At 58.7% G+C, this 43075-nt stretch carries 40 protein-coding genes and 2 tRNA genes; 36 read left to right on the forward strand and 6 right to left on the reverse strand.

Translation table 11 applies throughout. The features are described from left to right. The first annotated feature begins 3 nt into the window (after positions 1-3). Positions 4-87: an IS3 family transposase gene (locus tag RX395_RS10265; protein WP_226812472.1), complete on the forward strand. Its 84-nt coding sequence runs from the start codon at positions 4-6 to the stop codon at positions 85-87. Positions 88-259: 172 nt separating this feature from the next. On the opposite strand, the gene RX395_RS06835 is transcribed toward RX395_RS10265, so the two are convergent. Both RX395_RS06835 and RX395_RS06840 read right to left on the reverse strand, forming a co-directional pair. Beyond that, complete coding sequence (locus RX395_RS06835; RefSeq protein WP_316366442.1) at positions 260-862, reverse strand: Type 1 glutamine amidotransferase-like domain-containing protein; 603 nt, start codon at positions 860-862, stop codon at positions 260-262. A 513-nt stretch (positions 863-1375) separates the two neighbouring features. Then, positions 1376-2458, reverse strand: a complete 1083-nt coding sequence (locus RX395_RS06840) for an iron-containing alcohol dehydrogenase family protein (protein WP_316366444.1) — start codon at positions 2456-2458, stop codon at positions 1376-1378. A 511-nt stretch (positions 2459-2969) separates the two neighbouring features. Here RX395_RS06840 and ileS point away from each other — a divergent pair. The 11 genes from ileS to RX395_RS06895 all read left to right on the forward strand — a co-directional run bounded on the left by ileS (position 2970) and on the right by RX395_RS06895 (position 15302). Next, the gene (gene ileS / locus RX395_RS06845; protein WP_394815232.1) at positions 2970-5747 is read left to right on the forward strand and encodes an isoleucine--tRNA ligase; all 2778 of its coding nucleotides are present in this window, start codon (positions 2970-2972) and stop codon (positions 5745-5747) included. Between the two features lie 468 nt (positions 5748-6215). Continuing rightward, positions 6216-6743 (forward strand): signal peptidase II, encoded by a 528-nt coding sequence (lspA, locus tag RX395_RS06850; RefSeq protein WP_316366448.1) that lies wholly within the window; start codon positions 6216-6218, stop codon positions 6741-6743. Continuing rightward, complete coding sequence (locus tag RX395_RS06855; protein WP_316366450.1) at positions 6743-7756, forward strand: RluA family pseudouridine synthase; 1014 nt, start codon at positions 6743-6745, stop codon at positions 7754-7756. The genes lspA and RX395_RS06855 overlap by 1 nt, the downstream gene beginning before the upstream one ends. An 82-nt stretch (positions 7757-7838) precedes the next feature. Further along, positions 7839-9134, forward strand: coding sequence for a glycosyltransferase family 2 protein (locus tag RX395_RS06860; protein WP_022094595.1), 1296 nt, complete (start codon positions 7839-7841; stop codon positions 9132-9134). 81 nt (positions 9135-9215) lie between these two features. Then, complete coding sequence (locus RX395_RS06865; RefSeq protein ID WP_316366452.1) at positions 9216-9638, forward strand: prepilin peptidase; 423 nt, start codon at positions 9216-9218, stop codon at positions 9636-9638. A gap of 31 nt (positions 9639-9669) precedes the next feature. After that, entirely contained in the window at positions 9670-10917 is a 1248-nt protein-coding gene (locus RX395_RS06870) for a deoxyguanosinetriphosphate triphosphohydrolase family protein (protein ID WP_316366454.1), read from the forward strand. A 60-nt stretch (positions 10918-10977) separates the two neighbouring features. Continuing rightward, positions 10978-12327: a replication-associated recombination protein A gene (locus RX395_RS06875; protein WP_316366456.1), complete on the forward strand. Its 1350-nt coding sequence runs from the start codon at positions 10978-10980 to the stop codon at positions 12325-12327. 100 nt (positions 12328-12427) lie between these two features. Beyond that, on the forward strand, positions 12428-13015 hold the full coding sequence (locus RX395_RS06880) for a hypothetical protein (RefSeq protein WP_316366457.1): 588 nt from the start codon (positions 12428-12430) through the stop codon (positions 13013-13015). After that, entirely contained in the window at positions 13008-13385 is a 378-nt protein-coding gene (locus RX395_RS06885; protein WP_316366459.1) for an ATP-binding protein, read from the forward strand. Before RX395_RS06880 ends, RX395_RS06885 begins: the two co-directional genes overlap by 8 nt. Before the next feature lies 1 nt (position 13386). Next, a complete protein-coding gene (locus tag RX395_RS06890) occupies positions 13387-14178 on the forward strand; it encodes an RNA polymerase sigma factor SigF (protein WP_316366461.1) in 792 nt (263 codons plus the stop codon). Further along, complete coding sequence (locus RX395_RS06895) at positions 14175-15302, forward strand: AI-2E family transporter (protein WP_316366463.1); 1128 nt, start codon at positions 14175-14177, stop codon at positions 15300-15302. The genes RX395_RS06890 and RX395_RS06895 overlap by 4 nt, the downstream gene beginning before the upstream one ends. A gap of 6 nt (positions 15303-15308) precedes the next feature. On the opposite strand, the gene RX395_RS06900 is transcribed toward RX395_RS06895, so the two are convergent. Beyond that, positions 15309-15548, reverse strand: coding sequence for a hypothetical protein (locus tag RX395_RS06900; protein WP_316366464.1), 240 nt, complete (start codon positions 15546-15548; stop codon positions 15309-15311). A gap of 194 nt (positions 15549-15742) precedes the next feature. On the opposite strand from RX395_RS06900, the gene alaS reads away from it, so the two are divergent. The 14 genes from alaS to RX395_RS06970 all read left to right on the forward strand — a co-directional run bounded on the left by alaS (position 15743) and on the right by RX395_RS06970 (position 28936). Then, positions 15743-18400, forward strand: coding sequence for an alanine--tRNA ligase (gene alaS, locus RX395_RS06905; protein WP_316366466.1), 2658 nt, complete (start codon positions 15743-15745; stop codon positions 18398-18400). A 17-nt stretch (positions 18401-18417) separates the two neighbouring features. After that, complete coding sequence (gene ruvX / locus RX395_RS06910; RefSeq protein ID WP_035138185.1) at positions 18418-18846, forward strand: Holliday junction resolvase RuvX; 429 nt, start codon at positions 18418-18420, stop codon at positions 18844-18846. Next, a complete protein-coding gene (mltG, locus tag RX395_RS06915) occupies positions 18839-20272 on the forward strand; it encodes an endolytic transglycosylase MltG (RefSeq protein ID WP_316366467.1) in 1434 nt (477 codons plus the stop codon). Before ruvX ends, mltG begins: the two co-directional genes overlap by 8 nt. Before the next feature lies 1 nt (position 20273). Continuing rightward, positions 20274-20771: a YqeG family HAD IIIA-type phosphatase gene (locus RX395_RS06920; RefSeq protein ID WP_152068057.1), complete on the forward strand. Its 498-nt coding sequence runs from the start codon at positions 20274-20276 to the stop codon at positions 20769-20771. 8 nt (positions 20772-20779) lie between these two features. Beyond that, entirely contained in the window at positions 20780-21313 is a 534-nt protein-coding gene (locus tag RX395_RS06925; RefSeq protein WP_035138190.1) for a shikimate kinase, read from the forward strand. Further along, complete coding sequence (locus RX395_RS06930) at positions 21310-22419, forward strand: hypothetical protein (protein WP_316366470.1); 1110 nt, start codon at positions 21310-21312, stop codon at positions 22417-22419. The genes RX395_RS06925 and RX395_RS06930 overlap by 4 nt, the downstream gene beginning before the upstream one ends. A gap of 132 nt (positions 22420-22551) precedes the next feature. After that, positions 22552-23682 (forward strand): M24 family metallopeptidase, encoded by a 1131-nt coding sequence (locus RX395_RS06935; protein ID WP_316366472.1) that lies wholly within the window; start codon positions 22552-22554, stop codon positions 23680-23682. Positions 23683-23841: 159 nt separating this feature from the next. Beyond that, positions 23842-24405, forward strand: coding sequence for an elongation factor P (efp, locus tag RX395_RS06940; protein ID WP_117806186.1), 564 nt, complete (start codon positions 23842-23844; stop codon positions 24403-24405). 24 nt (positions 24406-24429) lie between these two features. After that, complete coding sequence (locus RX395_RS06945; RefSeq protein ID WP_006233982.1) at positions 24430-24792, forward strand: Asp23/Gls24 family envelope stress response protein; 363 nt, start codon at positions 24430-24432, stop codon at positions 24790-24792. A 3-nt stretch (positions 24793-24795) separates the two neighbouring features. Continuing rightward, the gene (gene nusB, locus RX395_RS06950; RefSeq protein ID WP_152068054.1) at positions 24796-25380 is read left to right on the forward strand and encodes a transcription antitermination factor NusB; all 585 of its coding nucleotides are present in this window, start codon (positions 24796-24798) and stop codon (positions 25378-25380) included. A gap of 2 nt (positions 25381-25382) precedes the next feature. Further along, positions 25383-25622, forward strand: coding sequence for an exodeoxyribonuclease VII small subunit (locus tag RX395_RS06955; protein ID WP_006233978.1), 240 nt, complete (start codon positions 25383-25385; stop codon positions 25620-25622). Positions 25623-25657: 35 nt separating this feature from the next. Continuing rightward, positions 25658-26461, forward strand: a complete 804-nt coding sequence (locus RX395_RS06960; RefSeq protein ID WP_316366492.1) for a TlyA family RNA methyltransferase — start codon at positions 25658-25660, stop codon at positions 26459-26461. Continuing rightward, positions 26458-27318, forward strand: coding sequence for an NAD(+)/NADH kinase (locus RX395_RS06965; protein WP_035138200.1), 861 nt, complete (start codon positions 26458-26460; stop codon positions 27316-27318). The genes RX395_RS06960 and RX395_RS06965 overlap by 4 nt, the downstream gene beginning before the upstream one ends. After that, on the forward strand, positions 27308-28936 hold the full coding sequence (locus tag RX395_RS06970) for a DNA repair protein RecN (protein WP_316366477.1): 1629 nt from the start codon (positions 27308-27310) through the stop codon (positions 28934-28936). Before RX395_RS06965 ends, RX395_RS06970 begins: the two co-directional genes overlap by 11 nt. Before the next feature lie 221 nt (positions 28937-29157). Here the strand turns inward: RX395_RS06970 and RX395_RS06975 are convergent, their stop codons facing one another. Further along, positions 29158-30015: a MurR/RpiR family transcriptional regulator gene (locus RX395_RS06975; protein WP_226790721.1), complete on the reverse strand. Its 858-nt coding sequence runs from the start codon at positions 30013-30015 to the stop codon at positions 29158-29160. A 272-nt stretch (positions 30016-30287) separates the two neighbouring features. Here RX395_RS06975 and RX395_RS06980 point away from each other — a divergent pair, with 272 nt between their 5' ends. The 10 genes from RX395_RS06980 to RX395_RS07025 all read left to right on the forward strand — a co-directional run bounded on the left by RX395_RS06980 (position 30288) and on the right by RX395_RS07025 (position 41124). Continuing rightward, on the forward strand, positions 30288-32291 hold the full coding sequence (locus RX395_RS06980; RefSeq protein WP_316366480.1) for a fructose-specific PTS transporter subunit EIIC: 2004 nt from the start codon (positions 30288-30290) through the stop codon (positions 32289-32291). Positions 32292-32816: 525 nt separating this feature from the next. Then, a complete protein-coding gene (locus RX395_RS06985; protein WP_022094575.1) occupies positions 32817-33080 on the forward strand; it encodes an HPr family phosphocarrier protein in 264 nt (87 codons plus the stop codon). 133 nt (positions 33081-33213) lie between these two features. Beyond that, entirely contained in the window at positions 33214-34917 is a 1704-nt protein-coding gene (gene ptsP / locus RX395_RS06990) for a phosphoenolpyruvate--protein phosphotransferase (RefSeq protein ID WP_035138206.1), read from the forward strand. A gap of 74 nt (positions 34918-34991) precedes the next feature. Beyond that, positions 34992-35924: a 1-phosphofructokinase family hexose kinase gene (locus tag RX395_RS06995; protein ID WP_006233969.1), complete on the forward strand. Its 933-nt coding sequence runs from the start codon at positions 34992-34994 to the stop codon at positions 35922-35924. A gap of 188 nt (positions 35925-36112) precedes the next feature. Beyond that, positions 36113-37045 carry a 1-phosphofructokinase family hexose kinase gene (locus RX395_RS07000; protein WP_195361479.1) on the forward strand — a complete coding sequence of 311 codons (933 nt, stop codon included), beginning with the start codon at positions 36113-36115 and terminating at the stop codon, positions 37043-37045. A gap of 195 nt (positions 37046-37240) precedes the next feature. Further along, a complete protein-coding gene (locus RX395_RS07005; RefSeq protein WP_316366486.1) occupies positions 37241-38635 on the forward strand; it encodes a CCA tRNA nucleotidyltransferase in 1395 nt (464 codons plus the stop codon). 127 nt (positions 38636-38762) lie between these two features. Beyond that, a tRNA-Glu gene (locus tag RX395_RS07010) sits at positions 38763-38839 on the forward strand. 22 nt (positions 38840-38861) lie between these two features. Then, positions 38862-38938 (forward strand) — tRNA-Glu (locus RX395_RS07015). Positions 38939-39088: 150 nt separating this feature from the next. Continuing rightward, positions 39089-40396, forward strand: coding sequence for a lysylphosphatidylglycerol synthase transmembrane domain-containing protein (locus RX395_RS07020; RefSeq protein WP_316366488.1), 1308 nt, complete (start codon positions 39089-39091; stop codon positions 40394-40396). A 116-nt stretch (positions 40397-40512) separates the two neighbouring features. Next, positions 40513-41124: a TetR/AcrR family transcriptional regulator gene (locus RX395_RS07025; RefSeq protein WP_316366489.1), complete on the forward strand. Its 612-nt coding sequence runs from the start codon at positions 40513-40515 to the stop codon at positions 41122-41124. A 188-nt stretch (positions 41125-41312) separates the two neighbouring features. On the opposite strand, the gene RX395_RS07030 is transcribed toward RX395_RS07025, so the two are convergent. Then, positions 41313-42746, reverse strand: coding sequence for a radical SAM protein (locus tag RX395_RS07030; protein WP_316366490.1), 1434 nt, complete (start codon positions 42744-42746; stop codon positions 41313-41315). Between the two features lie 243 nt (positions 42747-42989). Continuing rightward, positions 42990-43073 (reverse strand): IS3 family transposase, encoded by an 84-nt coding sequence (locus tag RX395_RS10270; protein ID WP_226812472.1) that lies wholly within the window; start codon positions 43071-43073, stop codon positions 42990-42992. Between the last annotated feature and the right edge of the window lie 2 nt (positions 43074-43075).

Consider the following 43075-nt stretch of genomic DNA (forward strand, 5'->3'; position numbering starts at 1 on the left):
TACATAGAGCTCTATTACAATAGGGTGCGCATGCATTCCACCCTGGGCTACATGTCTCCAGTGGAATACGAGCGGCAATACGCTTGATGGTCCTTAAAAGAAAGTCCAGTTTATCCTTCCCACTCCACTGGGAAGGGCCACGTAACGGTCCAAGAAATCGTCCGCAGTCCCCATTCTTGCCCCTTTGGGCCGGCTTCTTGTTGGGGCGTGCCTGCCCCAAACCCTGCTAGGAGCGAGTGCAGCAAACTGGAAGTTTAAATTAGTCTTTGCAAATAACCTTTGAACCTTCACCATCAATTACAATTCCCTGACGATTGTTAATTGCGCATAGATTCAAATCCGAAAACTCAGTTATTATTTTCTCGGTAACTTTCTTAAATGGTGCTGTAAGAAAATGCGGAAGAACATAGAAATCAATCAAATTAAGCCCTGCATCATCTTCTTGTGAGTAGTCCTCCGGCTTTTCATCCATTTGCTCGATATATTGGATGCTTGGAGCGCATACAATCGCACCTGCCGATTCACCAATCATCAGTTTTCCCTTTGCCAATTCTTTCTTCAGCAGCTCATCCGTTCCCGTTTTACGGAGCTGGTCTATAAGGAAAAAATAATTTCCGCCGGTAAAATAGATCACATCCGCATCTTCAAAAAGAGACTGTATCGTTGAATAAGCCTCCGTTGAAATATCAATTTCAGTTACAATTGCTCCCAACTTTTTGAATAATTTTCGAGCCGAGCCGACATAACCGGTGTAGCCTTCACGCAGCGAAGCTGTTGGAATAAATGCGACTTTTTTATTTTCAATTTCTTCCTTTATCAGACTTCCTACATTTGAAAAGTGCGAACATAAAAACATTTTCATCAATATTCTCCTTTATATATAATTTCATATTTGTTGAACTAAGCCGTGTATACCATACTCACCAATGAAAGAACGCCCTGATATAGCGTAATTTGCTGTTTTCCTGCGTACGTGCGTACACACTCCACAGGAATTCTAAGGGCCCTGCCCCCTTAGCACACGGACTTTGGAACAAAGTCTAGTGTGTTACGCCTTGCCAGAGGTGTACAGGCTCCCGGTACGCACGTACGCAGCAATTGCCATCAATGCGCCATATAAGTGGCGATCAAGTTCGCATAAAGCGACCTTGGTTCCGCAAAACAAAAGGCAGGATACCATCACCACGATGGTACTCTGCCTCTGTTCGTTTCTGTTTACCGTTCCGAGTGGTCCTTCCGCAGAATTACCGATAAACAAATAACGTACCCGGACCCTTTCTCGTATAGAATCGGGTTCGAGTGCGAACTGAATGTTGGAGCAATAAAAAACCACCACAAAGGTGCCTGTCCCCTTTGTGGTGGTTTTGGGTTAGTGCTAGAGGGTGTGGCCGTAGGCGTTGGCGGCCTTGATGGCGGCGGCGAATTTCTCGTCGGTGAAGGGCTCGGGGTTGCCCTGCTTCCACTCGTTGGTGGCGTGCGCGTACTCGCACAGGGCCGGGATATCGGACTCGGAAAGCCCGACCTGCTCAAGCGTCACGGGCAGGCCCATCTGCTTGTTAAAGGCCGCGTAGCGCTCAAGGTTCTCGGTATCGCCCGTATAGGCGAACAGCACGAGCACGCCCAGGCTCACGACTTCGCCGTGCAGGTAGGTGCCCTCGCGCGGAATGCTGCATGTGGCGTTGTAGAATGCGTGCGCCACGCTTGAGTTGTAGTAGTAATCGTTCTGGTTCGTCAGGTTCGAGACATAGCCCGTATTGACCACGATATCGAGTGCGATTTGCTTGACAGCCTCGCTCGACAGGTCCTGGCGCACGTCCTCAAGACCCTGGACGCCATAGGTAAACAGCGGCTCGGAGCAGGTGTGGGCAAGCGCCAGGCCAAGACCGGCGGTGTGCTCCAAATTACCGGCGCTCGTTGCGTACTCGACCTCGGGCTGCTTGGACAGGGCATCGCCCACGCCGGCCCAGAAGTACTCCGCCGGAGCCTCGGCGATGATCTTGGGGTTGATGAAGATGTGCGCCGGTCGGTTGGGGTACGAATATCCCTCGAGCGAGCCGTCGTCGTTGTACACGACGGCAATGGCGGTCGCGGCGGAGCAGTTGGAACAGATCGTCGGGACAGTGAAGACGATCTTCTTGAGCTCGATGGCCGCCGTCTTGACGGTGTCGAGCGCCTTGCCGCCGCCGCAGGCGATAAGAACATCAGCCTCCTGGCAGGCAGGGGAGTTCACGACCTTGGCGATATTGGCACGCGTACTGTTGGTGCCATAGACGCGCGTCTCCAGGACCTCGACATCGGTACCTTCAAGTGCCGCCTCGATTCCCGGCAGCGCCGCAGCCAGGGCTCGCTTGCCGCCAATGATGGCGACTTTCTTCGCGCCGTACTCCGCCAGTGCAGTTGACAGCTCGGTAAAGCAATCCTCGCCAACGGTGTAGTCGCTCATTCCAATCGTGCGCATAGCAACCTTCTTTCGTTCGATAAAGTGCTTTCAGGTATTTTGCTCCTAGAGAAGGGCTGTAATAGCGAGAAATTTCGAACGTATAAAACCAGTGTTGAGGGTTTTTCGCCGGCGCGGAACGTGCTAGCATACTCCGCATAAGCGTTGATGGGGACGAGTAGTCGGCCGTCCGCATGCTACAGAGAGCGGGGAGCGCTGAGAACCCGTGCATGCGACCGATGAAAATCACCCCGGAGCTGCGGTCCCAACGGACGTGCCGCGCAGGTTCGTCTTAGTAGACATCGCCGAGATGGTCGTCGATACAGGCCAGCCGAGTAACGGATGCGAGCGCGCGAATACGCGGGCGAGGGCATCTAAGCTGGGTGGTTAAGCGAAGAGCTTTTGCGGGCGTGCAGCCCGTTTTGTGGCGCTTCGTCCCAGCTTGCAGGGACGGGCGCTTTTTTTGGTGCCCAACGGGCGTGCGCGCCCACGACATGAAAGGGGTACCGTGGCAAACGAGTACAAGCAGACGATGAATCTGCCCAAGACCGGTTTTCCCATGCGTGCCGGTCTTTCCAAGTCCGAGCCCAAGCGACTCAAGGACTGGCAGGACAACAAGGTCTACGAGCAGGTTCTGAAGAAGAACGAGGGTCACAAGAAGTTCGTGCTGCACGACGGTCCTCCGTACGCCAACGGTCCGATCCACATCGGCCATGCCATGAACAAGATTTCCAAGGACATGATCAACCGTTACTGGATGATGCAGGGCTGCGAAGTTCCCTATGTCCCCGGTTGGGACTGCCACGGTCAGCCGATCGAGCACAAGGTCGAGGAGAAGCTCGGCACCGAGAAGTTCAACCAGACCTCCACGGCTAAGATCCGTGAGCTTTGCAACAAGTTCGCTGTCGAGAACATCGAGCTGCAGAAGGCCGGCTTCCGTCGCCTGGGCGTTCTTGGCGACTGGGACAACCCCTACCTGACGCTCTATCACCAGCATGACGCTGCCGACATCGAGGTCTTCAAGGCCATGTTCGATAAGGGTATGATCTATCGCGGTCACAAGCCCGTCCATTGGTGCAAGCATTGCCACACCGCGCTGGCCGAGGCCGAGATCGAGTACTCCGACGAGACGAGCCCGTCCATCTTCGTGCGCTTTGAGATGACTTCCAAGCCCGCCGGCCTCGAGAACTTCGACGGCCCGGTCGACTTTATCATCTGGACGACCACGCCGTGGACCATCCCCTCCGACCAGGCCGTTTCCCTTAAGCCCGGCGCCGCCTATGTCGCCGTTGAGCACGAGGGTCGTGCCGAGGTCATGCTCGAGGACCTGGCTCCCAAGTGCTGCGAGGAGTTTGGCTGGGAGTACACCCCGGTTATGGTCGACGGCAAGCCCTATGTGGTTCCCGCCGAGACCTTCCACCACATCCACTACAAGCAGCCGATCTTTGACGGTGTCGAGGGTGTGGCGCTGCTGGCCGATTACGTCGGTGTCGATGACGGTACCGGTATCGTCCACAACTCGCCCGGCCACGGCGTCGACGACTACTTTGCCTGCCTCAAGGAGGGCATCACCGACATCTGCATGCCGGTCGATGACGACGGCAAGTTCTACACCGGCGAGGAGTTTGGTACCGGCGGCCCCTTCAGCGGCATGGATACCGACGAGGCCAACCCGCATATCATCGAGTTCCTGCGCGAGCGCGGCACCCTGGTCCTCGAGAAGAATATCACGCACAGCTATCCGCACTGCTGGCGCTGCAAGCACCCGGTGCTCTTCCGTGCTACCGACCAGTGGTTCGTCTCGATGGACAAGACGGGTCTGCGTGAGCAGGCTGGCAAGGAGGTCCGCGAGAACGTCAAGTGGTATCCGGCCCATGCCGCCAACCGCATTGGCGCCATGGTCGAGCAACGCCCTGACTGGTGCATCAGCCGCCAGCGCAACTGGGGCGTGCCTATCCCCAGCTACACTTGCGCCGACTGCGGCGAGAAGGTCATGAACGACGCCACGCTCGACGCCGTCATCAAGCTCTTCCACGAGAAGGGCTCCGACGCCTGGTTCACCGACGCTCCCGAGAGCTATCTGGGTGAGGCCTGCGTCTGCCCCAAGTGTGGCGGCCATCACCTCAAGGCCGATAAGGACATCCTCGACGTGTGGTGGGATTCCGGCGTGTCCTGGAAGGCCGTCTGCGAGTATCGACCCGAGCTTGAGTACCCGGCTGACGTGTATCTCGAGGGCTCCGACCAGCATCGCGGTTGGTTCCAGAGCTCGCTGCTCACCTCGGTGGGTGCCAACGGCCATGCTCCGTACAAGGCGGTCGTCTCGCAGGGCTTCACGCTCGATGGCCAGGGCCGCAAGATGTCCAAGTCGCTCGGCAATGTCATCGACCCCAATAAGGTCTGTGACGAGATGGGCGCCGACATCATCCGCCTGTGGGTTGCTTCCGTTGACACCAGCTCCGACGTGTCCATCGACCACGAGATTCTTGCCCGTACGTCCGATGCCTACCGTCGTTTCCGCAACACGTTGCGCTTCCTGCTTTCCGAGCTCGAGGGCCAGTTTGAGCCCGAGACCGACGGTGTCGCCTTTGCCGACCTGCTGCCGCTCGACAAGCTCATGGTTGCCCGTCTGACCCAGGTTCAGGCCGAGGTCGACGACGCTTACTCTTGCTACGAGTTCCCGCGCGCTTACCGTGCGCTTTATGACTTCGTGGTTACCGAGCTTTCCAACGTGTACCTCGACGCCCTGAAGGATCGCCTGTACTGCGACAAGCCCGGCTCGCTCGAGCGCCGCAGCGCCCAGACCGTGCTGGCCGAGCTCTTCTCGATGCTCATGCGCGATCTGCAGCCGATTTTGTCCTACACCGTCGACGAGGCCATGGCCTATGCGCCTGCCGGCTGCGTCGACCACCAGAAGTACGCCGCGCTGCTCGATTGGTACAAGTCGCCCATCACGGTCGACGAGGCCAATGAGTTTGAGGGCGTGCTCGAGGCTTCGCTCGAGCTCCGTAGCGCCGTGACCAAGGCCCTTGAGGATGCCCGTTCTGCAGGCACCTTCACCAAGAGCCAGCAGGTCCGCGTCAAGGCGGTCGTTCCCGCCGAGATGTACGCGCTGCTGACCGGCGACAAAGCCGTCGACCTGGCCGAGTTCTACATCGTCTCCGATGTTGAGCTGACTCAGGGCGAGGAACTCTCCGTTGCCATTGAGGCTGCCGAGGGCGAGTGCTGCGACCGTTGCTGGAACTACCGCACCACCGTTGGCGAGTACAACGGCCACGCACATATCTGTAAGCGCTGCGCTGATGCGCTGTAGGTTACGGCGTTCGTAGAACGCCGTAACCTACCGACGCTGCAAACGCCCCTAAGCGGCAATCTGACGTTCAATCGTCGGTCGCGTACCAAAATACGCTTCCCTCCTCTTTCACGTCACCTTGCTCGCTTAGGGACGTTTTCGCTGTTGGCGACGGTAATGCGGCGTTTCTATGGACCTAGTCGTTGGGGACGTTCTTAAACGACTAGTCAAACAAGAACGTCCCCAACGACTACCTGTGTCATATTCAAGCGGCATTCTGTTTTTCGGAATGCCGCTTTCTTTTATGCTGGTTATTTATCTGGCGTTAGCGAATATGTCGTGCGCTCTGCGTGTGGCAATATAAGATGGTTAATTGCGTTAAACGGAATTCGATTGTTCTGAGGGTAGGGGATTTCTTTGGGTCGTACTGGGGATATGACGCCGCCTTTGCGTTGGCGGTTGGGTGTTGCTGGTGGGGTGGCGCTGGTTGTGCTGCTTGTTGACCAGTTGACCAAGCTTGCGGTTCGTGCCGTGGGCGATGCACTGCATGTGACCGTCATCCCCGGCGTGATCGACTTCCTGTTTGTCCGCAATATCGGTGCTGCCTTTAGCATGGGCGAGGGGCATGGCATCGCATTTGCCGTGCTGGCGCTGGCGGTCATTGTCGCCATTGCCGTGTACTTGCTCCGTGCGCCTCAGCTCGCTCGTCTTGAGGTTGTGGGCATGGCCATGGTTGCGGGCGGCGCCATCGGCAACGCGATCGATCGCCTTGTCTTTGGCTTCGTGACCGATTTTATCGCCACCACGTTCATCGATTTTCCCGTCTTTAACGTTGCTGATATCGGCATTACGGTCGGCGTCGTGCTGGCGCTCATTGGTTACATGTTCTTGAGTCCCGCCGCTCGCGAGGTCGATGCGACTGCCGAGCTCAACGCCCGTGACGAGGCCCGCGCCAAACGCAAAGCCAAGCAGCGTGGGGAGCGTGCCCGCAAGATTCGCGAAAGGAATGAGCGCTAATGGCCGACATCCATATTCTCGTTGCCGACGATTCCGCTGGTCAGCGTCTTGACGCCTATCTGGGCGCCAACGATGGCTGTCCCACGCGCTCTGCCTGTGCGCATCTGATCGAGGGCGGTGCCGTCGCCGTCAACGGCGAGACCTGCCTGTCAAAAAAGTATGCCGTGCGCTCCGGTGACCGCATCTCGGTCGACCTGCCCGAGCCGCACGATCCGACTGACGTGATTCCCGAGGCCATCCCGCTCGACATTCGCTATGAGGATGACTATCTCATTGTGCTCTCCAAGCAGCGCGGGCTGGTATGCCATCCCGCCCACGGCCACGAGAGCGGCACGCTTGCGAACGCTTTGGTCTACCATTGCGGTATCGATCATCTTGGTACCGTGCAGGGTGAGGACCGCCCCGGCATCGTGCATCGCCTGGATCGCGATACCTCGGGCCTTATGCTCGCGGCAAAAGACGACGACACCCAGCGCGCGCTTCAGAATCTCATCCGCACGCGCACGCTCGACCGTCGCTATATCACGCTCGTTCACGGTCACATCGCCATGGACGAGGGCACTATCAACACCGGTATCGCCCGATCGACGCGCGACCGCGTCAAGATGGCGGTTTCCGATGACCCCTTTGCGCGTCAGGCCATCACGACCTTCAAGGTGCTCGAGCGCTTTGATTCCACGCGTTTCGACGACGGCTACACGCTCGTCGAGTGCCACCTGTTTACCGGCCGCACGCATCAGATTCGCGTGCATATGCGCCATATCAACCACGCCTGCGTGGGCGATCCGCTCTACGGTAAGTGCGATGCGCGCGCCGATCAGGGCCTGACCAGGCAGTTCCTCCATTCTTGGCGCGTGGCGTTCGACCACCCCGTGACGGGGGAGCGCATTGAGTGCCGTGACGAGCTTCCGTGGGATCTTGCGGCGGTTCTGGATGATCTGGCCCCGCGCTCGCTCGGTCGCACGGCCGTTGGAGATGAAATCGTTCCGCAGCTCGGTCTTCTCGAAGCCTAGCCAGTATTAGGTGGTTTCTTGAACTCGGTAAGCCTGCGGTAAGATATACGGTTGTTTACGTAACGCGTTGCTGGGAGCCTGCATGCTCGCCTTTTTACAAACCAACACACCCATCGTGATCTTCAACCAGATTGTCGTCACGCTGCTCACGGTCTGTTTTCTGTACCAGGTGGTCTTCTTTGTCATTGGCGCTCTTCGTGGTGAGGTCGCGCCCCCCAAGGCCAAAAAGCTCCATCGTTATGCCTTCTTTATCGCGGCGCATAACGAGGAGGCCGTGATCGCCAACCTTGTTCGCTCCATCAAGGATCAGGATTATCCGTCCGAGCTTATCGAGGTCTTCGTGGTCGCCGATGCCTGCACCGACAACACGGCGCAGCTCGCGCGCGAGGCGGGTGCCATCGTTTATGAGCGCAACGACCTGGCCCGCAAGGGTAAGAGCTGGGTCATGGACTTTGGTTTTGATCGCATTCTTAACGAGTATCCCGACACGTTCGAGGGCTACTTTATCTTCGATGCCGATAACGTTATCTCCCGCGATTACGTGTCCAAGATGAACGATGCCTTTGACCAGGGATTCCATGTGGTCACGAGCTATCGTAACTCCAAGAACTTTGGCAGCTCGTGGATCTCGGCGGCTAATGCCACGTGGTATCTGCGCGAGGCGCGCTTTCTCAACAACGCGCGCAACATCTGCAAGACGTCTTGCGCCGTCTCGGGTTCGGGCTACCTCATCTCCGCCAGTGTCATCGAGGGCATGCACGGTTGGCAGTTCCACACGCTGACCGAGGACATCCAGTTCACCACGTTCTGCGCCATTCACGGCATTCGCATTGGCTATGCGCCGGCGGAGTTCTTTGACGAGCAGCCGGTGACGTTTAAGGCGTCCTGGAAACAGCGCATGCGCTGGACCAAGGGCTTCTACCAGGTCTTTTTTACCTATGGCAAGCACCTGGTCAAATCGACCTTCCGCTATCATCGCTTTGCCGCCTACGACATGTTTATGACCATCGCCCCGGGTATGCTGCTATCGCTGATCTCGATGCTCGCCAATGCGACGTTCCTGATCGTGGGCGGTCTTTCGCACGGCTTCTTGGCTACCGAAGTCGAGATGCAGGCTTGTGCCGCCTCGCTTATCATGACGTTCGCGATGATGTACCAGACCTTCTTTATCTTGGCGCTGCTTACGACCATCTTTGAGTACAAGCACATTCACTGTGCTCAAAAGTGGCGCCTGGTGACCAACCTGTTTACCTTCCCGATCTTTATGTTCAGCTATATCCCCATCACGGTGGCAGCGCTGTTCCTGAAGGTCGACTGGGTTCCTACCCAGCATGCCGTAAACGTCACCCTCGACGAGGTCATGCAAGGCGCCAAATAACCACTACCAAAACCGCCACAAAGGGGACAGGCACCTTTGTGGCGGTTTTTGCTTTTGAGCAGCTGTTCATGGAGGTGCACGATGTTCTACATCCCATTTTGGATCTGCGCCTTTGCCGGTGCGGCGATTGATGTCTGCGAGCGGCGGTTTCCCAATGAGCTTGCCGGTGCGTGTGCGGTGGCGGCGTTTGCAGGTGTTTGCCTCGACAGGGGCGTTAGCACGGCACTTGACCACGCCGGTCTTGCAGTCATCGTCTACCTTGGCCTTGTGCTTACCGAGTCGCTCTGGCGTAGAGTTCGCCACGCTCCTGGCATTGGCATGGGGGACGTCAAGGCACTCTTTGCCCTTTGTACCTTCGATCCCCTGGGCGGCGTTGTCGCGTTTGCGGTTGCGCTCCTGACCCTTGCCGTCGCTTGCCTCATCGCAAAATCACGCTCCCTGCCATTGCTCCCATTTTTGGTGCCGATTTTTGCCATAATCGAGGTTGTGGGCTGCACTTTGTAACCGATTGCGCATCCTTCTTAAGGAGCATGCCATGGCAACTAATCAAGAAACGGCCGTCATTAAGGCGCGCATGGACCGTATTCCCTCGGCGTTGTCGCCCGAACTTGTCGAGCGCATTGCCGCCGATCGTGCTTCGGGCTATGTCAACCTGTATCGTTGCAACGACGATCAGGTCATTCGTCGAATTGATCGCGCCGCCGACAAAGGCACGCTTATGCGTCCGGCGTTTATGCGCGATACCGAAAAGATACTTCATCTTCCGGCGTACACCCGTTATGCAGGCAAAACGCAGGTCTTTAGCTTCCGTAGCAATGACGATCTGTCACGCCGCGGTTTGCACGTGCAGCTCGTCTCCCGCATTGCGCGCGATATCGGTCGCGCCCTGGGGCTCAATTGCGATCTGATCGAGGCGATTGGCCTGGGTCACGACTTGGGACACACGCCTTTCGGCCATGCCGGCGAGCGCTTCCTCAACGATATCTATCATGAGCGTACGGGGCGTTATTTTTTCCATAACGTGCAGTCGGTCCGCGTGCTCGACACGCTGTACGGCCGCAACGTGTCTCTCCAGACGCTCGACGGCGTGCTATGCCATAACGGTGAGTACGAGCAGCGTGTGTTTGAGCTCTCGGACATGAGCTCCTTTGACCAGTTTGACCAGACGGTTGAGGATTGCATTGCCACGGGATATAGCGCAATTGAGCATCTGCGTCCCATGACGCTCGAGGGCTGCGTCGTTCGCATCTCGGATATTCTTGCCTACGTCGGTCGTGACCGTCAGGATGCGATCGCGGCGGGCCTGCTGTCACCTGACGCTTTTGATGATGGCCGGGGCGGTGCCTACAACAGTTGGATCCTTACGCACGCTTCCATCGATATCGTGGAGCATAGCTATGGTAAGCCGCGCATCGAGATGAGCGAGGACCTGTTTGAGGAGATCCGCCGGGCCAAGCGCGAGAACTACGAGAAGATCTATAGCAAGGGCGGTATCGAAGGCGACTCCGAGGCGGAGCTGCGCGAAGCCTTCGAAAAGCTTTACGACCGTTGCCTGCAGGATATAAACGAAGGTGACGAGTCCTCGTATATCTTTAAACACCACATTTCTCGCATCGAGCAGCAGCTTTCCTACTACGATCGCGCCTATGCCTGGCAGAACGATAAGGACCAGGCGGTCGTGGATTACATTGCGAGCATGACGGACGGTTATTTCTGCGAGCTCACGAGCAAGCTGTTTCCGGGATTGAAGTTTCCGCACCGTACCTATATTAACGAACGGTAGTTCGTATAAATTCGGTATACTGTTAGCGGAAAACGTTTTTGATTGATACACGGGATGGCTATGGACGACCTTTTTTCTGCTTCGACGCGCGAGCGTTCCTTTCAGAATGCGCCGCTTGCGGTGCGTATGCGCCCCAATTCGCTCGACGAGTATGTGGGCCAGCAAAAGGCCGTCGGTAAGGGCTCATGGTTGCGTGCCGCGATCGAGCACGACGTGCTTTCGAGCGTGATTCTGTACGGGCCTGCCGGTACGGGTAAGACGACGCTGGCCCATATTATCGCCAACCATACCAAGAGCGAGTTTGTCGAAGTCAGCGCCGTCACGGGTACCGTGAAGGACCTGCGTCGTGTGATCGACGAGGCAAAGACACGCCTGAATACGTATGACCGTCGCACCATCCTGTTTATCGACGAGATTCATCGCTTTTCGAAGTCACAACAGGATGCATTGCTGCATGCGGTTGAGAACCGTACCGTCATTATGATTGGCGCTACGACGGAGAATCCGTACTTCGAGGTCAACTCGGCACTGTTGTCGCGTGGGCGTGTGGTGGAACTTGAGCATCTGAAGGATGAGGATATCGCCACGCTTATTGAACGTGCGCTTGAGGCACCACATGGTCTGAACGGTAAGTTCTCGGCCGATGAGGATACGGTCAAGACCATTTGTATGCTGGCCGCGGGTGATGCACGCTCGGCCTTGACGACACTTGAGCTGGCGAGCGAGATTGCCGTCACGCGTCCCGATACCGAGGGGACGCCTGCGCCGGCGGCGGGGGAGCGCTATCCCATCACCGTGGATGACGTAAAGATTGCCAATCCGCGTCGCGGCTTTACGTATGACAAAAACGGCGACATGCACTACGACATCATCAGTGCGTTCATCAAGTCCATGCGCGGTAGCGACCCCGATGCCACGGTCTACTGGCTTGCGCGCATGATCGATGCAGGGGAGGATCCTAAGTTTATCGCCCGTCGCATTATGATTCATGCCTCTGAGGACGTTGGCAACGCTGACCCGCAGGCGCTTTTGGTGGCACATGCCGCGTTTAAGTCTGCAGAGGTCATCGGCTATCCCGAGTGCCGAATTAACCTGGCTCAGGCTGCACTCTATGTGTGCTTGGCGCCAAAATCCAACGCGTGTGAGGCTTCGATCGATGCGGCGTTGGCCGATATCCATTCTAGTGGGCTTCGCGAGGTGCCGAGTTATCTGCGCGATCGCCATCGCCCGGGCAGCGATGAATACGGTGTGTATAAGTATCCACATGATTATCCCGAAGGCTGGGTCGATCAGCGCTATTTGCCCGAGGGACTGGAGCGCGGCGCGTTCTGGCAGCCTGCCGGCCGCGGTTGGGAAGAATGGCGCGTAGAGCAAAGCGAACGCGACCGCAGCGGGAATGCACCGAAGTAGCTGCTGATAATTTTGTCCCACGTTGCTGCTCTTGGCATGTTCGGTCTCCTTTGGGGTACCATGGAAAGCGTCTGTATTTCGATTCTTCCGGGAGGCTTGTATGAGTCCCATTCAAATCGCCCTGCTGCTGCTCGCCGTTGCCGGCGTGTGGGCCATCGTTGAGCTCGCGCTTACCCTGCGCAAGACCCGCACCGTCGTTGATTCGCTCGATAAGACCGTGAACGATCTCAACAACACCATCGCCGAGGCTCAGCCTGTGGTGGCAAAGCTCGATGGCGCTGTCGATGAGCTTACGCCGGCGCTTGCCCAGATGGAGCCGCTGCTTAAGTCGAGCAAGACGGCAGTTGATGCCCTTACCTCCAATCTCGTAGAGGTCGAAGCCGTGGTTCGCGACATTTCCGAGGTTACGGGCAGCATGGCCGAGGCCAGCAATGCTGTGTCGAGCGTGACCGACTCTGCCGCCGGTGCTGTGCAGAAGCTCTTCAATAAGGTGAAGGCTCCTGCAGCCGACGCCGATCGCAAGCTCGCCGCTGCTGCTGCGGAGGCAGAGCGGCCTACCGAGCGCGTCCTAATTGGCGAGGACGAGGCCGCCGCGGGCGACGGTGATGGTCAGAAGTCTGCATCCAAGCGGGCTCAGTATTACACCTATACACCCTCCGAGACCTCTGAGGAGTCCTGCGATGAGTAGCGAAGCAACCTGCCCCATCACGCTGACCGTTGCCGGCGACCCGCGTCTCGCTCGCCTTGTGCGCATGACGGCAGCCAACGTTGGTGCCCTGTGTTCCATGTCTGTCGATCGCATCGAGGACATCCGCATGGCTGCCGAGGAAGCCTTTATCTTTGGCTGCGCGGCTGTTGATTCCGACGACATCTCAATCAAATTCGATGTCGATGAATCTCACGTTGGCATGACCTTTACCTTTGGCGATCAGGCCACCGTCGACGAGGATGACCAGGCTGCTGTTTATGCCGAGCTTATTTTGGCGAGCGTGTGCGACTCCTACGAAAAGACTGCGGCGCCCCTGACGCTTTCCCTCGACCTCAAGGCGGATATTTAATATGACCGAACGTTCCCGGAGCGGCAAGACCGCTTGGGACAAGGAGAAAACCCGCGAGCTGTTTTGTCGCTACAAGGAGACCGGTGATCCGGACGCCCGCGAGCAGCTCGTCATGTCCCATATGAACCTGGTAAGGTTTCTTGCCAACAAATTTAAGAATCGCGGCGAGCCGCTCGACGACCTCATGCAGGTCGGCTATCTGGGTTTGCTCAAGGCTATCGACCGTTTTGATCCCGAGCGCGGACTCGAGTTCACGACGTTTGCGACACCCACTATCCTGGGCGAGATCAAACGCCATTTCCGCGACAAGGGCTGGAGTGTGCGCGTTCCGCGTCGCCTGCAGGAGCTCTCTGCCAAGGTCAACCAGGCTACTGACAAACTTACCAACGAGCTGCAGCGTTCGCCCAAGGTTGAGGAGATCGCTGAGTATCTAGATGTGACTGTCGATGAGGTCCTCGAGGCTATGGAATCGTCTTCGGCCTATACCTCGGTGCCCATCGAGGCTCCTGGTGCGTCCGATTCCGACGATGCGCCGTCGATTCTCGACCGTTACGCCGACGATGACAACGAGCTCGACTTTACTGATGACCGCCTGGTGATCGAGGAAGCCATCCGCGATTTCTCGCCGCGCGAGCGCGAGGTGATCGAGCTACGCTTTGTGAAGGGCATGACCCAGATCGAGATCGCCAAGAAGCTGGGTATTTCTCAGGTGCAGGTTTCGCGTCTGCTGCGCCGCACGCTTAAGAAGATTCAGGACAAGATCGACCCCGACGGAGTGATGATTCGTTCATGAGTGAGCACCCCCAACAAACCGATCGCGTGCTGCGCGACACCCGCATTCTGACGCTGCGCATTTGGGCTGTTGTCGGCTGCATTGTCATCGCCGCTGTCATCTTTAACCTTATGGGCATCCTGGCACCGGTTATTGAGTTTCTTGCCGTCGGCTCCATCATTGCCTTTGTGATGTCCCCGATCACCAATTGGCTCGAGCACCATGGCGTGAATCGCGGCATCGGTTCGCTTATCGCGCTTATTGTTGTTGTTGCCGTGCTCGTCGGTGTCGTTTGCATCTTGTCGCCGATTCTCTTTGGTCAGATCATGGAAGTCCTGAGCCGCCTGCCCGAGCAGCTTCGTGTTGCAGGTGGCGATCTCAACGAGATGATCTCGCATGCCAAGACGCTCAACAACACGCCGCTCAAGGAGTATTTGGACGATAATCTTTCGTCGCTGGTTGCCGTGGCATCGAAGTATGTGTCTCAGATTGCTGCCGAGCTTGGTCGTGGTGTGTTCCCGCTCATCACCAATACAGCGTCGCAGCTGTTTGTTATCTTCCTTGGCCTGGTGCTTGCCTACTGGATGGCCTGCGACTACCCTCGCATGCACCACGAGATTTGCACCATCATCGGTCAGGAGAAGGAGACCTCGTACCGCTTTATGGTCGCCATTCTTTCTCGCTCTGTCGGCGGCTACATGCGCGGTATGGTCGTGACGTCCATCTGCGGTGGTTTCCTCGCCTTTATCGGTTTTATGATCATCGGCCATCCGTATGCGGCGCTCATGGCTATCTTTACCGGCATCATGCATTTGGTTCCGGTCGTCGGTCCTTGGGTGAGCGCAGCAATCGCCACAGTGCTCGGTTTCATGTTCAGCCCTATGTTGGCGTTATGGACGCTCATCGTGACGATGGTCGCGCAAAACGTCACCGATAACGTGATTTCGCCTAAGGTCATGCAGAGCTCGGTGCAGGTGCATCCCATCATGAGCCTCACGGATAATCCCTGGATCAAGCTCTCGAGTCTGCAGCCGGATTCGACGGGTTTCTTCAAGAACCCCTTTGCCAAGGACGATGACTCCAACTCGGACGACGATACCAAAACCGGTATCGACGGCTCCATGGACGATTCGGATTCTAAATAAGCCCCGTTAGCGTTTCTTAAAGTTGTAAATGACAATAAACGCAAGCAAAGCGATTGATAAGGGGCCGGCTATATAGAAAAAGAGAACGTCAATTGCGCGTAGAGTGCGATAAGCCTTATCGCCGGACATTACTGCATACAATACGTAGCCAAATGCTGGTTGGTTTGCGTACCAGCAGGAGAAGGCCAAGAGCGCTAAAAGTGCTAGTACCAGAAGTGCATTCAGGACAAATCGTTTACTTTTCATCGATCGCTCCTTCCGGGTGACTCTTATATGTAATTCTACAGCAGTCCTTTTTCAAAGGATCGCACAGTACTGAATAACGTGCACTTTCGCTGGAGGGTCGCTGTTTGGCGGCCCTCTTTTTTGCACTTGCGCGGTGGGATGGTAATATCGTTACGTTTGAACTGTTTCGATGTGAAACCGAGGAGATTCCCTCTATGAGTGCTGACTACCCGTCAATGACTACGGCCGAGATCCGCTCCAAGTTCCTCAACTTCTTTGAGGAGCGCGGTCTTAAGCTCTATCCTTCTTCGTCCCTCGTCCCCGACGATCCTTCGCTGCTGCTTGCCAACGCTGGCATGAACCAGTTTAAGGAGTACTACCAGGGCAAGAAGACCATGAAGGAGATCGGCGCGATTTCCTGCCAGAAGTGCGTCCGCACCAACGACATCGATTGCATCGGCGAGGACGGCCGTCACCTGTCCTTCTTTGAGATGCTCGGCGACTTCTCTTTTGGCGGCGTCTCCAAGGAGCAGGCTTGCGCCTGGGCCTTTGAGCTCATCACCAAGGAGTTCAAGCTGCCGCTCGACCGCCTGTACTTTACCGTCTTTACCGAGGACGACGAGACCCACGACGTGTGGCGTTCTCTGGGCGTTGCTGAGGACCACATCTCCCGCCTGGGCGAGGACGACAACTTCTGGGCCGCTGGCCCCACCGGTCCCTGCGGTCCGTGCTCAGAGATCTACTTTGACATGGGCGAGGAGGTCGGCTGCGGCAGCCCCGACTGCAAGCCTGGCTGCGACTGCGACCGCTTCCTGGAGTTCTGGAACCTCGTCTTTACCCAGTACGACCGTCAGGAGGACGGCTCCATGCCGGAGCTGCCGCACCGCAACCTCGATACGGGCATGGGCCTGGAGCGCATGGCCGCCATCATGCAGCACAAGACCGCCAACTACGACGGCGATCTGATGCAGCACCTCATCAAGCTGGGCGAGAAGATTAGCGGCAAGACTTATGACGCCGACGATTACTCTGGCGCCAGCCGCTCCCTGCGTATCATCGCCGACCACTCCCGTGCCGTCGACTTTATGATCTCGGACGGCATCCTCCCCGGTAACGAGGGACGCGAGTACGTCCTTCGCCGCCTGCTCCGCCGCGCCGTGTTCCACGGTCGCCTGTTGGGCATCGAGGGCGCCTTCCTGACCAAGTTTATCGACGAGGTCAACGCTCAGATGGGCGAGGCCTATCCTGAGCTGCTCAAGAACGTCGCGCTCGTCAAGGGTATCGTCGCCTCCGAGGAGGAGCGCTTCTCCACGACGCTCGACAACGGTCGCGTCTACCTGGATGAGGCCCTGGCAGCGCTTGCCGAGGGTGCTGTGCTTCCGGGCGATGTTGCCTTTAAGCTGCACGACACCTTTGGTTTCCCCATCGACCTGACCGTCGAGATCGCCGGCACCGCTGGCCACGATGTCGATATGGACGGCTTCACTGCCTGCATGGAGGACCAGAAGGCCCGCGCCCGCGCCAATGCCAAAGGCGACGCCTGGGGCAGCTTCAACGACGTTTGGGTCGAGCTTTCCGACAAGGTCGCCGCGACTGAGTTCGACGGCTATGACAACGATGTGATCGAGGGCGCCAAGGTTGTTGCCATCGTGCGCAACGGCGAGTCCGTCGAGTCCGCTGCCGCCGGCGAGGACGTCGAGGTCGTTCTCGACCGCACTCCGTTCTATGCCGAGATGGGTGGCCAGCAGGGCGATGCCGGCGAGCTTTCCGCCGAGGGCGTTTCGCTGACCGTTTCCGATACCAAGAACCACAACGGCCTGTATGCTCACGTCGCCCACGTTGCCGAGGGCACGCTGGCCGTCGGTGCTACCGTGACCGCCGCGCTCGACGCCGAGCGCCGTGGCTTCCTGCGCCGCAACCACACCGCCACGCACCTGCTCGACGCCGCCCTTAAGCAGGTCCTGGGCGAGCACGTCTCCCAGGCCGGCTCGCTGGTGACGCCCGAGCACCTGCGCTTTGACTTTACGCACTTCGAGGCCCTGTCCTCCGAGCAGCTTAAGGCTGTCGAGGACCTGGTCAACCAGCAGATCTTCGCTTCCAAGCCGGTCGTGACCCGTGTCATGGGCATCGACGAGGCTAAGGCCGCCGGCGCTGTCGCTCTGTTTGGCGAGAAGTACGGCGATGTCGTCCGCGTCGTCTCCGTGGGCGCCGAGGACCAGCCGTTCTCCCGCGAGCTCTGCGGTGGCACACACGCTGCTAACACCGCCGAGATCGGCCTGTTTAAGATTATTTCCGAGTCCTCCACGGGCTCTAATGTCCGTCGTATCGAGGCCGTGACCTCTAAGGGTGCTCTCGACTATATGGCCGACCGCCTGGCGCTCGTCGACGCCGCCGCCGCTGCGCTCAAGTGCCGCGTAGACGAGGTTCCCGCCCGCGTGGAGAACCTGCAGGCCGAGCTGCGCGAGACGTCCAATAAGCTCAAGAAGGCTCTGACCGGTGGCTCCTCCGACGCCATCTCCAGCGCCATCGAGGGCGCCGTCGAGCTCGACGGCTATAAGCTCGTTGTCGCTGAGCTCCAGGGCCTTGAGGCTGCCGACCTGCGCAACGTATGGGATACCGTGCATCAGAAGGTCGTCGGCCCTGTCGCTTGTGTCGTCGCCAGCGTGACTGAGAAGGGCACTCCGGCCCTGCTCGCTGCCGGCTCCGATGACGCCGTCAAGGCCGGTTTCCACGCCGGTAACGTGATCAAGCAGATCGCGGGTCTGGTCGACGGTCGCGGTGGCGGTCGTCCCAACATGGCCCAGGCCGGTGGCAAGAATGCTGCCGGCATCGCCGATGCCCTCACGGCCGCTAAGACCGCGCTCGGCGCCTAAGAATCTAAGAAGCCGCTGTGGTTGCGCTCGCGCTGGACATAGGGGAGACCAGGATCGGCATCGCCGTCTCGAGCCGTGATGGCAAGATGGCGATGCCTGTCAAGGTGCTTCCGGCTGCCGAGGTCACCGGTATGGCCAAGACGTTTCGCTACCTGGTTGAGGACTATGAGCCCGACATCCTGGTAAGCGGACGTCCCCTGACCATGGCCGGTGAGCCCGGCCCTCAGGCCGAGCGCGTTGCCGCTGTGGCGCAAAAGATTGCCGACGAGCTTGATCTTCCGTTGGAGTTTGAGGACGAGCGTCTGTCCTCGCAAGAGGCCAAGCGTATCCTGCGCGAGCAGGGACTCAACGAAAAGCAGATGAGGGGTAAGATCGACATGATTGCCGCCAGCCTGTTTTTGCAGACGTGGCTCGATCGTAAAAACGAGGAGGTTTCGCATGCCTAGTGCTTCCGATCCGCGCCAGCCGAATCGTACACGGCAGCCGGCGTCGCGCCCCGCCCAGCCTGGCCAGCGTCCGGCACAGCCGACGCAGCGCGCAGCTCAGCCTGCCGCGCGCCCGGCGCAGTCCTTCTCTCGTTCGGCCCAACCTGTTCAACGGACGGGTCAGCAGCCTTCTGCTCGTTCGGTTCAGCATTCGGCTTCTCACGCGGCTCAGCAGCCCACTGCTCGTACGGCCCAGCCTGCAGGCGGCACCCGCTTTAAGCAGCAGGCACCTACCCAGCGAACGCAGGCCCCCCAATCGCATTCGCATCACGCTCGTGGTTCGCATGGCGTTGCTCCGGCGACCCGCTCGAGCTACAACACGCATGCTCGTCGCGGTGCTCAAAAGAAAAGCTCCCCGGTGCCTATGATTATCGGTGGCGTTGTTGCCGTGCTTGCGCTTGTCGCGATCGTTTTCTTTGTCGTGCCAGCCGTCAAGGGCTTCTTTAGCGGTGAGGGTGCGAAAGTCGTTGCAGGCCAGCAGGTTACTATCACGATTCCCGATGGTGCCTCGGGTGACAGCATCGCTTCGATTCTCTCCGAGAATCATATCGTCGAAAATCCCAAGGATTATTATGCGGCGGTGAAAAAGCTCAACGCCGATATGTCGCTCAAGCCTGGTGATTATTCGTTCACCACACTCATGGATGCGACCAAGGTTGTTCAGCAGCTCATGGAAGGCCCCAACGCGGGCTCCAATGCGCTGACTATCCCTGAGGGCCTGACGGTCGATCAAGTCGCCGACCGTGTGGCCCAGGCCTACGACAGCATCTCTAAGGAAGACTTCCTCAACCAGGCCAAGGCCTCCAACTACGTGGACGACTATAGCTTCCTTAAGGGCGCCGCTAACGACTCGCTCGAGGGTTTCTTGTTCCCCAAGACCTATTCGTTGGGTAATTCGCCGACGGCCGATGGCGTGATTCGCGCTATGCTCGATCAGTTTAAGACCGAGTACAAGTCGCTTGACTTTGCGAGCTGCGAAGCCAAGATCAAGGAACGCTACGGTGTGGAGATGTCCGACTACGACATCGTCAACTTGGCCTCTATCGTTGAGCGCGAGGGCCTCAACGCCGATCAACGTGCGCATGTGGCCTCGGTTTTCTACAACCGCCTTGCCGGCAAGCTCGATGGCCTGCGCTATCTCAATAGCGATGCGACTATGATGTATGTCACCGGTGGCGAGGTTACCGCCGACGACCTGCAGAGCGATAGCCCGTATAACACCTATAAGCACGAGGGCCTGCCGCCCACGCCCATCTGCTCTCCGTCGCTCGAGGCACTCAAGGCCACCCTTGAGCCGACCGACTCTGATGACCTGTATTTCTACATTACGCAGGACGAGGAGTATTTCTCGCAAACCTACGAAGAGCATCAACAGTCTTGGAATTAGCATGAGGATTTTTAGCCCCAAACGATACGTTGCCTCGGTCGATCGCATCGACCTTAATACCCTGTGGGCCGACGGCAAACGCGCCATTCTGCTCGATCGCGATAACACCTTGGTGCCGCGCGACACCGAGCAGGTTCCCGCCGCGGTTTCCGCTTGGCTCGACGCCGCCCGCGCCAAAGGCTTTAAGCTGTGCATGGTGTCCAACAACTGGCATCGCGACCAGGTCATGAGCTCTGCGCGCGAGCTGGGACTCGAGGCCATCAGCCACGCCATGAAGCCGGCGCCGTTTGCCCTCAAGGCGGGCCTTAAGCGCCTCGGCGCCACAGCCGGCGAGGCTGTGCTGATCGGTGATCAGCTCTACACGGACGTGTGGAGCGGCAACTTCGCCGGCGTCGATACTATCCTGGTAAAGCCGCAGGCGACGCAGGACCTGTGGTATACGCAGATCTTCCGTATCTTTGAGCGCCGGGCCCTGCGCGACCTTCCCTGCGAGGAATAGGTCTCGTCATGTCCCAGCACATCAAACACGGCTGCGACCATATCTTCTTTATCGGCTTTTTGGGCGCGGGCAAGTCGACGCTTGCGCGCAACGTGGGCACCATGTTCAAGCGGCGTTTTATCGATACCGACCGCCTGGTCGTGCGCCGTTGCGGCAAGTCGGTAACCGAGATTTTTGAGACCGAGGGCGAGGATCGTTTTCGCGAGCTCGAGACCTCGGCACTCCGTTCGCTCCAAAGTGAGCGCAGCCTGTTGGTTTCGTGCGGGGGCGGCATTGTCGAGACGCCGGTGAATATTGAGTTGATGCACGAAATGGGTACGTGCGTGTACCTCGAGGGCGACTTTGAGGATTCAATTCGCCAGATTCGTCGGTCCGACACGCGCCCCGATTTCCGCTCGCCCGAGCATGCCGCGCGCCTGTTTGAGCATCGCCGTCCGCTGTATCGCCAGGCCGCCGACCTTACCCTTGATATTCGCAACAAGTCCTTCGAGGACGTTTCCTACCTTTGTGCCGAGATGCTTTTGGAGCGTGGGCTGCTATGATTCGCCGTCAACTGATCAATTTCCAAAACCGCAGTGTCGATGTCCGCGTCGGATTGGGTGCGTTCGATGAACTGTCGCGTATGTTTGCCTCGGCCGTGGGCAAGCCTAAGCGCGCGATGGTCGTTTGGAACTCCGCCACGTCAGAGCGTTTTGGTGAGGTCGTCGAGCATGCGCTGGTCGACGCCGGTTTTGCCGTGTCGCTGCTCGTCCTCGAGGTTTCGCCTGCCGGTGCTACGCTGGCCGATGCCGATACCGTCTTTGGCGCCCTGTCTGCCAACGGCATTACCTGCGACGATCTGGTTGTCGCCGTTGGCGATGCCGCAATCTGCTCGGTTGTTAGCTGGTGCGCCAACCAGTGGTGCGGTCGCACCGAGTGCGCGCTGCTGCCGTCGACGTTCGACGCCATGCTCACGGTCGCGACGACCATGAAGCCGCTTGTCGCCTCGTCGGCCAATGCGCTTCCCGCTATCGCGTTCCGTCCCGAACCGGGCTTGGTCGTGTGTGACCTCGACCTTGTTCGCGAGGCGGACCCCGAGGACCTCAAGCTCGGCTATGTGGTACTTGTTGGTACCATGCTTTCGAGCAGCAAGTCCCGCTGGAATCAGTTTACTGAGACCGTCCCCGAGATTCTCGCGGGCGAGGAGGTCGCGCTCGTCAATGCCGTTCAATGGTCTCAGACTGCCCGTAAGGACGTACTGATGGCCACGAACCCGAGCGCCCGCCATGCGCTCGATTTTGGCAAGACGGGGGAGCGCACCCTGCGCGCCTGCTTGGGCGATGCCGCTTCGCAGGTCCCTGCCTACCAGCTGTTGTCCGAGGGCATGCGCTTTGAGGCGCGCCTTGCCCACGACGCCTGCGACTTCGATATCGATTACGTTTTTGAGGTCGATGACTGCCTGGAGGACTTTGGTATCGAGGAACTTGCCTTCGACCTGGAGCCTGCCGCATATATCGAGGAGTTCCGCAAGCAGCAGTTCGCTCGCTCGAATCGCAGCATGCTGCCGCTGCCCGCAGCACTCGGTGCCATTCGCCTAACGAGCGTTGAGGACGAGGTTCTTGAGCGCCATGCTCACGCCTACTTGGCTTCTCGCAAAGAACTTCTCTAAGATTTATTGACATCCATTGTCTTTCGTATCATGTTGAGGGGCGGGTTTTCAATCGGTTGCGGATCGCATGCGATTCCGTCGTTCGATTGAGACCCGTCCCGTCTATATAGAGACAACAAGAAAGGAATCTGCATGTCTGAGTTTGCTGCCGGTCCTGCCGGTCGTATCGAGCGTGTCCGTGCCCTGATGGCCGAGCGTGGCTACGACGCCATCGTGGTGCGCGACGAGGCCAACCTTCGTTGGCTTACGGGCGTGAAGGGCGTCTTCGACTACACCTTCGAGTTCCCGCACGCTGCGTTTATTACGGTCGACCAGTGCCTGTTCCACACCGACTCGCGCTACCTCAACAGCTTTGAGGAGAACACGCCCGCCGGCAGCCCCTGGGTCTACGACATGGACGAAGGCACCATCCCCGGTTGGGTCGCCGGCAAGATTGTGGCTAACAAGTGCCGCGTCTGCGCTGTCGAGGACGATATGCAGATTAATTTCTACCAGGGTATTCAGCGCGGCCTGGAGGACCGCTCCGTTGCCTGCATGCTGCCGCTGATGCATGACGACATCCGCAAGATGCGCGCCATCAAGGATGCCGAGGAGATCGAGCTCATGCGCCATGCACAGTCGATCACCGATGCCGCCTTCCAGCATATGCTCGGCTTTATTAAGCCCGGTATGACCGAGAAGCAGGTTCGCAACGAGCTCGAGAATTTTATGTTCGCCAACGGCGCCGACAGCCTTGCCTTCGGCTCCATCGTGGCGAGCGGTCCCAACACCGCCAACCCGCATGCCGTCCCGAGTGACCGTGTCATCGAGAAGGGCGATTTCGTTCTCATGGATTACGGCGCGGGCTACTGCGATTATCGTTCCGACATGACGCGTACCGTCGTGATGGGCGAGCCTACCCAGGAGCAGCTCGACCTGTACGCGCTCGTGCGCCGTACGCACGAGGAGTGCGTCGCTGCCATTCATCCGGGCGTCGAGGGCAACGACATCTTCAAGCTTTCCAAGAAGATCATCGGCGATGCCGGCTATGGCGATTATTACAACCATGGTCTGGGTCACGGCGTGGGCATCGACATCCATGAGCTGCCCAACTTCAACCGCAGCAAGAACACCATCGAGGTCGGCTCGGTTATCACCATGGAGCCCGGCGTGTATCTGCCCGGTGTGGGCGGCGTGCGTCTGGAGGACTACGGCGTGGTCACCGAGAACGGCTACGAGCCCTTCACCAAGACCCCGCACGACCTGCACGTCATCGATTGCTAGCCCATTTCGATAGATTTTTGGGGCGGGGCGTCCGGATCGATTCGGACGCCCCGCGTTCTCTTTTTATGCGCTCGCTGCAGCAGCCGTCTGCAAGTGTATAATTTCTGTCGTATGTAATTTGGACGCTTGTGCGTTCTGCCCATAACAAGAAAGGTCGCTATGCCTACCATTTCTACCGCCGACTTCAAGAACGGCCTCGGTCTCCGCATCAAGGACAAGGTCTACACCATCGTCGAGTTCCAGCATGTCAAGCCGGGCAAGGGCGGCGCGTTTGTGCGCTACAAGACCCGCGACATCAAGAGCGGCCGCGTCGTCGAGAACACCTGCAACGCCGGCACCAAGTTCGAGAGCGTCATGCTCACCACCCGTGAGTTCCAGTACCTCTACAACGATGGCGCCGACTACATCTTCATGGACAACGAGACCTATGAGCAGGTTCCCGTTCCCGAGGACATGGTGGGCGAGAACTCCAAGTGGCTGCGCGAGAACGACATTTGCCAGCTGCTCTTCGCCGACGATGAGCTCATGGGCGTGACCCCGCCGATGTTCATCGAGACCACCATCGTCCAGACCGACCCGGGCTTTAAGGGCGACACCGTCCAGGGTTCCACCAAGCCGGCCACGATCGACACCGGCGCTGTCATCCAGGTCCCCATGTACCTCAACGAGGGCGAGGTCATCAAGGTTGACACCCGCGACGGCAAGTTCGTCTCCCGCGTCTAGCAACCAACTCTTCTAGGAGGACTCATGCCCCAGGAAATCAAGATTGACGGCATCGGCATTTCGCCCGATGTTCTGACCGCCATCGTCTCGCGCGCCGTGTCGGATGTCGAGGGCATCGCCTCCGTTGGCGTCAAGGACCTTGCCACCAACCTTGTCTCCATGATGCTCTCGTCCAAGGCCCCGGCTTCCGAGCCGGCGGTCGAGGCCGAGGTCGTCGGCGACAAGCTCGCACTCACCGTGCGTGTCGTGGTGTTCTTTGGCTATCCGTTCAAGAAACTCGCCGAGGCCGTTCGCGCCGCCGTGGTCGCCGCCATCGATGCCCAGGTGGGCGTCGAGGTCGAACGCGTTGACGTTTGCATCGACGGCCTCGTTTTCCCCAAGGAGTAACCTTTGAGCCTTAAGGTTTATCGCGGGCGCACGCTTGCCCGCAGTCAGGCGCTGCAGCTGCTGTTCCAGGCCGAGGCCACGGACAGCCCGCTCGAGCGCGTCCTCGAGGGCGATTTCCTGATTTCGAAGGGTCCCCTCGACCCCTATGCGTTGGAGCTTTGCCGCGGTGCCTACGAGCACATTGATCGCATCGATTGTGCCCTGCGCGCCGTCGCCAAGAACTGGGATCTTATGCGCATGCCCGGTGCCGACCGCAACCTGCTGCGTATCGCCGTTTACGAGATGCGCTTCCTCACCGACGAAGAGGTCTCGGACGCCATCGTCATCAACGAGGCTGTCGAGCTTGCCAAGGCCTATGGCACCGACCAGTCTGCGTCGTTCGTCAACGGCGTGCTGGGCAAGATCGCTCGTAGCGAGGAGCTGCCGGGTGAGGACCTGTACCAGGAGCTGCTGGCCGAAGATCGCGCTCGTGAGGAGGCCCAAGCCGTCGAGGCTGCCGCCAAGGTTGCGGTTGCTCAGGCTGAGGCTGGCGTGCTGGCCGAGGATGCGGACGCCGCCGAGGCTGTTGTCGACTCCGTCGAGGAGTAGTCATGCCAGAGGGTTCTGTCCGTAACTTTGATGAGATCTCGGACCGTCTGGATCAGATCATCGCTACCGTTCGCTCCAAGGATACCTCCTTGGAGCGTTCGCTCGATCTGTTTGACGAAGCGATTGAGCTGGGCTCCCGCGCGGTCGATATGGTCGACAAGTTTGAGCTTACACCGCGTGAGGCCGACAAGCTCGAGCAGGAATATGATGAGGATGCGGCAAACGAATCCCAGGATAGCTAGGCCGCATCTCCGGATACGAATGGTTGATGGCATTCATGAAACGCGTGCGTCTTGATGACGAACTGATTTCACAGGGCATCTGCGCAGATCGCGCGGATGCCCTTCGCACTCTTATGGCCGGCTTGGTCTCGAGTGGCGGTGAGCGCTTGACTTCGCCGGGCCTTAAGGTGATCCCGGGGCTGCCGCTGCACGTGAAGGGGCGCATTCCCTATGTTGGCCGCGGCGGTCTTAAGCTCGAAGGCGCGCTTGATGCGTTTGACATCAATCCGACGGGCCTTGCCTGTCTGGATGTGGGCTGCTCTACCGGCGGTTTTACCGATTGCCTGCTCAAGCGCGGAGCTGCGACCGTTGTCTCGGTGGACGTGGGTCGCGCCCAGTTCGATTGGTTGTTGCGTCAGGACGATCGCGTGACGCTGCATGAGCGCACAAATGTGACGCAGCTGCCTGAGCTTGGCTATGCCGGCGCCATCGACCTGGCTGTGTGTGATGTCTCGTTTACCAGCATCGCGAACATTATCGATGCGGTACTGGCGTGCCTGGCTCCTACGGGTGCATTCTGCACGCTCGTAAAGCCGCAGTTTGAGGCTCCGGCGGCGCTGGTGGGCGAGGGCGGCATTGTGACCGATCCCGCCGTGCGCCGCGATACACTCGTGAGGGCGGTTGAACTCTTTGCTGCCAAGGGCCTGTTCCCGGTCGATGTGTGCGTGTCACCCATTCATGGTGCCAAGGGCAACGTTGAGTTTTTCCTGTACGGCACGAGGTTTGCCCCCGGTGAACGCACCGACGATGAGCTGCAATCCCAGGTATCGGTTTTGAGCGAGAAAGCTGCAACGCTATGAAGGTCTTTCTGGTTCCCAATTACTACAAGCAAGAGGCGGTCGAGAGCGGCCTGATGCTCGAGCTTTGGCTGACGCGCCAGGGCTATGAGGTCGCATGGGCTGCCGACCAGCGATCCAAGATTCAGAGCACGCCTGATATTGACGGCTCCGATTTGGTCATTACGCTCGGCGGCGACGGTACGTTGCTACGTGCTGCCCGCATCCTCAACCATCGCGAGATTCCTATCCTCGGTCTTTCCTATGGTCACCTGGGCTTTTTAACTGCTGCGAGTCCCGAGGAGCGCGACATTCTGCAAGTCGTGAGCGACGCCCTGTCCGGCGAGCTGCATGTGAGCCGTCGCGCTACCATCGCCGCGGATATCGTGTCCGTGCGCGAAGATGGTACGAAGGATGTCGTGCGCACCTTCGCCCTCAACGACATGGCGCTTACCCGCGGTCCGCTGTCCGATATGGTCGAGTTCGACATCACGGTGTCCGGCCATCATATCGACCGCCTGCGCGGTGACGGCGTGGTCGTTTCGACGGCGACTGGTTCTACGGGTTACGCGCTCAGTGCCGGTGGCCCCATCGTGAGCCCCGACTATACGGGCATGGTCTGCGTACCCATTGCGCCGCACACCATTCAGGCCCGTGCCTTCTTGACTTCGCCGAGTGATGTCGTCGAAATCTTTATGTCCGATGATCGCCCGAGCGTTCCGGCGATTGCTATCGATGGACAGTTTATTACCTGCGATGGCACCGTTGAGAGCGTGGCTGTGCGCCGCGGGCCCGGAGATGTGCTGCTCCTCGATTACGGCCCCGAGAGCTTCTATAACTCGGTGAGCCGCGTTTTCTACGGAGTCCGTCATGATCGATGAGCTGCAGGTTTCTAACATTGCACTCATTCGCGAGGCGACGCTGGTGCCGAGTGCCGGTCTGACTGTCCTGACCGGCGAGACCGGCGCCGGCAAGACCGCGCTGCTCTCGGCCCTCAAGCTTATTTTGGGTGAGCGCGCGGATTCGTCGACGGTACGCGAGGGCGAGGCGCTGGCGAGCGTCGAGGCGCGGCTGTTTGACGGCCCGCACGACACGGAAGGCTTCACGGTCCAGCGCAGCCTTTCTGCCGAGGGCCGCAGCCGCGTGAAGATTGACGGTCGCATCGCCAGTGTGCGCGAGCTTTCGGAGCGCGTTGGCGTGATGATGGATCTGTGCGGCCAACACGAGCACCAGCGCTTGCTCGATCCGGCGCATCACGTTGCGATGGTCGATGCGTGGGCGGGCCGCTCTGCGCTCGAGGCGCTGGATGCGTACCGCGCCTGCTTTAAAGCATCGCGCGCTGCCGCCAAGGAGGTTCGACGTGTCGAAGAGGCCTCGCGTGCGCAGGGGAGCCGCGTCGAGGAGGCGCGCTTTGCGCTCGAGCGCATCGGCGAGGTCGACCCCAAACCGGGCGAGTATGAGGAACTCGAGGAGCTGCTGCCTCGCTCGGAGCACGCCGAGGTCTTGGTGGCGACGGCAAACGAGGCCCATGCATCGCTTGCCTCTGAAGGGGGAGCGCTCGATGCCGTGAACAGCGCCGTGGCAGAGCTTTCCCGAATGGCTACCGTCGATCGCAAACTGGGCTACATTGCCGATGCACTTTCGGATGCCTGCATCTCTCTTGAGGATTGCGCGAACGAGCTTCGTTCCTATCGCGATGGGGTTGCCTTCGATCCTCGCGAGCTCGCTCGCATGCGCGAGCGGTATTCCGACCTCAAGGGCCTGCTGCGTCAGTGGGGTCCGACCATGGACGATGTCTTTGCCATGCGCGACCGCTCACAAGAGCTGCTGTCGCTGGTCGATGATGGCGATGAACAGATCAAAAAGGCGCGTGAGGCACTCGGGAGCGCCGAGCGCGAGCTGTTCGCTGCTGCCAGGGCACTTAAGCGCGCTCGCAATACGGCGGCCCCGCGCTTCTGCCACGAGGTCGGCCGCCAGATGGCTCGCTTGGAGATGGGTGGCGCCGAGCTCGTCTGGGAGTCGCGCGATCTTCCCCGTGCTGAGTGGACGCCCGTTGGTCCTTCGAGCTACGAGCTGCTATACCGCAGCGGTGCCGGCTTGACGCCACGTCCCCTGCGCCGCATTGCGTCGGGCGGCGAGCTCAGCCGCGTCATGCTGGCAAGCAAGGTCGTCCTCGGTAACGCGGACGGTGTTGATACGCTGGTGTTTGACGAGGTCGATGCCGGTGTCGGTGGCTCCACGGCGCGTGCGCTCGCGGGCGTGCTGGCAGATCTCGCCGCTACTCATCAGGTGATTGTCGTAACCCACTTGGCGCAGGTCGCCGTCATGGCTGACAAGCATTATGTCGTCAGCAAGGAACCGGGCGATGTTCCCCAGACGCATTTGGACGAGGTAACCGGCGAAGCGCGTACTGCCGAGATCGCCCGCATGTTGAGCGGCGATCAGTCCGAGGCAAGCTTGGCCCACGCAAAGCAGATGCTTGCCGAGGCGCGTGCCTAGGCCGAGCCGCCACATGCATGTCCAACCCGGCCGCCACGAAACGGGTCCATTTACTACGTTTGGCAGGGCATCGGCAACCACGCCAAGAATTGCAAAAAGAAAACCGCATGTAGAACGCCTGCGGTTTTATCTATTTTGGGTGTATGGTTGGCGCTTGAGGTTAAAACGTAGTAGATGGGCGGATTTCGTGGCGAGGGGCGTCTATCGGCTCCCCAAATTACCTACTCAACGACCTTATCCGGCTGGATGAGCTCCTCGTAGTAGCTGATATGCTCACGCGCGTCTTCAATCTCGGGCAGCAGGAAGTTGTAGATGACTTCGATGATCATCGTGGCGCTGATCTTAGAGAACGCAAAGTCGCCCGTCGTCAGCAGCGCTTCGTGGTTGACGGTATTAAAAGTGTAGTCTGCCAGACGCGCGAGCGGGGATTTGCTGTCGCTGCTGATGACGACTACGGTTGCGCCGCAGTTGCGAGCCGCTTTTGCCATGCGATTCAATCGGCGCGATTTGCCGGAGTTTGAGATAAGCACGATGACGTCACCCGGGCGTAACGTGAGCGCAAAGCCGATTGATGTCTCGCTAATGGTGCTCGCCATGCAGCGCAGGCCCAGCTGCGAAAACTTAAACGTCGCATCGAGCGCGACCGCGTTCGTATTGCCCACAGCTGCAAACTCAATAACCCCTGCATGCTTAAGGGCATGCACAACAGCCGCCAGCGTATCGTGGTCGATCCCGTCGATGGTCGCATTAAGCTCGCTCACCTTAGCAGCCAGGATATTCTTGAGGCTCTGCTCCATATTGTCGAGCGAGACCTCGTCAGTCAGGCCCTCGTTACGCTGGCTTTCCAAATCCCTCGCCAACGAAAACTGAAAGCTGCGGAAGCTACCAAAGCCAAGCTTGCGGCAGAAGCGCGAAACGGTCGCCTCTGACGTGGCGGCGGCGCGCGAGAGCTGAGCGGCCGTGAGGCGTGGCGCCTCGGACTGGTGCTCCAATATATAGTCGACAATGCGCTGCTCGGACTCGCTGTATCCCTGATGGGTGCTAATGAGGGAAAGTGCGCTCTTGCTACTATCGGTCATGGATGGCTCCTGGTTGGCATGAAAATCTAGCTTGATTTGCAATGCCATAGTATACGGGCATTTTCAATTACAAGATACACCTTGCCGTTTCAAGTGTTGATGGTAAACTTTCACTTACCGTTTACGGTTATGAAAGAACCTTTCACCGGAGATTTGCACCTTAGCTCTTCTCACGCGGACGGTAGGTTGGTATCTTTCAGTTGTGGAAAAACGCGCATCGAAGCGCGTGTAGGGGAGCGCCCGCGGGCGCTGTACTCAAGAAGGAGGGACACATGGCTAAGTTTGACATCATCGCCGCGACCGGTTGCCCGACCGGCATTGCGCACACCTTCATGGCGAAGGAGGCGCTGGAGAAGGCAGCTGCCGAGCGCGGTCTGACCATTAAGGTCGAGACTCATGGCCAGGTCGGTGTCGAGAACGAGCTCACCAAGAGTGAGATCGCTGGTGCCAAGGCCGTCGTCGTCGCAGCCGACAAGGATGTCCAGGCTGAGCGTTTCGCCGGCAAGCCCATGGTTTCCGTTGGTGTTTCCAAGGCCCTGTCCGTTGAGGCCGCCGGTAAGCTGATTGACCGCGCGCTCGCCGCCAAGGGCGACAGCACGGTTGCAGCCGCTGCCGATGTCGAGGACGAGGTCGAGGAGAAGGAGTCCATCGGCCACATCATCTACAAGCACCTCATGAACGGCGTCAGCCACATGCTGGTCTTCGTCGTTGCCGGTGGTGTCCTGACCGCCGTTTCGTTCCTGTGGGGCATTACGTCCTTCGATTCGACGGCGTCTGACTACAACAGCTTTGCTGCGATGCTCAAGATCATCGGCGGCATCGCCATGAACCTCATGGTTCCGGTGCTTTCCGCCTATATTGCCGAGTCCATCGGCAAGCGCCCGGCGCTCGTCCCCGGTTTTGTTGCCGGTATGATCGCCATCCAGGGTCTGCCTGTTAACGCCGAGACCGGCATGATCGACGCCGGTGGCGCCGGTGTGGGCTTCGGCTTCCTGGGCGGCATCGTCGGCGGCTTCCTCGCCGGTTATGTCATCCTGCTGCTCGAGAAGGTCTTTGCCGGTCTGCCCAAGAACCTGGACGGCCTCAAGGCTATCTTCCTGTACCCGCTGTTCTCTACCGCCATCGTCGGTCTGGTCATGCTCGGCATTTCCGGCCCCATGGCTGCCATCAACACCGCCATGATGGACTTCCTCAAGGGCCTGTCCGCCTCTGGCGCCGTTGTCCTGGGTCTTGCCATTGGCTGCATGTGCGCCTTTGACATGGGCGGCCCGGTCAACAAGGCTGCTTACGTCACCGGTACCGCTATGCTCACCGAGGCTTTGGCCGCCGGTGTTGGCACGGATACCTACAACTTCGGCACCAACTTCATGGCTGCCGTCTCCGCCGCTTGCATCGTTCCGCCGCTGATCACCACCTTCGCCGTCGTTGTCGGCAAGAAGTACTTCAGCCAGGAGGACCATGACGCCGGTGTCGTCAACCTCATCCTTGGTTGCACCCACATCACCGAGGGCGCCATTCCGTTCATGACCAAGAACATCTGGCCCGTCATGCCCATCATGATGCTCGGTTCCTCTATCGCTTCGATCCTGACCATTATGTTCAACGTTCACGATCCGGCGCCTCACGGTGGCTTCCTGGTCCTGCCCGTTGTCGAGAACGGTCCGCTGTGGGTCCTCGCGATCCTCATCGGCGCTGTGGTCGGTGGTATCCTGTTCGTTGCCTTCAAGAAGTACGACTTCGAGAAGAATCAGAAGGCCGCTCCTGCAGCCAAGCCGGTTGAGGCTCCCAAGGCCGTTGCCGTCGAGGCTCCCAAGGCCGAGGCTGCCGACTTCGTGAAGGTCGAGAATGTCTTTGTTGCCGAGGACTTCGCTTCTCGTGACGAGGCTCTGAGCTTCGTTTCCAACCAGGCTGTCAAGGCCGGTATCGCCAGCGACGCCGACGCCGTGATGAACGCCTTCCTGGCCCGCGAGGCCGAGGGCACCACGGGCATGATGGAGGGCTTCGCCATCCCGCATGCCAAGTCCGACGCCATTACCGAGGCTGCTGTTATCGTCGTCAAGGACGAGTCCGGCGTGACCGGTTGGGACACCATGGACGGCGCTCCCGTCAACGTGGCTATCGCCCTGCTCATCCCCGGTGCCCAGGCCGGTACCACGCACCTCAAGATCCTGTCCAAGGTCGCCGAGGCGCTCATGGACGAGGACTTCCGTGCCACTGTCAAGGGTTCCACCGACGCCGCCGAGATCGCCAAGACGATCAACGCCCGCTTGGTCTAATTCCACGGTACGCGAATAGCATCGCCCCCTGTATATAAGGCGGAGCCCCTCTCCAGGGCCTCCGCCTTTTTTCTATCCCTCCCATAAGTTGCGGTGAAATAGGGACTGTTTAAACGATTCAACCCCAAATTCAGTCCCTATTTCACCGCAACTTATAAAAGGGTATAGAGGGGGCTACCTATCGAGTCTTTGTCGCGAACAGTTCATCAGCCAGAATTCCGTTCGCACGATATTACTTTGGATCGACTGAGTTTCCGCAGCTTGCTCGCCGGGCGGGGCGATTAAGTTTGTCGCGAGTTCCGCACGCAAAGGAAAGCACTTAATGTGCTTTCCGTCTTGCGCAGGACTGTAGAGCAGCAAACTTAATCGCCCCGCCTGGCGAGCAAGCGGACGACAAACACATCTGTCCAATAATTCGTCTGAAACATAATGAAAAACAGTTTGATGTGAGTTAATATAAACAACGTCGTGAATCTGACTCCTGCCACATGCTTGACAGGGGTTAAACACAAAAAGGAGTCAACTATGGTTTCTGAGAAGGCTACCCTCGTTAATCCTCAGGGTCTGCACATGCGTCCGGCTGGTCTGTTCGCCTCCACCATGGGCAAGTATGCCTGTGACGTGACGGTCGTTACCCCCGAGAAGGAGGTCAACGGCAAGTCCCCGATGGCTCTCATGGCTGCTGGTATCCCCTGCGGTACTGAGGTCGAGGTCAAGTGCGACGGCGCTGACGAGGCCGAGGCTCTGGCTGCTGCCATCGAGCTCATCAAGAGCGGTCTTGGCGAGTAGAACTCAAACGGGTCGCATGTTGAACAACTAAGTTCATATTTGGGGGCGCAGTGACCTGTTGTAAGGTAACTGCGCTCTTTTGTCATGGATATGGCAAAACGCTTTATCACATGACACGGAGAGAGGAATGGGAATGTATCAGGGAGTCAACGCTTCCGAGGGCATCGGTATCGGCACCGTCATGGTCGCCGTCGATCCCGACTTGACGTTTGAGCCGCACGAGGTTGCTGATTCGGCAGCAGAGAAGGAGCGCTATCAGTCCGCTCTTTCGGTCTTCTGCGAGAAGACCCAGGCTCAGGCCGACCACATGAAGGAGACGGTGGGCGAGGCCGAGGCCGAGATCATGAGCGGACACATTGTCCTGGCTCAGGACCCGGGGATGACCGACGCCATCAACGCCGCCATTGACGGCGGTACCTGCGCCGAGCAGGCGCTCATGGACACCTCGACCATGTTCGAGAACATGTTCCTGTCCATGGACGACGAGATGTTCCGTCTGCGCGCGGCCGACATCGCCGACATCCGCACCGGTATTCTGGCCGAGTTGCTGGGCAAGGAGGTCGTCGACCTCTCCGTCCTGCCCGAGAACACTGTCGTTGTCGTGCACGACCTCACGCCGTCCATGACCGCCACGATCGATAAGGCTCACGTTGCCGGTATCGTCACCGAGACCGGTGGCCGCACGTCGCACTCCGCGATCATTGCGCGCGCCCTCGAGATCCCGGCTGTCCTTTCGGTTTCCAACAGCTGCACCGCACTGCGCAACGGCATGACCGTTGTCGTCGACGGCGGCAAGGGCATCGTCGAGGCCGATCCTGACGAGGAGACGCTTGCAGCCTATACCGCCAAGGCCGAGGCCTTCGCTGCCGAGAAGGCAGCCCTCGAGGCCTTCCGTGGCAAGCCGTCCGTGACTGCCGATGGCATCAAGAAGATCATCGCCTGCAACATCGGTAACCCCGATGACGTGCCCAACGCGCTCGATCACGACGCCGAGGCCATCGGTCTGTTCCGCTCCGAGTTCCTGTTCATGGACTCTGCTGAGCTTCCTTCCGAGGAGGAGCAGTTCAACGCCTACCGTAAGGTCGCCAGCGCGCTCAAGGGTGCTCCGGTCATCATCCGCACGCTCGATGTGGGTGGCGACAAGGAGATTCCGTATCTGCATATGGTCAAGGAAGACAACCCCTTCATGGGCTTCCGCGCCGTGCGTTACTGCCTGGCCAATCCCGACCAGTACAAGGTCCAGCTCCGCGCTCTGCTGCGCGCTAGCGCCTTCGGTGACGTCAAGATCATGATCCCGCTCGTCACCTGCGTCGAGGAGGTCTTGGCTGTCAAGGAGCTCGTCGAGCAGTGCAAGGCCGAGCTTACCGAAGAGGGTCGCAAGTTCAACGAGAACATCGAGGTCGGCATCATGGTCGAGACGCCCGCCGCTTCGCTGCTCGCAGACCGTCTTGCCGAGGTTGCCGACTTCTTCTCCATCGGCACCAACGACCTGATCGGCTACACCATGTGCGCCGACCGTGGTAACGACACCATCTCCAACCTGTACCAGGTTTACTATCCCGCCGTGCTCCGCTCGCTCAAGAACATCATCGAGAGCGGCGTGAAGGCCGGCATCATGGTCGGTATGTGCGGCGAGGCCGCTGCCGATCCGCTGCTCGAGCCGCTGCTGATCAGCTGGGGCCTGGAGGAGTTCTCGATGAGCGCTCCGTCCATCCTGCGCGCCCGCAAGACCATCAGCCAGTGGACCAAGGCCGAGTGCGACGAGCTCGCCGAGAAGGCGCTCGCCTGCAACACCGCCGCCGAGGTCAAGGCACTGCTCGAGTCCGCAGCTCGCTAATTTGGTATCAGAGGTAACCGCGTGGTTGGAATGGGCCGGCCACGCGGCCCTCACATATACAGGGGGTACTGTAAATGTTCTACACGCTAACCGCTAACCCGGCTGTCGACATGACGGTTTCGAGCTCTCCGCTCGAGCCCGACGAGAACGTCCGCACCGGCTCGGCCAGCTACACGGCCAACGGCAAGGGCCTCGACGTGTCCTTCGCCTTTAAGAAGATGGGCGTCGACACCGTCGCGCTCGGCTTCTTCGCCGGCTTCACGGGCAAGTTTATCGTCGAGGAGGTCATGAACCTGGGTTGCCTGTGCCGCCCGGTCTGGACCGACGGTATCACGCGCATCAACACCTACGTCAACGATGGCCAGCACGAGTACGGCATCCTGAACCCCGGCGCCCCGATTACGCCGCAGCACCAGGAGGAGCTCTACAACATCCTGGACACCGCGGGCGATCTTGAGTGCCTGATCGTCTCCGGTTCCGTGCCTCCCAAAGCTACGCCCGACTTCCTGGCTCAGGTCATGGAGCACGCTCAGGCTCGTGGCGCCGACGTCGTCCTGGACCTGTCCTCCGACAAGCTCAAGGAGCTCGCTCACAAGAAGCCGCTGCTCATCAAGCCGAACCATCACGAGATGAAGGCCATCTTCGGCGTGCCGGTCGACACCGACGACGAGGTTCGCGTTGCCATGAAGATGGCTCACGACGCTGGCGTTCAGAACGTGCTGCTCACCCGTGGTAGCCGCGGCGACGCATACTTCTCCAACGGCGAGGACATCTGGTACGCCAAGCGTGAGTTCAACATCAAGCTGGTTTCTTCTGTCTGCGCCGGCGACTGCACCCTCGCTGCGTTCCTGCACAAGTGGTACAGGGATCGCGACAACGTCGAGGAGGCCATGAAGCTCGCTATGGCCACCGGCGCCAACGTTGCCGAGTCCGTCGGCATTGGCGACTTTGGTCACGTCGACGAGTACAGCAAGCGCGTTGCCGTCCGCAAGCTCGATCGTCAGTAATCGAAACGCGACATATTCGTGCGCATGCGGCGCCCCGGTTTCGGCCAGGGCGCCTTTTTGTTCCGCCACGGGGGAGAGGTGTCCCGCCGTACTTCATCGCTTCCACACCGTTCACCGAGTTGCCCTAGCCTTTTATCGATGCGTGGAATATACTTTCATTAACACGTTGCTTCGTGAAAGGAACATTCATGATTTACACGCTCACTGCAAATCCCGCCATTGACTACAACATCGCCTGTGACGGTCTTGCTGCCAACACCGTCACGCGTACCCGCAACGCCGTCTACACGCCCAACGGCAAGGGCCTCAATGTCTCGTTTACGCTTGACCACTACGGTGTCGACACCACGATCCTGGGTTTCTTCGCCGGCTTCTCGGGCGAGTTTATCGTTAAGGGCGCCGAGGCCCTGGGCGTGCCCGTCAAGCCCGTGTGGACCGACGGCATCACGCGCGTCAACGTGTTCCTCAATGCCGGCCCCGACACGGAGTACAACATGGTCAACGCCGGTGCCGCCATCAACGAGGCCAACGAGCAGGAGATGTTTGAGCTCATCGATTCGCTCGATGACATGACCTGCCTGGTCATCAGCGGCTCGCTGCCTCCCAACACTTCCGAGGGCTTCCTGGCCGAGGTCCTTCGCCGCGTCAAGGCCAAGGGGGCCGAGTTCGTCCTAGACATCTCGAGCCATCAGCTGGCAGACCTCATTGCCATGGAGCCGCTGCTGATCAAGCCCAATGACGACGAGCTGCTTGACATCTTTGGCATTAAGGTGAGCGGTGGCGACGATGAGTCCGTCAAGGGCGCAATGGCTGAGCTTCATGCCAAGGGCGCCAAGAACGTGCTGCTGACCCTCGGCGGCGCCGGTGCGTACTTCTCCAACGGCAAGCACATCTGGTTTGCTAACCGCACCTTCGACGTCAAGCTGCTGTCGACGGTGTGTGCCGGCGATTCCTCGCTCGCTGCCTTCCTGTCCGTGTGGCACGACGCCCCCGAGCGCGTCGAGGACGCCCTGCGCCTTTCGATGGCCACTGGCGCCAACGTGGTCGAGTGCCCCGGTCTGGGCGATTTTGCCAAGGTTGACGAATATAAGAAGCACATCGAGGTTCGCCAGGTCTGCTAGCCGCATCGATACATCGTTGCCGAACACCCGCTTTGGATTACCAAGGCGGGTGTTTTTTGCGCGCTGAACGTATGTGGCGTCTGCTGTCTCGTTTTATCGAATCGACGACGCGATTGCGTGTGCGCGCTTTCTCGTTTCTTGTTAGACTTCTTGAGAACCATCGATTAACGCTCGCAAGTGCAGGAGGCCATAGGCATGTGCAATGTTTCTCTCAACGGTACGCAACCGTCTGATGCCTCCCTGCGCGTCCTGCGTTCGCTCGAAGCAGCCGGTCTTGAGGCTTGGTACGTAGGCGGTTGGGTGCGCGACGCCCTGATGGGGCGCCCCAGCCACGATGTTGATATGTGCTGTAGCGGCCTGTGGCAGGAGTCCAAAGCGGCGCTCGAGGCCGTTGGCATCGCGGTCGTGGAGTCGGGCATTAAATTTGGCGGAATCACGGCTATTTCCGATGGCGAGCGTATCGAGGTCACCACGTACCGCCTGGATGGCTTTTACACCGATGGTCGCCATCCCCAGAGTGTGGAGCGTGCCGCCTCGCTCGAGGACGATCTAGCGCGCCGCGACTTTACCGTCAACGCCATGGCCTGGCATCCCGAGCGCGGGCTTGTCGACCGCTACGACGGCCAGGGTGACTTGGAGCGCAAGCTGATTCGTGCTGTCGGCGATCCCAAGCGTCGCTTTAACGAGGATGCACTGCGCATGCTGCGTGCGGTGCGCTTTGCCTGCCGCCTGGACTTTATGATTGAGCCCGAGACTAAGCGTGCGCTTGCCGAGTGCGCGCCGCTGCTCGATGCTGTGGCGCGCGAGCGTGTGGGTATTGAGCTCGAGGGCATTCTTTCGACCGGCCACGGGGGAGACGCGATGCTGCGCTACCCCGAGCTCATCTGCGCCGCCGTGCCCGAGCTTGCGCCCGCTCGCGGGTTTGATCAGCGAAGTGTCTATCATGCGTTTAACGTCTACGAGCATATCGCCCGCGTGTTGACGGTGGCTGGGGAGCTGGCGCTGTGCGACGGCGTCGCGCCATCGTCGAGCCTTATGTGGGCGGCGTTTTTGCACGATGTCTCCAAGCCCGAGTGCTTTACGGTCGATCACGCCGGCAGCGGACACTTCTACGGTCATCCCGAGCTCGGCGCCAAGAAAGCGCGCGTCATTATGGATCGCCTGGCTCTCTCGCACGACCTGGTGCGCGACGTGTGCCTGCTCATCAAATATCACGACAAACCGCTGCGTCCCGAGCGATCCTGCCTGCTCAATATGATGTGTGCGCTTTCTGGCGAGGGCGTCGACACGGCCCGTCTGATTGACGAGCTCATGGACCTTAAGCGTGCTGACACGCTCGGCAAGGCCCCGTCGTGCTTCTATTACGTTGAGACGATTGAGGAGATGCGCGCGATGGCGCACGAGCTGCTGAAGGCAGGGGAGCCCTATACGCTCAAGATGCTCGCCATCAACGGCGGCGACCTGATCCGTGCCGGAGTTAAGCCCGGGCCGGAACTGGGTCAGCTTCTCAACTCCGCCCTCGACGCCGTGATCGAAGACAATATTCCCAACGAGCGCGAAGCTCTTTTGGTCCATCTCAACTTGAATTAGCTACTCAGTTTACCTGCGTGTTCCATAACCTGCCGACAATTTTTCGGCAATTTGAAATTTCTTCTTGCGCTGACGTTTTTTGTCCCGTAATATATTTCCTCGCAGCACGGCAGTGCAGATGTCATGTGGCCCGTTCGTCTAGCGGTTTAGGACGCCGCCCTCTCAAGGCGGAGATCACCAGTTCGAATCTGGTACGGGCTACCACTTCTTTTCTGCTAAGGCTTATGGCCCGTTCGTCTAGCGGTTTAGGACGCCGCCCTCTCAAGGCGGAGATCACCAGTTCGAATCTGGTACGGGCTACCATGAATCTCATACCCGGTCTTCCCATAGAAGGTCGGGTTTTTTATTTTCAAACAACCGTCTGCAATTCCCGTTTGAACCAGAGCTTTGCGTTCTGCCTATGGCCCTTACGGGTACAATATCCAAGATATTTTGACTGTTAGAAGGAGTCTCATGACGGAGTCCTCTCAGCATACGTCTAAGCCCCAGGTCGAGGTTGAGGCCTCGGGCGGAGATGACAATAAGAGCGCACGCCGTGGCGCCATCTTTATCGGCGTCGTGCTGGTGGGTTATATCGTCTATCTGGTGGTAACCGGGCAGATGGGGCAGTTCTGGGCCGCTATGTCAAGCGTCCAGGCGCCATGGCTCGTTGTCGCGTGTCTTTGCATGTTCATGTATCTGTTCTTTGGCATTGTGGCCTATGCGATCGCCGTCTGGCTCGACCCATATTCGCCCGTCGGTATTCGCGACCTCATTTCGGTCGAGGCGAGTGGCATCTTCTTTGGCAACTTGACGCCTATGATGATGGGCTCGACTCCCGCCCAGATCTACCGCCTGACCAAAGCGGGCCAAAATGTCGGCGAGGCCGGAGCCACGCAGTTCACGCGCTTTATCGTGTACCAGTTTGGCCTCGTTGCCTGGGGCGCTATCCTCCTGCTTGCTCGCATGCCGTTTTTTGCCGAGCGCTATGGCGACATGACGCTGCTGTGCGTCTTTATCTTTGGTGGGCACTGCTGCATCTTGCTTGGCATCTTCGCCGTCGCGCTCATGCCTAAGACCGTCACGCGCGTCGCCCATTGCATCATCAATTGGCTCGAGCGCATAGGCGTCTCGTCCTCTAAGATCGAGGGATGGCGCACGTTTGTCGATGGCGAGATCTACTCGTTCTCCGAGAAGTTCAAGCTTTCGGCTGGCCACTTTTCGTCCATGCTGCTCACGGTGGTCATCACCATGCTACAGCTCGCGTTTTTCTACCTCGTGCCGTATTTCCTGATGCTTGCCTTTGGCCACCACGAGGTCGACTTTTTCTCGGTCATGGCCGCGAGCGCCTTTGTCCAGCTGTTGAGCTCTGCGGTCCCCCTGCCCGGTGGAACTGGTGGCGCTGAGGGCGGCTTTGCATTGTTCTTGGGTCATTTCTTTGGGTCGGCATCGACCGCCGGCTATCTGCTGTGGCGCCTCATTACGTTTATTGCGCCGACCATTTTGGCTGCGCCCCTGCTGGGCCTTAAGAGTGCCCACAACGAGAGCATCCATGCGCGCTGGGATCGCGTGATGCGCAAGCTCGGTCGTACGCCTCAAACGCCCTCTGCGCCCACAAAGCCCCACCCCATGAATGCTGTTACCGTTGATCCCAAGAAGCAGGCTCAGAAGGCTTCTGGGACCGCTAAGCCGGCTCATAAAGCCTATGTGCGCCAGACAGGCGACGGTATTCGCGTATCTCCGTCGGCACTCAATAAGAAGAAGCACCCTAAGTCGCAGTAGGGCAGTCGTGCGTTCTTCATGATGCGGGGCATATTTGTGCTGTATGGGGGATAATCCTCTTACGTAGATTATCTCTCATCTGTTGATGAATGCTCGCATATCGAAGGGACACGCCCATGGCAACCAGCAAACCGCGTCTTGACCGCCGCATTGTTCGCAGCCGTAATGCCATCCTTTCCGCTTTCGAGCGCCTGCTCATGGAAAAGCCGCTGGCAGACATTACGGTGAGTGCCATCGCGCGCGAGGCCAATGTCGACCGCAAGACCTTTTACGTTCACTTTGGTACGGTTGACGGCCTGCTCGATGCCATTGCCGTCGATGTGGTGGAGATGATTGTCGACTCGGTCGAGAAAACCCTTGCTTCAATGGACGGCGACACCAACGAGCGCGCCCTGGGCGCGGCGGCGACCTTCTTTAAAACCGTTAACGAGGCACTGTGTAACAACTTGGTGCTCAATCGTCAGCTGATCGAGAACATTCCGCTCGACGACTTTATGGCTCGCCTGCGCGAACCGCTCGAGCACGAGATTGCCGAGCGCGATCTGCTGCCCCAAGGTCTCAAGGACGAGATGTTCGACTACTATCTGGCGTTTTTGCTGTCGGGTATTATCGGTATCTATCGCACGTGGGCATTGTCTGATGGCTCGGTTCCTATCGAGCGCGTCTCGGAGGTTGCCAATGACCTCACACTCAACGGCCTGTCGAGCCTGGAATCTCGCTTCGAATAGCATCGATAATTCAACAACTTAAAGAAGTTGCGGTGGAATAGGGATTGTTTTGGTTATTGGAAGGCCGATCTAGTCGCTATTTCACCGCAACTTAGTAAAACTGTTTTGATGGTAAGGCGGAGTAGCCTCGAAGATGAGCCTCGAGACTGCTCCGCTTCATTTCTGAGCGTTTGTCGTGTAGGGCGGCATTAATCGCCGTTTTTGAGTGTGCGGCCCTGTTTTTCGAACTTGTGCATGTCGCTATCGGCCATACCCTGCGACTTATCCTCGTGACGCTTGGCGTATAGCGGATCGTCGGAGTCGTTCCAGATGCGGTCGGCGACAGGTGACCATGCCTCGGCGGCAGCCTGGGTCTTTTCGCGCAGCTGCTCGGGTGACTCCTTCTCGATAAGATCGGTGCTCATTGCGCCACTCTCGGCAACCATTTTGGGCAGCACGTCGGGATTCTCGAGCATGGGGCATGGTTTGAGGTAGTTGTCGTTGAACGGCATGTTTTCGTAGTACTTCATAAAGAGGGGAGAGCGCAGCGCGTCGAGTAAGCTCACATCGTGGATGTTGGCGTTTGAGTAGTGGATGAACACGCACGGCTCCACGTCTCCGGCGGCGTTGATGTGCAGGTAGCGGCGACCTCCGGCGATACACCCGCCTACAAACTCGCCGTCGTTTTGAAAGTCGAGCGTAAACAGCGGCTTCTTCTCGCGCATTTCGCGGATAAAGTGATACATGTGCTCGCGCTGCTCGGGCGTGGGCATGAGCTCGGGGGTTGCATTGCGGCCAACCGGCATAAAGTGGAAGTACCAGCAGAAGAGTGCTCCCTCGCCGATCATCCAGTCCATGTTCTCCTCGGTAGCTACCGTATCGGCATTGGCGCTGGTCCAACAGGTGGAGATACCAAACGGCAAGTCGTGCTCGCGCAGGAGTTTCATGGCGTGCTCGATCTTTGCGTAGGTACCTTCGCCGCGACGGGCGTCGGTTGTGTGCTCATTGCCCTCGGCGCTGATGGCGGGGACAAAATTACCTACGCGAATCATATCGTCGCAGAAGGCCTCGTCGATCAGCGTGGAGTTGGTAAAGCAGAGAAACACGCAGTCCTGATGTTTTTCGCAAATTCTGATCAGGTCGTGCTTGCGGACGAGCGGCTCGCCGCCGGTATAGATGTAGATATGCGTACCGAGCTCTTTGCCCTGCGTAACGATAGAGTCGATGTCTTCGAACGAGAGATTCTGCTTGTAGCCGTACTCGGCGGCCCAGCAGCCCGTACAATGCAGGTTGCAGGCGCTCGTGGGATCGAGCAGGATGGCCCACGGAACGTTGCACTGGTACTTTTCGCGGTTCTTTTCCTGCTCTGGCCAAGCTAGCAGGTTGGCGTCGACAATGAGGGTCTTAAGCAGTTTGGTTCGCATCTGGGGATTAAGGCTGAACACACGCATGATCAGGTCATACCAATTGCCGCGGCTCTTGATGACATTGGTGAATGCCTCTCGCTGTACAGGAAATACGCGATTGGGGACCAGCTTGTTCACGAGGTCCATGATTTTGTCGATGTTTTCTTGCGGGTTGTCGTCGAGATAATCGATGAGCTTGTTAAGCGCTGCACGCTCTGCTGACTGTGTAAGCGACATGGGCATATCCTTTCACGTGTGCTTAATGTGTGATAATACCCACTTGTAGATTAAACGAAGTCTAAAGATTTGTAATGTGTCTATTCAACGAATCAATTTAATTTGGGGTGAAGCGTTATGCGCCGACACCTTCTAAGTTGCGGTGAAATAGGGTCAGATAGGGGGCGCGGACGATTTCTTGGACCGTGCCTAGGCGTATCCATTGGAGTGGGAAGGATAAACTGGACTTTCTTTTAAGGACCATCAAGCGTATTGCCGCTCGTATTCCACTGGAGACATGTAGCCCAGGGTGGAATGCATGCGCACCCTATTGTAATAGAGCTCTATGT

The sequence above is a fragment of the Collinsella aerofaciens genome (assembly GCF_032584215.1).
In the GTDB taxonomy this organism is placed as follows: domain Bacteria; phylum Actinomycetota; class Coriobacteriia; order Coriobacteriales; family Coriobacteriaceae; genus Collinsella.

What these genes read in the sequence shown, in the direction of transcription:
- RX395_RS06835 (WP_316366442.1), bottom strand. Translation starts at nt 862, where the DNA reads ATGAAAATGTTTTTATGTTCGCACTTTTCAAATGTAGGAAGTCTGATA.
- RX395_RS06840 (WP_316366444.1), bottom strand. Translation starts at nt 2,458, where the DNA reads ATGCGCACGATTGGAATGAGCGACTACACCGTTGGCGAGGATTGCTTT.
- ileS (WP_394815232.1), top strand. Translation starts at nt 2,970, where the DNA reads ATGAATCTGCCCAAGACCGGTTTTCCCATGCGTGCCGGTCTTTCCAAG.
- RX395_RS06855 (WP_316366450.1), top strand. Translation starts at nt 6,743, where the DNA reads ATGGCCGACATCCATATTCTCGTTGCCGACGATTCCGCTGGTCAGCGT.
- RX395_RS06860 (WP_022094595.1), top strand. Translation starts at nt 7,839, where the DNA reads ATGCTCGCCTTTTTACAAACCAACACACCCATCGTGATCTTCAACCAG.
- RX395_RS06865 (WP_316366452.1), top strand. Translation starts at nt 9,216, where the DNA reads ATGTTCTACATCCCATTTTGGATCTGCGCCTTTGCCGGTGCGGCGATT.
- RX395_RS06870 (WP_316366454.1), top strand. Translation starts at nt 9,670, where the DNA reads ATGGCAACTAATCAAGAAACGGCCGTCATTAAGGCGCGCATGGACCGT.
- RX395_RS06875 (WP_316366456.1), top strand. Translation starts at nt 10,978, where the DNA reads ATGGACGACCTTTTTTCTGCTTCGACGCGCGAGCGTTCCTTTCAGAAT.
- RX395_RS06880 (WP_316366457.1), top strand. Translation starts at nt 12,428, where the DNA reads ATGAGTCCCATTCAAATCGCCCTGCTGCTGCTCGCCGTTGCCGGCGTG.
- RX395_RS06885 (WP_316366459.1), top strand. Translation starts at nt 13,008, where the DNA reads ATGAGTAGCGAAGCAACCTGCCCCATCACGCTGACCGTTGCCGGCGAC.
- RX395_RS06890 (WP_316366461.1), top strand. Translation starts at nt 13,387, where the DNA reads ATGACCGAACGTTCCCGGAGCGGCAAGACCGCTTGGGACAAGGAGAAA.
- RX395_RS06895 (WP_316366463.1), top strand. Translation starts at nt 14,175, where the DNA reads ATGAGTGAGCACCCCCAACAAACCGATCGCGTGCTGCGCGACACCCGC.
- RX395_RS06900 (WP_316366464.1), bottom strand. Translation starts at nt 15,548, where the DNA reads ATGAAAAGTAAACGATTTGTCCTGAATGCACTTCTGGTACTAGCACTT.
- alaS (WP_316366466.1), top strand. Translation starts at nt 15,743, where the DNA reads ATGAGTGCTGACTACCCGTCAATGACTACGGCCGAGATCCGCTCCAAG.
- mltG (WP_316366467.1), top strand. Translation starts at nt 18,839, where the DNA reads ATGCCTAGTGCTTCCGATCCGCGCCAGCCGAATCGTACACGGCAGCCG.
- RX395_RS06920 (WP_152068057.1), top strand. Translation starts at nt 20,274, where the DNA reads ATGAGGATTTTTAGCCCCAAACGATACGTTGCCTCGGTCGATCGCATC.
- RX395_RS06925 (WP_035138190.1), top strand. Translation starts at nt 20,780, where the DNA reads ATGTCCCAGCACATCAAACACGGCTGCGACCATATCTTCTTTATCGGC.
- RX395_RS06930 (WP_316366470.1), top strand. Translation starts at nt 21,310, where the DNA reads ATGATTCGCCGTCAACTGATCAATTTCCAAAACCGCAGTGTCGATGTC.
- RX395_RS06935 (WP_316366472.1), top strand. Translation starts at nt 22,552, where the DNA reads ATGTCTGAGTTTGCTGCCGGTCCTGCCGGTCGTATCGAGCGTGTCCGT.
- efp (WP_117806186.1), top strand. Translation starts at nt 23,842, where the DNA reads ATGCCTACCATTTCTACCGCCGACTTCAAGAACGGCCTCGGTCTCCGC.
- RX395_RS06945 (WP_006233982.1), top strand. Translation starts at nt 24,430, where the DNA reads ATGCCCCAGGAAATCAAGATTGACGGCATCGGCATTTCGCCCGATGTT.
- RX395_RS06955 (WP_006233978.1), top strand. Translation starts at nt 25,383, where the DNA reads ATGCCAGAGGGTTCTGTCCGTAACTTTGATGAGATCTCGGACCGTCTG.
- RX395_RS06960 (WP_316366492.1), top strand. Translation starts at nt 25,658, where the DNA reads ATGAAACGCGTGCGTCTTGATGACGAACTGATTTCACAGGGCATCTGC.
- RX395_RS06965 (WP_035138200.1), top strand. Translation starts at nt 26,458, where the DNA reads ATGAAGGTCTTTCTGGTTCCCAATTACTACAAGCAAGAGGCGGTCGAG.
- RX395_RS06970 (WP_316366477.1), top strand. Translation starts at nt 27,308, where the DNA reads ATGATCGATGAGCTGCAGGTTTCTAACATTGCACTCATTCGCGAGGCG.
- RX395_RS06975 (WP_226790721.1), bottom strand. Translation starts at nt 30,015, where the DNA reads ATGACCGATAGTAGCAAGAGCGCACTTTCCCTCATTAGCACCCATCAG.
- RX395_RS06980 (WP_316366480.1), top strand. Translation starts at nt 30,288, where the DNA reads ATGGCTAAGTTTGACATCATCGCCGCGACCGGTTGCCCGACCGGCATT.
- RX395_RS06985 (WP_022094575.1), top strand. Translation starts at nt 32,817, where the DNA reads ATGGTTTCTGAGAAGGCTACCCTCGTTAATCCTCAGGGTCTGCACATG.
- ptsP (WP_035138206.1), top strand. Translation starts at nt 33,214, where the DNA reads ATGTATCAGGGAGTCAACGCTTCCGAGGGCATCGGTATCGGCACCGTC.
- RX395_RS06995 (WP_006233969.1), top strand. Translation starts at nt 34,992, where the DNA reads ATGTTCTACACGCTAACCGCTAACCCGGCTGTCGACATGACGGTTTCG.
- RX395_RS07000 (WP_195361479.1), top strand. Translation starts at nt 36,113, where the DNA reads ATGATTTACACGCTCACTGCAAATCCCGCCATTGACTACAACATCGCC.
- RX395_RS07005 (WP_316366486.1), top strand. Translation starts at nt 37,241, where the DNA reads ATGTGCAATGTTTCTCTCAACGGTACGCAACCGTCTGATGCCTCCCTG.
- RX395_RS07020 (WP_316366488.1), top strand. Translation starts at nt 39,089, where the DNA reads ATGACGGAGTCCTCTCAGCATACGTCTAAGCCCCAGGTCGAGGTTGAG.
- RX395_RS07025 (WP_316366489.1), top strand. Translation starts at nt 40,513, where the DNA reads ATGGCAACCAGCAAACCGCGTCTTGACCGCCGCATTGTTCGCAGCCGT.
- RX395_RS07030 (WP_316366490.1), bottom strand. Translation starts at nt 42,746, where the DNA reads ATGTCGCTTACACAGTCAGCAGAGCGTGCAGCGCTTAACAAGCTCATC.